This window comes from Salinispora pacifica CNR114, from assembly GCF_000514775.1.
Lineage (GTDB): Bacteria > Actinomycetota > Actinomycetes > Mycobacteriales > Micromonosporaceae > Micromonospora > Micromonospora pacifica.
Map to the genome: position 1 here is coordinate 1 of NZ_AZWO01000016.1, position 55712 is coordinate 55712.

At 68.9% G+C, this 55712-nt stretch carries 55 protein-coding genes and 5 pseudogenes (1 of these 60 running past the window's edge); 28 read left to right on the forward strand and 32 right to left on the reverse strand.

Annotation, left to right across the window (positions count from 1 at the left end; all coding sequences use genetic code 11):
- Positions 1-98 precede the first annotated feature (98 nt).
- Complete coding sequence (locus B118_RS32795; RefSeq protein ID WP_238323903.1) at positions 99-341, forward strand: helix-turn-helix domain-containing protein; 243 nt, start codon at positions 99-101, stop codon at positions 339-341.
- A 15-nt stretch (positions 342-356) separates the two neighbouring features.
- Positions 357-1064: pseudogene (locus B118_RS31685) on the forward strand (IS630 family transposase); the annotation flags it as partial.
- A 102-nt stretch (positions 1065-1166) separates the two neighbouring features.
- On the opposite strand, the gene B118_RS33445 reads toward B118_RS31685, so the two are convergent.
- The 4 genes and pseudogenes from B118_RS33445 to B118_RS0111430 form a co-directional block, all read right to left on the reverse strand.
- Positions 1167-1295: a hypothetical protein gene (locus B118_RS33445; RefSeq protein WP_272945081.1), complete on the reverse strand. Its 129-nt coding sequence runs from the start codon at positions 1293-1295 to the stop codon at positions 1167-1169.
- Positions 1292-1521: pseudogene (locus B118_RS32800) on the reverse strand (hypothetical protein). Before B118_RS32800 ends, B118_RS33445 begins: the two are co-directional and overlap by 4 nt.
- Positions 1521-1700 carry a hypothetical protein gene (locus B118_RS0111425; protein ID WP_028192782.1) on the reverse strand — a complete coding sequence of 60 codons (180 nt, stop codon included), beginning with the start codon at positions 1698-1700 and terminating at the stop codon, positions 1521-1523. The pseudogene B118_RS32800 and the gene B118_RS0111425 overlap by 1 nt, the downstream one beginning before the upstream one ends.
- 186 nt (positions 1701-1886) lie before the next feature.
- Positions 1887-2984, reverse strand: a complete 1098-nt coding sequence (locus B118_RS0111430) for a tetratricopeptide repeat protein (RefSeq protein ID WP_028192783.1) — start codon at positions 2982-2984, stop codon at positions 1887-1889.
- Between the two features lie 551 nt (positions 2985-3535).
- On the opposite strand from B118_RS0111430, the gene B118_RS0111435 reads away from it, so the two are divergent.
- Together B118_RS0111435 and B118_RS0111440 are read left to right on the forward strand one after the other, a co-directional pair.
- A complete protein-coding gene (locus tag B118_RS0111435) occupies positions 3536-4846 on the forward strand; it encodes an aspartate aminotransferase family protein (protein WP_018811142.1) in 1311 nt (436 codons plus the stop codon).
- On the forward strand, positions 4843-6333 hold the full coding sequence (locus tag B118_RS0111440; protein ID WP_028192784.1) for a CoA-acylating methylmalonate-semialdehyde dehydrogenase: 1491 nt from the start codon (positions 4843-4845) through the stop codon (positions 6331-6333). The genes B118_RS0111435 and B118_RS0111440 overlap by 4 nt, the downstream gene beginning before the upstream one ends.
- Here B118_RS0111440 and B118_RS0111445 read toward each other — a convergent pair.
- Both B118_RS0111445 and B118_RS0111450 read right to left on the reverse strand, forming a co-directional pair.
- The gene (locus B118_RS0111445; protein WP_028192785.1) at positions 6305-7720 is read right to left on the reverse strand and encodes an acyltransferase family protein; all 1416 of its coding nucleotides are present in this window, start codon (positions 7718-7720) and stop codon (positions 6305-6307) included. The genes B118_RS0111440 and B118_RS0111445 overlap by 29 nt on opposite strands.
- 153 nt (positions 7721-7873) lie before the next feature.
- A complete protein-coding gene (locus B118_RS0111450; RefSeq protein WP_028192786.1) occupies positions 7874-8452 on the reverse strand; it encodes a hypothetical protein in 579 nt (192 codons plus the stop codon).
- Between the two features lie 559 nt (positions 8453-9011).
- On the opposite strand from B118_RS0111450, the gene B118_RS0111455 reads away from it, so the two are divergent.
- The 6 genes from B118_RS0111455 (at position 9012) to B118_RS0111485 (ending at position 16148) form a co-directional block, all read left to right on the forward strand.
- Positions 9012-9974: a MurR/RpiR family transcriptional regulator gene (locus B118_RS0111455; protein ID WP_018223482.1), complete on the forward strand. Its 963-nt coding sequence runs from the start codon at positions 9012-9014 to the stop codon at positions 9972-9974.
- 105 nt (positions 9975-10079) lie between these two features.
- On the forward strand, positions 10080-11483 hold the full coding sequence (gene ngcE, locus B118_RS0111465; protein WP_018223484.1) for an N-acetylglucosamine/diacetylchitobiose ABC transporter substrate-binding protein: 1404 nt from the start codon (positions 10080-10082) through the stop codon (positions 11481-11483).
- 23 nt (positions 11484-11506) lie between these two features.
- Positions 11507-12448 (forward strand): carbohydrate ABC transporter permease, encoded by a 942-nt coding sequence (locus tag B118_RS0111470; protein ID WP_018223485.1) that lies wholly within the window; start codon positions 11507-11509, stop codon positions 12446-12448.
- A gap of 10 nt (positions 12449-12458) precedes the next feature.
- A complete protein-coding gene (locus B118_RS0111475) occupies positions 12459-13418 on the forward strand; it encodes a carbohydrate ABC transporter permease (protein ID WP_018223486.1) in 960 nt (319 codons plus the stop codon).
- 110 nt (positions 13419-13528) lie between these two features.
- Entirely contained in the window at positions 13529-15286 is a 1758-nt protein-coding gene (locus tag B118_RS0111480) for a bifunctional 3'-5' exonuclease/DNA polymerase (protein WP_028192787.1), read from the forward strand.
- Positions 15287-15554: 268 nt separating this feature from the next.
- A complete protein-coding gene (locus B118_RS0111485) occupies positions 15555-16148 on the forward strand; it encodes a nucleotidyltransferase family protein (protein WP_018811314.1) in 594 nt (197 codons plus the stop codon).
- Here B118_RS0111485 and B118_RS0111490 read toward each other — a convergent pair whose 3' ends face one another.
- Together B118_RS0111490 and B118_RS0111495 are read right to left on the reverse strand one after the other, a co-directional pair.
- The gene (locus B118_RS0111490) at positions 16149-17048 is read right to left on the reverse strand and encodes an amidohydrolase family protein (RefSeq protein WP_155246513.1); all 900 of its coding nucleotides are present in this window, start codon (positions 17046-17048) and stop codon (positions 16149-16151) included.
- 17 nt (positions 17049-17065) lie between these two features.
- On the reverse strand, positions 17066-17875 hold the full coding sequence (locus B118_RS0111495; protein ID WP_018223490.1) for a metal-dependent hydrolase: 810 nt from the start codon (positions 17873-17875) through the stop codon (positions 17066-17068).
- A 216-nt stretch (positions 17876-18091) separates the two neighbouring features.
- Here B118_RS0111495 and B118_RS0111500 point away from each other — a divergent pair, with 216 nt between their 5' ends.
- Positions 18092-18793, forward strand: a complete 702-nt coding sequence (locus B118_RS0111500; RefSeq protein WP_026270687.1) for an HAD family hydrolase — start codon at positions 18092-18094, stop codon at positions 18791-18793.
- Between the two features lie 36 nt (positions 18794-18829).
- Here B118_RS0111500 and B118_RS0111505 read toward each other — a convergent pair whose 3' ends face one another.
- From B118_RS0111505 to B118_RS0111530, 6 genes and pseudogenes are all read right to left on the reverse strand, one after another.
- Entirely contained in the window at positions 18830-19099 is a 270-nt protein-coding gene (locus tag B118_RS0111505) for a hypothetical protein (RefSeq protein WP_018223492.1), read from the reverse strand.
- 47 nt (positions 19100-19146) lie between these two features.
- A complete protein-coding gene (locus B118_RS0111510) occupies positions 19147-19578 on the reverse strand; it encodes a RusA family crossover junction endodeoxyribonuclease (protein WP_018223493.1) in 432 nt (143 codons plus the stop codon).
- A gap of 192 nt (positions 19579-19770) precedes the next feature.
- A complete protein-coding gene (locus B118_RS0111515; RefSeq protein ID WP_018223494.1) occupies positions 19771-20676 on the reverse strand; it encodes a haloalkane dehalogenase in 906 nt (301 codons plus the stop codon).
- A gap of 43 nt (positions 20677-20719) precedes the next feature.
- On the reverse strand, positions 20720-21721 hold the full coding sequence (locus tag B118_RS0111520) for a 2-hydroxyacid dehydrogenase (RefSeq protein ID WP_018223495.1): 1002 nt from the start codon (positions 21719-21721) through the stop codon (positions 20720-20722).
- Between the two features lie 329 nt (positions 21722-22050).
- Positions 22051-22777 (reverse strand): annotated as a pseudogene (locus tag B118_RS28200) (helix-turn-helix transcriptional regulator); the annotation flags it as partial.
- Positions 22778-22785: 8 nt separating this feature from the next.
- Entirely contained in the window at positions 22786-23703 is a 918-nt protein-coding gene (locus tag B118_RS0111530; RefSeq protein ID WP_018223497.1) for an oxidoreductase, read from the reverse strand.
- 248 nt (positions 23704-23951) lie between these two features.
- Between B118_RS0111530 and B118_RS0111535 the strand changes: the two genes are divergently transcribed.
- On the forward strand, positions 23952-24761 hold the full coding sequence (locus tag B118_RS0111535; RefSeq protein ID WP_028192788.1) for an HAD family hydrolase: 810 nt from the start codon (positions 23952-23954) through the stop codon (positions 24759-24761).
- The gene (locus B118_RS0111540) at positions 24748-25449 is read left to right on the forward strand and encodes a 2'-5' RNA ligase family protein (protein WP_028192789.1); all 702 of its coding nucleotides are present in this window, start codon (positions 24748-24750) and stop codon (positions 25447-25449) included. The genes B118_RS0111535 and B118_RS0111540 overlap by 14 nt, the downstream gene beginning before the upstream one ends.
- 10 nt (positions 25450-25459) lie before the next feature.
- Here B118_RS0111540 and B118_RS0111545 read toward each other — a convergent pair whose 3' ends face one another.
- Positions 25460-26437: an alpha/beta hydrolase family protein gene (locus tag B118_RS0111545; protein ID WP_018811305.1), complete on the reverse strand. Its 978-nt coding sequence runs from the start codon at positions 26435-26437 to the stop codon at positions 25460-25462.
- Between the two features lie 361 nt (positions 26438-26798).
- On the opposite strand from B118_RS0111545, the gene B118_RS0111550 reads away from it, so the two are divergent.
- From B118_RS0111550 to B118_RS0111560, 3 genes are read left to right on the forward strand one after another with little or no spacing between them, the layout of a single operon-like run.
- Positions 26799-28127 carry an MFS transporter gene (locus tag B118_RS0111550; RefSeq protein WP_028184552.1) on the forward strand — a complete coding sequence of 443 codons (1329 nt, stop codon included), beginning with the start codon at positions 26799-26801 and terminating at the stop codon, positions 28125-28127.
- A gap of 44 nt (positions 28128-28171) precedes the next feature.
- The gene (locus B118_RS0111555) at positions 28172-28804 is read left to right on the forward strand and encodes a TetR/AcrR family transcriptional regulator (RefSeq protein ID WP_028192790.1); all 633 of its coding nucleotides are present in this window, start codon (positions 28172-28174) and stop codon (positions 28802-28804) included.
- A 33-nt stretch (positions 28805-28837) separates the two neighbouring features.
- The gene (locus B118_RS0111560) at positions 28838-29227 is read left to right on the forward strand and encodes a hypothetical protein (RefSeq protein ID WP_018223503.1); all 390 of its coding nucleotides are present in this window, start codon (positions 28838-28840) and stop codon (positions 29225-29227) included.
- Between the two features lie 82 nt (positions 29228-29309).
- Here B118_RS0111560 and B118_RS0111565 read toward each other — a convergent pair whose 3' ends face one another.
- Complete coding sequence (locus tag B118_RS0111565) at positions 29310-30719, reverse strand: chitinase (RefSeq protein ID WP_018811303.1); 1410 nt, start codon at positions 30717-30719, stop codon at positions 29310-29312.
- A gap of 224 nt (positions 30720-30943) precedes the next feature.
- Between B118_RS0111565 and B118_RS0111570 the strand changes: the two genes are divergently transcribed.
- Together B118_RS0111570 and B118_RS0111575 are read left to right on the forward strand one after the other, a co-directional pair.
- On the forward strand, positions 30944-32329 hold the full coding sequence (locus tag B118_RS0111570; RefSeq protein WP_018223505.1) for an MFS transporter: 1386 nt from the start codon (positions 30944-30946) through the stop codon (positions 32327-32329).
- Positions 32330-32740: 411 nt separating this feature from the next.
- On the forward strand, positions 32741-34135 hold the full coding sequence (locus B118_RS0111575) for an MFS transporter (RefSeq protein ID WP_018223506.1): 1395 nt from the start codon (positions 32741-32743) through the stop codon (positions 34133-34135).
- Positions 34136-34233: 98 nt separating this feature from the next.
- Here the strand turns inward: B118_RS0111575 and B118_RS0111580 are convergent, their stop codons facing one another.
- Together B118_RS0111580 and B118_RS0111585 are read right to left on the reverse strand one after the other, a co-directional pair.
- Positions 34234-35256 (reverse strand): glucosyl-3-phosphoglycerate synthase, encoded by a 1023-nt coding sequence (locus tag B118_RS0111580; RefSeq protein WP_155256546.1) that lies wholly within the window; start codon positions 35254-35256, stop codon positions 34234-34236.
- 85 nt (positions 35257-35341) lie between these two features.
- Entirely contained in the window at positions 35342-37258 is a 1917-nt protein-coding gene (locus B118_RS0111585) for a chorismate-binding protein (protein WP_027647755.1), read from the reverse strand.
- A 273-nt stretch (positions 37259-37531) separates the two neighbouring features.
- On the opposite strand from B118_RS0111585, the gene B118_RS0111590 reads away from it, so the two are divergent.
- Positions 37532-38917, forward strand: coding sequence for an FGGY family carbohydrate kinase (locus B118_RS0111590; RefSeq protein WP_028192791.1), 1386 nt, complete (start codon positions 37532-37534; stop codon positions 38915-38917).
- A 75-nt stretch (positions 38918-38992) separates the two neighbouring features.
- On the opposite strand, the gene B118_RS0111595 is transcribed toward B118_RS0111590, so the two are convergent.
- Positions 38993-40366, reverse strand: a complete 1374-nt coding sequence (locus tag B118_RS0111595; protein WP_027645742.1) for a GH1 family beta-glucosidase — start codon at positions 40364-40366, stop codon at positions 38993-38995.
- Positions 40367-41026: 660 nt separating this feature from the next.
- Between B118_RS0111595 and B118_RS28205 the strand changes: the two are divergent.
- A pseudogene (locus tag B118_RS28205) lies at positions 41027-43909 on the forward strand (glycoside hydrolase family 48 protein).
- Between the two features lie 506 nt (positions 43910-44415).
- Here B118_RS28205 and B118_RS0111605 read toward each other — a convergent pair.
- Complete coding sequence (locus B118_RS0111605; RefSeq protein WP_018223513.1) at positions 44416-45135, reverse strand: DUF3159 domain-containing protein; 720 nt, start codon at positions 45133-45135, stop codon at positions 44416-44418.
- Between the two features lie 413 nt (positions 45136-45548).
- Positions 45549-45680 (reverse strand): hypothetical protein, encoded by a 132-nt coding sequence (locus B118_RS33450; RefSeq protein ID WP_272945082.1) that lies wholly within the window; start codon positions 45678-45680, stop codon positions 45549-45551.
- 336 nt (positions 45681-46016) lie between these two features.
- On the opposite strand from B118_RS33450, the gene B118_RS0111615 reads away from it, so the two are divergent.
- The gene (locus B118_RS0111615) at positions 46017-47054 is read left to right on the forward strand and encodes a S1 family peptidase (RefSeq protein ID WP_028192792.1); all 1038 of its coding nucleotides are present in this window, start codon (positions 46017-46019) and stop codon (positions 47052-47054) included.
- 129 nt (positions 47055-47183) lie between these two features.
- On the opposite strand, the gene B118_RS30260 is transcribed toward B118_RS0111615, so the two are convergent.
- Together B118_RS30260 and B118_RS0111620 are read right to left on the reverse strand one after the other, a co-directional pair.
- Positions 47184-47372 carry a DUF397 domain-containing protein gene (locus tag B118_RS30260; RefSeq protein ID WP_027645747.1) on the reverse strand — a complete coding sequence of 63 codons (189 nt, stop codon included), beginning with the start codon at positions 47370-47372 and terminating at the stop codon, positions 47184-47186.
- Positions 47356-48231 carry a helix-turn-helix domain-containing protein gene (locus B118_RS0111620; RefSeq protein WP_080645023.1) on the reverse strand — a complete coding sequence of 292 codons (876 nt, stop codon included), beginning with the start codon at positions 48229-48231 and terminating at the stop codon, positions 47356-47358. Before B118_RS0111620 ends, B118_RS30260 begins: the two co-directional genes overlap by 17 nt.
- A gap of 216 nt (positions 48232-48447) precedes the next feature.
- Between B118_RS0111620 and B118_RS0111625 the strand changes: the two genes are divergently transcribed.
- Genes B118_RS0111625 through B118_RS0111640 form a run of 4 tightly spaced genes read left to right on the forward strand, consistent with a single transcriptional unit; the run spans position 48448 to position 49230 of the window.
- Positions 48448-48672, forward strand: a complete 225-nt coding sequence (locus tag B118_RS0111625; RefSeq protein ID WP_018811292.1) for a hypothetical protein — start codon at positions 48448-48450, stop codon at positions 48670-48672.
- On the forward strand, positions 48672-48869 hold the full coding sequence (locus tag B118_RS0111630) for a hypothetical protein (RefSeq protein WP_018811291.1): 198 nt from the start codon (positions 48672-48674) through the stop codon (positions 48867-48869). The genes B118_RS0111625 and B118_RS0111630 overlap by 1 nt, the downstream gene beginning before the upstream one ends.
- Positions 48866-49006: a hypothetical protein gene (locus B118_RS32365; RefSeq protein WP_018223520.1), complete on the forward strand. Its 141-nt coding sequence runs from the start codon at positions 48866-48868 to the stop codon at positions 49004-49006. Before B118_RS0111630 ends, B118_RS32365 begins: the two co-directional genes overlap by 4 nt.
- The gene (locus B118_RS0111640) at positions 49006-49230 is read left to right on the forward strand and encodes a hypothetical protein (RefSeq protein ID WP_018223521.1); all 225 of its coding nucleotides are present in this window, start codon (positions 49006-49008) and stop codon (positions 49228-49230) included. The genes B118_RS32365 and B118_RS0111640 overlap by 1 nt, the downstream gene beginning before the upstream one ends.
- A 38-nt stretch (positions 49231-49268) precedes the next feature.
- Here B118_RS0111640 and B118_RS32370 read toward each other — a convergent pair whose 3' ends face one another.
- The 3 genes and pseudogenes from B118_RS32370 to B118_RS0111650 all read right to left on the reverse strand — a co-directional run bounded on the left by B118_RS32370 (position 49269) and on the right by B118_RS0111650 (position 50078).
- Positions 49269-49409, reverse strand: a complete 141-nt coding sequence (locus B118_RS32370; RefSeq protein ID WP_018811290.1) for a hypothetical protein — start codon at positions 49407-49409, stop codon at positions 49269-49271.
- Positions 49400-49762 (reverse strand): annotated as a pseudogene (locus B118_RS33635) (P-loop nucleotide/nucleoside kinase family protein); the annotation flags it as partial. The gene B118_RS32370 and the pseudogene B118_RS33635, both read right to left, overlap by 10 nt.
- A gap of 31 nt (positions 49763-49793) precedes the next feature.
- A complete protein-coding gene (locus B118_RS0111650; protein ID WP_018811289.1) occupies positions 49794-50078 on the reverse strand; it encodes a DUF4190 domain-containing protein in 285 nt (94 codons plus the stop codon).
- A 381-nt stretch (positions 50079-50459) separates the two neighbouring features.
- Between B118_RS0111650 and B118_RS0111655 the strand changes: the two genes are divergently transcribed.
- Positions 50460-50882, forward strand: a complete 423-nt coding sequence (locus B118_RS0111655; protein WP_018811288.1) for a VOC family protein — start codon at positions 50460-50462, stop codon at positions 50880-50882.
- Positions 50883-50905: 23 nt separating this feature from the next.
- On the opposite strand, the gene B118_RS0111660 is transcribed toward B118_RS0111655, so the two are convergent.
- Positions 50906-51688 carry a bestrophin-like domain gene (locus tag B118_RS0111660; protein WP_018223524.1) on the reverse strand — a complete coding sequence of 261 codons (783 nt, stop codon included), beginning with the start codon at positions 51686-51688 and terminating at the stop codon, positions 50906-50908.
- A gap of 150 nt (positions 51689-51838) precedes the next feature.
- Entirely contained in the window at positions 51839-52219 is a 381-nt protein-coding gene (locus tag B118_RS0111665; RefSeq protein ID WP_027647750.1) for an ArsR/SmtB family transcription factor, read from the reverse strand.
- Positions 52220-52317: 98 nt separating this feature from the next.
- Here B118_RS0111665 and B118_RS0111670 point away from each other — a divergent pair, with 98 nt between their 5' ends.
- Both B118_RS0111670 and B118_RS0111675 read left to right on the forward strand, forming a co-directional pair.
- Positions 52318-52608 (forward strand): GNAT family N-acetyltransferase, encoded by a 291-nt coding sequence (locus tag B118_RS0111670; RefSeq protein WP_018811286.1) that lies wholly within the window; start codon positions 52318-52320, stop codon positions 52606-52608.
- A 15-nt stretch (positions 52609-52623) separates the two neighbouring features.
- Entirely contained in the window at positions 52624-53190 is a 567-nt protein-coding gene (locus tag B118_RS0111675; RefSeq protein ID WP_018811285.1) for a DUF1697 domain-containing protein, read from the forward strand.
- Here B118_RS0111675 and B118_RS0111680 read toward each other — a convergent pair.
- The 4 genes from B118_RS0111680 to B118_RS0111695 all read right to left on the reverse strand — a co-directional run.
- On the reverse strand, positions 53187-53729 hold the full coding sequence (locus B118_RS0111680) for an AAA family ATPase (protein WP_018223528.1): 543 nt from the start codon (positions 53727-53729) through the stop codon (positions 53187-53189). The two genes, B118_RS0111675 and B118_RS0111680, sit on opposite strands and share 4 nt — an antisense overlap.
- 71 nt (positions 53730-53800) lie before the next feature.
- Positions 53801-54130: a helix-turn-helix transcriptional regulator gene (locus B118_RS0111685; RefSeq protein ID WP_018223529.1), complete on the reverse strand. Its 330-nt coding sequence runs from the start codon at positions 54128-54130 to the stop codon at positions 53801-53803.
- A gap of 310 nt (positions 54131-54440) precedes the next feature.
- Complete coding sequence (locus B118_RS0111690) at positions 54441-55007, reverse strand: GNAT family N-acetyltransferase (protein ID WP_018811284.1); 567 nt, start codon at positions 55005-55007, stop codon at positions 54441-54443.
- 280 nt (positions 55008-55287) lie between these two features.
- Positions 55288-55712, reverse strand: partial view of an amidohydrolase gene (locus B118_RS0111695; protein WP_028192793.1) — the end only. It continues 1156 nt past the right edge of the window; only the last 425 of its 1581 coding nucleotides appear in the window; its start codon lies beyond the right edge, outside the window; it ends in the stop codon at positions 55288-55290.

Below are 55712 nucleotides of genomic sequence, written 5' to 3' on the forward strand. Positions count from 1 at the left end.
CTAGTGCCTCGTCTTTGAACGTTGATTGGGTAACGCGTCGGTTCTGAGGACGGATCAGGCAAGCTGTCTCCCAGTGCTCGTGTGGGAGGTGGTGGCCGGTGGGTAGAAGACCGGAAGTGTTCGTCCGGCAGGTGTCGATGGCCGAGGGCCAGCGGTTGCAGCAGATCAGCCGGACGGCGAAGGATCCGGTGAAGCTGCGGCGGGCGATCGTGGTGCTGATGTCGGCGCAGGGCCAGCCGGCGCCGGACATCGCTCACCTGCTCCGGGCCAGCGAGGACTACGTCCGCGAAGTGATCCACGCGTTCAACGAGCGGGGGTTCGACGCACTGAGCCCAAAATAGAGCGGGGGTGCACCGAGACGGATCGATGAGCAGACCCGCGATTGGATCTGCGTCATCGCCCGGTGCGACCCCCGTTTCCTCGGCCAGCCATTCTCGGGCTGGTCCCTGGCCAAACTGCGCGACTACCTCATCACCACCGGCTACATCACCACGATCAGCGTCGAGACCGTGCGCCGTGTCCTGCACGAACGTGGCGTGTCATGGCAGGCCACCAAGACCTGGAAAGCCAGCACCGACCCCGACTTCACCACCAAGATGCGCCGGATCCTTCACCTCTACGACCACCCGCCGCCGGGCGGCCGTGTGCTGTGCGTAGACGAGTTCGGACCGCTGAACCTGCAACCCCGCCCCGGCCGGGCCTGGCGACCCCAGGCAAACCCCGTGCGACTACGCGCTACCTACACCCGCGACCACGGCGTACGACACATGATCGCCGCCCTCGACCTGGCCACCGGCAGGCTGCACTACCGCATCCGCGACCGCAAACGCTGGCGCGAGTTCCTGTCCTTCCTGAAGACCCTGCGCGCCCGCTGGCCCGACCAGAAGCTGCACCTGATCTGCGACAACTTCTCCCCACACAAACACCCCGAGGTCCGCACCTGGTGCACCGCCAACCACGTCGAACTGGTGTTCCTACCAACGTACGCGTCCTGGCTGAACTGGATCGAAGCCGAGTTCGCCGCCGTACGCTACTTCGGTGCGACTTCCGGAACCCGCCTCTGAAGCGATGTTTCGCAGTTCGTGCCCCCATTCCCCGGCCGGCCTCATCCCTGCGTTCCGCAGCTCAGCGTCGATATAGTCGGCGTCGCGGTGTGAAGGCGCAGGTCAGGGCGTTGCGGCCTTTCCTTTGCGCTGCTCGGAGTGGCCATGATCGATGGTGTCCTCATAACTGTCATGGTGATGCTCTGCCAGGTCCCGGCGCCAGCGGCGGATGGTGGCGTCGGCCGATGTCACCGTCTGCTCCCGGCGCGTGGCGGGGGCGCCCAGTTGCCCTGCCCGACCGTGGCGAGGTAGTCGTAGGCGGTTTCGGTGGGCGGGCACGGCCATGCGGATCGGCAGATCGGGCACCGGTCGACGCGCGGCCAGTGTTCGGTGATGATTCGCCGGGCGGACAGGATCATCCGGTTGCGTAGCTGGACAGTCGACAGGCCGGCCGGGCCCGGACGGCGTGGGTGGCCATCACCGACCGCAGGCCCGCTGCCGGGCCAGCGGGGTCAACAACGGTCGGCTGTCGAAGATGACCGTCGGCTGGTTGTGCAGCGAGGAGTATGCACCCGCCCGCGCCGCGTACCGGGTAGCGGGACCGACCGCGTCCAACCGTGCGGAACGGCGGCGGAGTCGACGGAATAGCCGGATCATGCGCGTGCTCCCGCACCCTCGATGGTGGGTGAGGCGTCCGCCCTTTCGGCTGCAACCGCCCCTATCGGATCTGTCATGCACGGCTGATTCGGAGGGGGGCCGAACCAGCCGTGCCACCACAGAAGGTAAGCGTGCTATTACGCTTCGGCTCTCACGGAATGGGGGACCACCCCGTAGCGGGGTACTTCAGACCACACCTACCAGCTCTGCGAGGCTGCGCAATTCATCCCGATTAGTAGCAGTTTCCCTGGTCAGTAGCTCCCGAACCGTCCCCCGCATCAGCAGATTCAGCGAGGACTCCTCGGGGGACTCCCGGTGCGCGCGCTGCAGCATGTGGATCGCGGCGTAGTCATCGCGTTTGCTGGCGTACGCCCGTGCGAGGTGCGTGAAGTGGGAGTGTCGACGCTCGATTGACGGGGACCGACCAACGTCGACCCGTTCCGCGATTCGCGCGGCCTCCCCTGGTCGGGACAGCTCCAGCGTTGCTGCGGCACGGTGAATGGCCGCATTGGTCAGACCGAAAAAGATGAAGTGGTGCTCTGTCTCCCCGGTGCGGGCTGCGAGCGCGTCGGCCCGGTCAAGCACGTCAAGTGTCCGCCGTTCGTCTCGCAGCCGGGCGTACTGGATCGACAGCAGTAGGTGTAGCCCGCCTAGGGCAGCGAGGCGAGCTGGGTCGTCGGCGCTGCGCTGCTGGTCGGCGATGGCCTGCCGGCACATGTCCACCGCATCCTCGGTATGCCCTCGATTGGAGAGCACCTGCCCCATGTTCCACGCAGCGGACGCCCGATAGGCGGGATCATCGGCCTCGTATGCGGCTGTCAGCGCCCGGTCAGCGGCGATGATCGCAAGGTCCTGAGCGCCGACCCTCTTCGCAAACGCGCGGACGAGTAGGTACAGGTCGGCCGCGACTCGCTGGGCTTGCCTTCGTTCGTTGCCGTCGAGGCGGGCGACCGCGGCCCGGGATGCGTGTACCAGTCCCGGCAGGACCGGGCTGGTGTAGGTGTAGCGCTGCCGCGACTGGTGCCACGTCGTCCACGCCAGCCGGACTGCCGACTGTAGTTCAGCGAGGTTTGACAGTTGGTTGGCATCGGGCGCGTAGGCGGTCATGGCCGCCCGCAGCGGCGGCACCGATTCGTGTTCGGCCGGGTCGTCGGGCATTACCCCGAGCGGATGGCCGGTGAGTTTGTAGAGGTCACGAACATTGAGAATCCGAGCAATCTCGATCCAGTCAGCCAGGCTGTTGACCGAGCGCTCTCCGGATTCCCACTTCCGCCACGCGCCCACGCTGACACCCTTGAGCTAGGCGCACACCTCCTGGGTGAGCCCGCGCCGCTTGCGATAGAGCTTTATCCGCGCACCGGGCGGCATTGGGTCGTGCTTCGGTTCCATGTTGGCCTCCCAGGTTGAGGTCTGGGCGCAGGCCGCCGGCCTCAACCCCGGCGGGCCGCCAACATCGACGGTACTCCCCGCCTCCACGCCAGGCTGTCACCTGTTCGCGTGGTCGCCTCGGGGCGCTAAGTCCCGTCCTCGTGGACGGAGTCCTCAGCCCGTACGGGGACGCGGCAACCGCCGGTCGGCTACACCGAGCACCCCTGCTTCCTGGCGAGGAAATCTGTCCCGGGCACCCCACACGCGGTGCCTGGATCACTGAACTGGCCGCCGTACTGGACATCGCCTAGGCCACGCCCTTCGGTGCTGGTTGACCAATCCATCGGGGTGTCTCTGTTGACGTGGTGTCAGGTGGACGGCGCGGCGACGCTACACGGTGCCACTTGTCCACCGTGCGCGGTGGTGAGAGCGTGCGATCATCACCCACTTCGTTGAGAGGTGTCACTATGACCACCGACGATCTGCTGGCCCGGCATCGGGCGGTCCTCCCGTCCTGGATGCCGCTCTACTACGACGAACCGCTCGAACTCGTCGCCGGCCAGGGGCGCCGGGTCACCGATGCGCAGGGCCGCACCTACCTGGACTTCTTCGGTGGCGTGCTGACCAACAGCATCGGTTACGACATTCCGGAGATCCGCGCGGCGGTGGAGCGCCAGCTGCGCACCGGACTCGTGCACACCTCGACGCTCTACCTGATCCGACAGCAGGTGGAGTTGGCCGAGAAGGTGGCCCGGCTGTCCGGGATCCCGGACGCCCGGGTCTTCTTCACCAACTCCGGCACCGAGGCCAACGAGGCCGCGTTGCTGATGGCTACCAACTATCGGCGTTCGCACCAGATCCTCGCCGTGCGAAACAGTTATCACGGCCGGTCGTACGCGACCATCGGGGTCACCGGCAACCGGGGTTGGTCGGCGAGCCCGCTGAACCCGTTGCAGGTGGCCTGGCTGCACTCGGGGGAGCGGCTGCGGGGCCTGCTGGCCCGGCTGCCCGAGGCGGATCGGATCGACGCGGCGGTGGAGGACCTGCGGGAGGTGTTGGCCACCCAGACCTCGGGTGATGTCGCCTGCCTGATCGCTGAGCCGATTCAGGGCGTCGGCGGATTCGTGCACGGCCCGGACGGGCTGCTCGCCGGCTGGCGCAAGGTGCTCGACGAGCACGGCATCCTGCTCATCTCGGACGAGGTGCAGACCGGCTGGGGGCGGACCGGCACGCACTTCTGGGGCTACCAGGCCCACGGCGTGACCCCAGACATGATCACCTTCGCCAAGGGGATCGGCAACGGGTTCGCGCTCGCCGGTGTGGTCGGGCGGGCCGAGGTGGTCGAGTCGGTGCCGGCGATCAGCTTCTCCACCTTCGGCGGCAACCCGATCGCCACCGCCGCCGGCAACGCCGTCCTCGACTACCTGCTCGACAACGATCTGCAGGCCAACGCGGACCGGGTCGGCACGATCCTCAACGAGGGACTGCGCGCCGCGGTCGGTGGGCTGCCCGGGGTCGCCGAGGTACGCGGCAAGGGGCTGATGCTCGGCGTCGAGTTCGTCCTTCCGGGCACCGCGGACCCAGATCCAGGGCGAGCGACCCAGGTGTTCGAGGCGTGTCGGGCCGGTGGCCTGCTCGTCGGCAAGGGTGGCCTGTACGGGAACGTGGTACGGATGGGCCCACCGTTGACCCTGACCGAGGAGGAGGCCCGGGAGGGGCTGGCAACGCTGGTGGACGCGATCCGGTCCGGCGGGACCGCGGCGGAGATGGCGGCATGAGTCTCATCGCGCACTTCGTGGACGGCAAGCTGCTCTCCGGCACGGCGGTGCGCCGCGGCGACGTCTTCGACCCGGCCACCGGCGTACGTACCGCGGAGGTCGAGCTGGCCTCCGCCGCGGAGGTGGCGGCAGCGGTCGAGGCTGCCGACCGGGCCGCGCGGAGCTGGCGAGACGCCTCCCTGTCGCGGCGCACGGCGGTGCTCTTCGCCTTCCGGGAGCTGGTCCACGCCCGGCGCGACCGGCTCGCCGAGGTGATCACGGCGGAGCACGGCAAGGTGCTCGCCGACGCCGCCGGTGAGGTGCAGCGCGGGCTGGAGGTGATCGAGTACGCCTGCGGCATCCCCGCGGCGATGCGCGGCGGGTTCAGCGAGAACGTCTCGACCGAGGTGGACTCCTACAACCTGCGCCAGCCCCTCGGGGTGGTGGCGGTGATCAGCCCGTTCAACTTCCCGGTGATGGTGCCGCTCTGGTTCGTGCCGGTCGCGGTGGCGACGGGCAACGCGGTGGTGCTCAAGCCCAGCGAGAAGGACCCGAGCGCGGCGCTGCTGCTGGCGGAGTGGTTCGCCGAGGCGGGCCTGCCGCCGGGGGTGCTCAACGTGGTCAACGGGGACAAGGAGGCCGTGGACGCCCTGTTGGATCACCCGGCGGTGCGGGCGGTGTCGTTCGTCGGCTCCACGCCGGTCGCCCGCCATGTGCACCAGCGGGCGTCGCTGGCGGGCAAGCGGGTGCAGGCCCTCGGCGGGGCGAAGAACCACATGGTGGTGCTCCCGGACGCGGATCTGGACCTGGCCGCCGACGCCGCCGTCAACGCGGGGTTCGGGTCAGCGGGGGAGCGCTGTATGGCGATCTCGGCAGTGGTCGCGGTGGAGCCGGTCGCGGACGTGCTGGTCGCGAAGATCGCCGAGCGGATGGCGGGGCTGCGCACCGGCGACGGCCGGCGCGGCTGCGACATGGGCCCGCTGGTCACCGCCGCGCACGCCGAGCGGGTGCGCTCGTACGTCGAGGCGGGCGTGGCGGCGGGCGCGGTGCCGGTGGTGGACGGGCGGGACGTGCGCCCGGACGGGGACCCGAACGGCTATTGGCTGGGCCCGACCCTGTTCGACCGGGTCACCCCGGAGATGTCGGTCTACACCGACGAGATTTTCGGGCCGGTGCTGTCGGTGGTCCGGGTCGGTGCGTACGAGGAGGCCGTCCACCTGGTCAACACCAACCCGTACGGCAACGGGACGGCCATCTTCACCAACGATGGGGGCGCAGCCCGGCGCTATCAGCACGAGGTGGAGGTGGGCATGGTCGGGATCAACGTACCGATCCCGGTGCCGATGGCGTACTACTCCTTCGGCGGCTGGAAGGCGTCGCTCTTCGGCGACCTGCACGCGCACGGCGAGGACGGGGTGCGCTTCTTCACCCGGGGCAAGGTGGTCACCAGCCGTTGGCTGGACCCCCGACACGGTGGGGTCAACCTGGGGTTCCCCACCCAGACCTGAGTACCCGCAGGGTGCCCGCCCCGGCCAGGTAGGCCACCAGCGCCGGGACGGGCAGCCCGAGCAGCAGCGGGGCGTCCCGTGGGGCGGTCGCGTTGATCACGAGCGCGGCGACGACGGCGACGAAGGCGGCGACGGTGAGCACGCTGCGGCCGGTGGTCCGCCAGTGGTGCTCCACCCGGTCGTCCGATGGCGGGGCGGGCGCTCGGGCGGCTGGGGGGCGGCCGGTGCGCGCCTCGATCGGACCGAAGATGGCGACCAGGACAGCCAGGAACACCCCGAGGATCAGCACCCAGGGAATTCGCCAGGCCAGCCAGGTGGCCGTGCCGGCGGCCGGGGTCGGCAGCAACCCCACCGCGTCCAGGGCGCCGATCGCCAGGATCGCCGCGCTCAGGTGCCACAGGAAGACCGTCAGTACGACGCTGTTCACCGCGATCACCGCCATCCAGGGGCGGTCGCGGCGTAGCCAGCGCTGCGCCGGCCGGCGCAGCAGTAGGAGGAGCCCGAGCTGTGCGGTGCTCACCGCCAGTAGCGCGAGGCTGGGCGGGGCGGCGTTGTTCAGCCGCTCACCCGGAATGTTGATCATGCTGACCGGGTACGGGCCGGGGCCGGTCAGCAGAATCGCCACCGCCAGCCCGCCGAGTAGCGCCGTCCACCCGGCCCGCCGGGACAGCGGTAGCCGCCGGGTCCGGAGCCCCGCCGAGCGGCCGCGCGGTGCCGTGGCGTCAGCGTCTTTCTTGTCCGCGTCGTACCAGGCGAAGCCGATCTGGTGAATGGCCAGCCAGCCGAAGAGATAGTTCGGCAGGGCGGCGTCGTGCAGATTGAGTTCGCGCGTCAGGTCGCCCACCGCGACCAGGACGGCCAGCGCCACCGGTACGAGTAGCCCGTACCGCCGGTGCAGCGCGTACATCACCGGGGTCAGGGGCACCACGAGGAGGTACGCGGCGAGGAACCACAGCGGGATGGTGGCGAAGTAGACCACGGTCCGGACCAACGACGGGTCGGCGCCGCCAAGCCGGGCGGCGAGGCCGGCGGCGGCGAGGACGAGGATCAGCACGCTGGTGGGCCGGAGCAGGCGGGCACTGCGGCCGAGCAGCCAGCCGGTGGCGTCCCCGCCGCGACGGCGGTGCGAGGCCAGGGACGCGGCGTTGGCGTACCCGCCGACCAGGAAGAAGATCGGCATGACCTGGACCGCCCAGGTCACTGGGTAGGCCCAGGGGAAATCGGGGAGCGCGGAGCGCGCGGTGGGTTGCCCGGAGGCGTCGTGCGCGATGTCCACGACGCTCCAGTGACCGAGAACGACCATGATGATGGCGAGGGCCCGGAGCAGGTCGAGGTAACGGTTCCGGCTCGCCGGTGTCGCCTCGGCGAGTCGGCGCAGGCGGCCCATGAGCGTAAGCGTAGGGGAAGGTGCTGCTCACCGTCGGTGTTCGCTCAGATGTGGCTGTTGGCCGGCACCCGGTTCGGGTGCCGGCCAACAGTTTCGTTCCCCCTTGTGTGGGTCAGGTCTGCGGGGGTTTGTTTGTGGGTGGTGCGGGTGGGGTCAGCTGGTCCAGTGCTCGGCNACGAGGTCGGCGGCCTGGGTCTCCCACTGGGCGTAGTGGAACGGGTACGCCGACACCTGNACCTTCTGGGCGGCNTCGGTCANNGGCATGTCCTGCCAGCCCTCGACCTGCTTGAGGCCGTTGAGGAAGGCGGTGGTGGAGTAGGCGGGGTCGGTGATCTGCTCCACCGTGCCCCAGCCNGANGACGGGCGCTGCTGGAACAGGCCCTGCGAGTCGTGGTCGTTACGCGCGCCCAGGTGTCCCAGGTTCTCCAGCTTCGACTCCTGCAGGCTGGTGCCGATCGCCACTACGGCGGCACGCTCGTCCATGCCGGCCTTCTTGGTGGCCTCGATGATGGCCTTGACGTTGGCGACCTGCTCGTCGCCCAGGTCGATGCGCGACTGCTCGCCCTGGGTGCCGTGCGGGATCAGCGTGTCCCTGTCCGGCTTCGCGACCTGAACGGCCGCAGCAGCGGCCGGGATGGTGTCGGTGAGGGTGGCCAGGGGGCCGGCGACGACACCGGTGGACAGGGCCAGACCAGCGATACCAAGGACGCTACGACGCAGAATCGTGTTCATCATGGGGTTGCTCCATTCGGGGGTCGACACCCACACGCACGCCCGAAGGAAAAGGGGGGCCTTCAGGCGGTAAAGGGGCGGGTGCAAGCACCGTCCGGCGCTCAACAGAACAGGGGAGAGAGGATCCTCGGCTACCGCGGCCGGGGGGACACGCACGGCGCCGGGTCCAGATGTAACGACCGGCGGGCCGCCAACATTCCGGGGCTCACGCACGGCTGGCATCCGCCATCGGCGGAACGCCGGCTCGGTCGTACGCAGGGTGTAACGCCCTGACGGCGGCCGGGATTCCGCCACCACCGTGCCCCCGACCACACCCCAAACCGGCATGAGTCACGCGTAACCATCTGCAGGGTCCGGGAAGGCTCAAACCACGCGCCCCCCGCCGAGTTGTCCGGATGTGATCACGCCCGGTCGGTGCGGTCCGGGAGCGTGCCGGCCGAACCCGGCGGGTCAGCGCCAAAGATAACGTTTTGAAAACTTCATCCATGGTCTTGACATGAAGTGGGGGTCAGTAAGAAATTTTACCAACAGTAAACTTTCTTTGCGGAAAGAGTCCCGGATGGTTGATCGCGAGGTGGGCACCACCGCGGAGCCCGTGGTGGCCAACGCCGACGGGCTCGACCGCCGCGGCGTCCGTGCTGATGCGGCCGACGGCGTGCTGGCCCGGGTTCGGGCCGGGGTGGGCGACCTGACCGGGGCCCTGCGCCGGGTCGCCGAACACGTGCTCAGCGACCCGGAGGCCGTCACCCGCGCCACCATCGTCGAGCTGGCCGAGGGCAGTGGCACCTCCCCGGCCACCATCACTCGCTTTTGCCGGGCAATGGGCTTCGAGGGCTATGCGGACCTTCGGCTCGGCATCGCCGCCGAGAGCGGTCGGGCCCGCCTGGCCGGTTGGGCCGTCGACATCGGCCGCGAGATCCAGCCCGGTGATCCGCTGCGCCGGGTGCTCGAACAGATCATCGCCGCCGACACCCGGGCGATGCACGACACCGCTGCCCTGCTCGACCTCGCCGAGGTGGAGCGGGCCGCCGCGGCGATCGCCGCGGCGGGCCGGGTGAACATCTTCGGCGCCAGCGGTAGTGCCCTGGTCGGCGAGGAGATGCAGTTCATGCTGCACCGCATCGGAGTCGCCGCCTGGGCCTGGAACGACGTGCACGAAGGGCTGGCTTCGGCGGCCCTGCTGGGAGCCGGGGACGTCGCCCTCGGCGTCTCGTACGGCGGCCGGACCCGGGAGACCATCGAGATGCTGGCGGAGGCCGGCAGCCGGGGCGCGACCACCGTCGCGGTGACCGGCTTCGCCCGCTCGCCGCTCGCCGAGCTGGCGGAGATCGTGCTGCTCACCGCCAGCGGTGCCACCACCTTCCGCCCCGACGCGCTGTCCGCCCGGCACCCCCAACTGGTCGTACTCGACCTGCTCTACATCGCCGTCGCCCAGCGCACCCACGACCGAGCCCACGCGGCCCTGCGACGTACCGCCCAGGCCGTTGAGGGGCACAAGGCGGCGAAGGAGGCCAGCTCATGACCAGCGCACCTCGGTACGTCGAAGCGGTCCCGCTGACCGCCGAGGCCGTACGACGGATTCACCAGTCCGCAGTGGTACCCCCGTTCTACCGCTAAGGAGAATCGCATGTCCGCTACCCCCGATCTCAACCGTCGGACCCTGCTGCGACGCGCCGCAGCCGCGGGTCTGCTGACCATCCCCGCTGCCGGCCTGCTCAGCGCCTGCGCCGGCAGCGAGCCGGCCCAGGAGCAGAGCTCCGACGTCGAGAAGAGCAAGGACAACCCGTTCGGCGTCCAGGACGGCAGCTCCGTCAAGGTGGTCATCTTCAACGGCGGGCTGGGCGACCAGTGGGCCAAGGAGGACGAGGCCGTCTTCAAGGCCAAGCACCCGAACGTCACGGTCAACATGTCCTCGACCCAGAAGATCAAGACCGAAGAGCAGCCGAAGATGGCGACCCAGCCCAGCGACGTCGTCATGAACTCCGGTGCCGACATTATGGACATCAGCACTCTGGTCAACGAGGGTGCGATCGAGCCGCTGGAGGATCTGCTCGCCGCTCCGGCGTGGGACAGCGAGGGCACGGTGGCGGACACCCTGCTGCCGGGGACCGTCAACGACGGCACCTACCAGGGCAAGTTCTACGTGGTGAACGTCGCCTACACGGTTTGGGGCAACTGGTACAACGCCGCCCTCTTCGAGAAGGAGGGTTGGCAGCCGCCGAAGACTTTCGACGACTTCTTCGCTCTCGCGCCGAAGATCAAGGCGAAGGGCATGGCCCCGTACGTCTACGACGCGGTGCACGGCTACTACCCGCGCTGGGCGCTGATGGCGACGATCTGGAAGTCCGCCGGCAAGCAGGCGGTGATCGACATCGACAACCTGAAGGAGAACGCCTGGAAGGCCGACGGGGTGCTGCCGGCCCTGGAGGTGTGGGAGAAGCTGGTCAAGGACAAGCTGCTGCTCCCCGGCCAGCTCGACCACACCCAGTCGCAGCAGGCGTGGCTCGACGGCAAGGCCGCCTTCATCCAGCTCGGCACCTGGCTGAAGAACGAGATGGCGGAGACCATTCCCCCGGGCTTCGAGATGAGGCTGTCGGATTACTGGAGCCTGGGGGCGGGCGACAAGGCGCCGAACGACGTCTACGCCGGTGCGGGCGAGGGCATCGTCGTGCCCTCGAAGGCACCGAACAAGGCCGCCGCCAAGGAGTTCCTGCGGGCGGTGCTCTCCAAGGAGGGCTCGGCGAAGTTCGCCGAGCTGACCAAATCCCTCGCCTCCACCAGGGGCTCCGGGGACAACGTCCAGGACTCGGCGTTGGCCAGCGCCAACGAGCTGATGAGCAACGCTCCGCAGGATCTCGTCTCGGTCAAGTTCTGGAACTTCTACGCCGACCTGGACAAGGAGAGCCAGAACCTCTCCGCGGAGCTGATGGCTGGCCGGCTGACCGCCCAGCAGTTCGTTGACGGCATGCAGGGCGCCGCCGACAAGGTCGCCGGCGACTCGTCGATCAAGAAGCAGACCCGCTCCGCCTGAGCCGAACGGAAAGAGTGAGTCCCATGCGGCATGGTGTCGCGCGTTTCGTCATCGGCTTCCTGGCCCTGCCGGTCGCGCTCTACCTCTTCTACGTGGTCTGGCCATTCGCCCAGGCGGCTGGTTACTCATTGACCGACTGGGGTGGCTACTCCGATCGGCAGCAGTTCGTCGGGCTGGAGAACTACGTCCGGCTCCTCTCCGACGAGCTGATCAGGAAGGCCTTCTGGCACAACGTCTTCTTCCTGGTCACCGTGCCGCTGTTCACGATCGCGCTGGCTCTGTTTCTCGCGTTCCTGCTCAACGTGGGCGGACGCGAGGACAGGGCCGGCATCCGGGGTGTCCTCGGCTCCGGTGTTTACAAGATTATCTTTTTCTTCCCGCAGGTGCTGTCGCTGGTCGTCGTCGCCGTCATGTGGCAGCAGATCTACCGGGCCGACGGGCAGGGCCTGATCAACGGCGTGTTGATGAAGGTCGGGCTGGTCGATCGGGACAACCCGATCGCGTTCACCAATGACCCGGAACCCTTCCTCGGCGTCCCCGCGGTGCTCTGGTGGCTGCTGCTGATCGCGGTCTGGAGCGGCGCCGGGTTCTACATGGTGCTCTTCTCCGCGGCGATGCAGTCCATTCCGAAGGACGTCTTCGAGGCCGCCATTCTCGACGGTGCCGGTCGGTTTCACACCTTCTTCCGGGTCACGCTGCCGCTGCTGCGGGACACCGTCTCGGTCGCCTGGATCTATCTGGGCTTCATCGCCCTGGACATGTATGCCCTGGTCTTCGTGATGACGCCCAGCCAGGGTGGCCCGAACCACGCCAGCGAGATCTTCGCGTCGGTGCTCAACTTCACCGCCTTCCAGAAGGGCCAGTTCGGTTACGCCTGCGCGATGGGTGTGGCGCTGGCGATCTTCGCGATTCTCCTGGCCGCGGCGCAGCTGAAAATCACCCGCCGCGAGCGGATTGAGTACTGAGGAGCCGACGATGAGTACGGTGACCCACGACCCCGGTCCCGTCGGGCCGGATCTTGTTCCGCCGGCCCGCACCACGTCGGCCCGCCGTTCTGGGTCTGGCGGCCGGCGGCCCGGCACGCAGATCTTCAACGGCTTCTCCCACCTGTTCCTGCTGGTCTGGGCGATCATGGTCGTCTACCCGCTGATCTGGGTGGTCATGTCGGCCCTGAAGAGCGACGCGGAGGTGATCCGGCAGCCGCTGTCGCTGCTTCCGGAGACCCTACGCTGGGAGAACTTCGGCCGGGCCTGGACCGAGGGGCAACTCGGCGACTTCTTCCTCAACACTGTGCTCGTGTTGGCGGGTAGCGTCACGCTGACCATGCTGTTCGGTTCGATGGCCGCGTACGTGCTGGCGCGTTACGACTTCCCCGGTAACCGACTGATCTACTACATGTTCCTGTCCGGCCTCACGCTGCCGATCTACCTCGCCGCCGTGCCGCTGTACAAGGGCGTCTTCAACACCGGGGTGTTCTTCCCGCCGCTCGGGCCGAACAAGCACCTGATGCTGATCCTGGTGTACGTGGCGTGGTCGCTGGCGTTCACGGTCTTCTTCATGCACTCCTTCTTCCGGACCCTGCCGAACGCGATCGCCGAGGCGGGTCTGATCGACGGGGCCTCACACACCCGGCTGTTCTTCAGCGTGATGCTGCCGATGGCGAAGCCGGGCCTGATCAGCATCGGTATCTTCAACATGCTCGGGCAGTGGAACCAGTGGTATCTGCCGACGCTGCTGATGCAGTCCGTAGATGGTGAGTCGAAGAACCAGGTCATCGCCCAGGGCCTGATCGACCTGTCGGTCAATCAGGGGTACAAATCCGACTGGTCCGGGCTCTTCGCCGGGGTCACCATGGCGATGTTGCCGGTGTTGATCGTGTACATCGTCTTCCAACGCCAGGTGCAGTCGGGCTTGACCGCAGGCGTCGGCAAGTAGCCTGCCGCCATTCCGGCGAACCGCCGCCCGCCCAGCGAATCCGGCCCACCAGCCCGGGGGATCGGTTGTCGGCCAGCCTCGCGACTGATTTGTTGCCGGGCTGGCCGGCGATGTCGTACCGGGCGGGCAGAATCGCGATCATGGCGGCGGTGGTGGCGGTGGTGGCGGGTGCGGACCATCGACTCCCCGCTGCTCCGGGGGCGGGCACCGGGGTCGGCGGGGGAGTGCTGCAACCGCTCGACGCTGCCGGAGCGCCGATCGGGCTGCCGGAGCAGGTCGCCGACCTGGCTGCCGCGGTGGCCGACCGCGAGCGAAGGGAGCGCCCTCGCTGGGTTTGGGCGTCCGGTGCGGCGCTCTACCCCGTGTTGCTGCGGGCCGGGGTGCGGGTTGACCGTTGCCACGACGTCGAGCTGACCGAGGCGTTGCTCCTCGGTCACGCGGGCCGGTGGGGTGAGCCGCGTTCCTTCGCCGCCGCCTGGGCGCGCCTGACCGGCGCGCCGGTGCCGCCCGATCCGCCGCCGCGGTTGGCCGAGCCCCCGGGCTACGGCCAGGGTGCGCTCTTCGAGTCGCTGCCGGCTCCGCCGGGTCCTGGCATCGTGGCCCTGACCCGGGTCTACGCCGACCAACTCGCTCGGATCGCCGCCACCGAGCAGCCGGGCCGATTCCGGCTGTTGGTGGCGGCCGAGTCAGCGGGGGCGCTGATCGCCGTCGAGTTGGGGGCGGCGGGGCTGCCGTGGCGGGTGGACGTGCACGACGCCCTCCTCGGCGAGCTACTCGGTGCCCCCTCCCCGGTGGGTGGGCCGCCACACCGGCTGGCGGAGCTGGCCGCCCGGATCGCGGCCGCCTTCGACGTTCCGCAGCTGCACGTCGATTCGCCGCTGGAACTGGTGCGGGCGTTCGCCCGGGCGGGGGTGGAGGTGCCGAACACCCGGTCCTGGGTGCTGCGTGGCGTTGACCACCCCGCGGCGCCGCTGGTCCTGGCGTACAAGGAGCTCTACCGGATCTGGACGGCGCACGGCTGGGCCTGGCAGGACGCCTGGGTGCGGGAGGGTCGGTTCCGCCCGGAGTACGTACCCGGCGGTGTGGTCTCCGGCCGGTGGGCGACCCGAGGTGGTGGGGCGCTACAGATCCCGAAGGTGATTCGGCGGGCGGTGGTGGCGGACCCGGGTTGGACGTTCGTGGTGGCCGACGCGGGGCAGCTCGAGCCGCGGATCCTGGCGGCGGTCTCCGGCGACACTCGGCTCGCCGCCGCGGCCCGGGCGGGCGACCTGTACGCCGCTCTGGCCGCCGATGCGTTCGGCGGGGACCGGGCGCGGGCCAAGGTGGCCCTGCTCGGCGCCATGTACGGGCAGACCGGCGGTTCGGCGGCACCGGCGTTGGAGGTGCTGCGGCGTAACTATCCGGCGGCCTTCGGCTATGTGGAGACAGCCGCCCGCAGCGGCGAGGCCGGCGAGTTGGTTCGCTCCTGGCTCGGCCGTACCTGCCCACCCGGCTCGGTCGAGCTTGCTGAGGTGGATTCGGTCCCGGCCGGGGGCGAGGGGGGTCGGTCGGCGCGGGCGCGGGCGCGTGGCCGGTTCACCCGGAACTTCGTCATCCAGGCTACCGCCGCCGAGTGGGCCGCGACGCTGTTGGCCATGCTCCGGGGGGAGCTGGCTGGCAGCGACGCCAGGCTGGCCGGCGGCGACGCTGAGCTGGTTTTCTTCCAGCACGACGAGGTGATCGTGCACTGCCGCGCCGAGCGGGCCGCGGCGGTGGCCGCGGCGGTGACCCGGTGCGGGGAGCGGGCGAGCGCGTTGCTTTTCGGGCGGACGCCGGTGCGTTTCCCGCTCGATCTCTCCACCGTTGAGTGCTACGCCGACGCCTACTGACATCGGTCCTCGGGGTGTGGGCGGGCTGGCGGGCCGGAGCTGCTGGTTCGGCCCGCGCCCGGGGACGCTGTCAGTCCCGGGCAGCGCCGTCAGTCCCGGCCACACACCTGACTCTCGCCTTTTGTCTCTAATGGTCGGAATATCCGATTCACGGCCGGAACCTGAACGCTGACTGCTCGTTGGGTCCGTTGTGCGTCCCGGACCGGGCGGGTGGCCTGCCCGGTCCGTTACCAAGACGGAGGTGGCACCGCTGAACCGGACCGCAGGAATGATCATCGCCGCGGGTGGCGGGCGCCGGATCGGTGGCCCCGAGGCGCTGCTGTGCCAGGGCGAGAAGCCGCTGGTGAGCACGATGATCGACACGATGACGGCGGCGGGCTGCGAGCAGATCGTGGTTGTCCTCGGCGCCGCCGCCGACCAGGTACAGGAAACCGCTGACCTTACCCCGGCCACCGTCGTGGTGAACCGGGCCTGGGGAACCGGAGTGGGCTCCTCGATCAAGGCTGGCCTCGCGGCGATCGACGACGATGCCATCGAAGCGGTGGTCGTCGTTCCGGTGGACATGCCGGGCCTGACCGCGGCGGCGGTCCAGCGGGTCGCCGCACTGCCGTACCCGGACGTGCTGGTCTGCGCCACCTACGGCGGACTGCGCGGCTACCCGATGCTGTTCGGCCGCCGGCACTGGTCCGGCATCGCCACGCTGGCCAGCGCGGACGTCGGCGCCCGTCCATACCTGCTGGCACACAAGGACCAGATTGTCGACATCTCCTGTGACACCGTCGCCGACGGCAGCCGGGTCGACAGCCCGGAGTTGATGGCCCTGTACGGGTTGACCATCCCGCCGCAGCGGGTCGGCGCGTAGTCAGCCCGGCAGATCGAACAGGTCGGCGGCGTTGGTCCAGCACACCCGCCGCAACCAGGCGTCGCCCAGGTCGAGTCGGGCCAGCGCGGTGAGCTGGGCGGCGTACGCGTAGGGCAGGTTGGGAAAGTCGCTGCCGTGCAGCACCTTGCCAGCCAGGCCCAGCTCGCGTAGCCGGGGCAGCTCCGCGGCGGGGAAGGGCACGGCCTGGTCGAAGAACGGGGTGAAGGCCATGGTGGTGTCCAGCCGTACGTTCTCGTACCGGTCGGTGAGGTCGAGGAAGGCCGTGTAGTCGGGTGCGCCGAGGTGCGCCACCACCGCGGCGAGTCGCGGGTGCCGGGCGAGTAGGGCGGCGAAGGGGCCGGGGCCGGTGTGTGCGGTACCGGCCGGAGCGTGTCCGGCGTGCACCACCACCGGCACCCCGGCGTCGGCGAGCAGCCCCCACACCGGATCGAGCAGCGGATCGGTCGGGGCAAACCCGCCGACCTGCACGTGCACCTTGAACACCCGGGCACCGGCGGTGAGCGCCTCGGTGACGTAGTGGGGTGCCGCCGGCTCGGGGAAGAACGTGGCCGAGGGGAGACAATCCGGGTTCGCGCGGGCGAAGTCGAGGGTCCAGGAGTTCAGGTCGGCGGCCATCGCGGGGCGGTGCGCGTACGCCAGGGCAGTGAACGCCCGTACGCCCATCCGGCGCAGGTGCGCCAACCGCTCCGCGTCGCTCCACCGGTAGCGGATGGGCCAGGTGGTACCGAGGAGTGGACCGGCCCCGTCGAAGTACGCCCACACCCGACGCAGCAGCCGGGGCGGGAGGAAGTGCACGTGTACGTCGGCGATGCCGGGTAGGCCGAGCCCCTGCCAGAACGCCGGGACGTCGGCGTCGTTGGCCTCGTTGGCCTCGTCGATGGTCACCGGCACCGCCGTCAGACCTCGATGTTGAAGCGATTGAGCAGGTGCGGGGCGACCAGCCCGATGGCGGAGAGTACCGCGACGATGGTGAGCGCGGTCCGGACGAACACCACCTCGGTCTTGCCGCCCGCCCGGAGTGCGATCGAGTCCGGCAGACTGATCATCCGCCACATCCGACGTTTGATCGGGATTGGCCAGAGGATCGGCACCCCGGCCCGAGTGATCATGTCGCCGAGGATGTGGACGAAGCAGCCGACGCCGACGGCCAGCCCGATCATCGGGTATCCGCGGTCTCCCGGCAGGGTGGCGAAGGTGAACCACGCCGCGGCGAGCGAGGCGAGGGTCACCACGAGCCAGCCGGCGCGTTCGGCCCAATCGTCGAAGAGGCCGCGCAGGGCGAGACCGAACATGAAGAAGAGGATGCCGATCACGGCCCACTTGCCGTACGCGGCGCAGAGCGCGGTGGTGCCCCAGCCGACCAGCACGGTGAAGGGGATGGTGTGGGTCAGGGTGCGGTGCCCGTTGGTGCGGCGCGGGTCCCGACTCAGCTTCGTCGCATAGTAGACGCCGAGCGACACCTTCTCGGTCACCTCGGCGACGAAGAGGGAGACGACGCCGAAGGTGCGGGCGACCGTGGCGCCACCCTGGTTTCGGGTGACCTTGCCGGAGAGGTCGAGGTCCGGAAAGAGCGCACCCCCCGCGCAGACCGCGGTGCCGACGGCGAGTGCGAGCGGCGACTGCTCGTAGCCGGCGAAGTGGTCCAGCGCCAAGGAGCCGGCCAGCCACACCGTCGCGCCAGACAGCGCGTGCGACGGTCCCATCATGCCCGCTCACCCTCCCCGGATCCCGGACGCCCAGCAGCTACGTCACTGTAGTGCAGTGGGGGCACCACTCGGGAGCGCACCCGCCTCCGAACGGGACGGTACGGTCCGGAGGAGCTCGGATCCGGCCGCTGGCTGCCCCGGCACTGGGGCGAGAAATGAGGTGACCGGGTTGGTGGGGGCGGCTACGGTGGCGCCGATTGTTGACGGGAGGGTGACATGACAGGTGCACGCCGACACGGGCAGGTGCTCATCTTCGATGCCGACGACACGCTCTGGGAGAACAACATCGTCTTCGAGCGGGTCATCGAGGACTTTCTGACCTGGGTGGAGCACCCGACCCTGGAGCGCACCGAGATCCGTATGATCCTCGACGACATCGAGCGGGCCAACGCGGTCGTGCACGGCTACGGCAGCAAGGTCTTTCTGCGCAGTCTCGGTGAGTGTTTCGAGCGGCTGCGGGAGCGGCCGGCCACGGCCGCCGAGCGGCGGGGAATCGAGGAGCTGGCCGTCGCCCTGGTCGAGCACCGGGTGGAGCTGATGCCGGGGGTGGCCGCGGCGTTGGACGAGTTGGCCGGCCGGCACGAGCTGTTCCTGCTCACCAAGGGCGACCAGGAGGAACAGCAGCGAAAGCTGGACGCCTCGGACCTGCTGCAGCACTTCCGGGCCGCGCACATTGTGCCGGAGAAGGACGTGACCACCTACCGGTGGCTGGCCAATGAGCACGACTTCGCGCCGTCGCGTGCCTGGATGATCGGGAACTCCCCGAAGTCGGACATTCTTCCGGCTCGGGCGGCTGGCATGAACGCCGTCTACCTCCCGAACGAGCACACCTGGGTGTTGGAGGACGACGCGTTGGACCACGACGACGCGGCGGTGCTACACCTCACCGCCTTCCCCGACCTGCTGCGTCACTTCTGATGTGGAGCGCTCCGCCGCTGCTGGTGGGCGGAGCGCTCACACGTCCGTGCCGCGGACGATTGCCACCGCCACCCGACAGAACTCGTCCATGTCGGGCTGGAACCCGGCCGCGATGTCCGGGTGTAGACCGGAGCGGGTCTCGTCCAGCAGCCGTTGGCAGACCTGCTCGACCGGCTCGCCGGCGTAGCTTTCCCGGACCCGGTCGGTGGCGGCCTGAAGCGCCGAGGTCAGCTGCTCCTCCAGCGGGCCACGCAGCTTCTTCTGTACCGGGTCCCGGGGATCCAGCGTGACGTGTGGCTCGGACATCGGCGCTCCCTTCCTCGGCGACCGGGTACCCCGCCCGTTGGCGTCGGTTACACCGCGGTCGGCACGGCGGCGACCCGCACCTCGTACGAGTAGTCCTCCGCCGGCTCCTCCCGGTACGTCATTGTTCTGATCTGCCGGTCATCGTCGTAGAGTGCGACGTCCACCAGGACGCCGAGGTGGGCCAGACCGATGCTGGCCACCCGCTTCTTGTCCTGGAGCACCGCACACACCCCGCCGAGTAGCGTGCTGGCGTCGGATGTGCGGTGCCCCGGCGGGCAGCGCAGCACGAGGTCTACTTCGATCGGCCCGGACAACGGGGTCCAGCCGGTGTGCTGAGCCGCCGCACAGGCCGCTTGAAGTAGGGCACGGACCCTCGTTGCCTGCCGATGCCCGGCGGCGAAGATGGACAACGCTTCGGTTTTGACCGGTGGCAGGCCGCTCACCTTGACGGTCAGGGCGACAGCGCGGGTGTCCTGCACAACGGCACCTCCTTGTTGCGGACGATCCTGCCCAATCAGCGACGCAGCGGTGTGGGTTCGCCGGAAAACCGGCCGATCGGGCGGGCAGGGTTGGCCGAGGCGTGTCGACGTCGCTGGCGAACGCGCAGGTAAGGCTAGTCCACCTGGTGCGCTCTGGGTAACTGTTCGCTCACTCGACGAGATGTTGCCCGGCTAGGATGCGGTCGAGGTGGACCGAATGAACTCCACGATCACCTTACCGAGCTGCTCTCCCGCGTCCTCTTGGAGGAAGTGCCCGGCTCCCCTGAGCACCGGGTGGTCGAGTCCGGCAGCACCCGGTACGCTGCGGCGCAGCACCGGTGCCATCCCCCCGGTGATCGGATCCTGGTCGCTGAACGCCACCAGGAACGGGCGCTCCCAACGGGAGAGTTCGGTCCAGGCGGCGCGGTTGGCGGTGCTGGCCGGATCGTCTGGTGCGGTCGGCACCAGGGTGGGCATGGTGCGGACGCCGGCGAGGTAGGACTCGTCCGGGAACGGCGCGTCGTACGCTGCCAGCTCCGCCTCGGTCAGCTCGCTCTGGCAGCCCGACTGCACCAGCCGGGACACCGTCAGCTCGGGGGCCGTCTCGACCATCCGCCGGAACTGCCACCAGAGCTCCGGCATCGGCTGATCACCGGTGGGCAGCCCGGTGTTGGCAGCCACCACCCGGGCGAAGCGGTCCGGGTGCTCGGCGACCAGGCGGAGTCCGATCAGGCCGCCCCAGTCCTGCCCGACCAGCGTCACCCCGGTCAGGCCCAGCTTGTCGAAGGCGAAGCTGCGGATCCACTCGACGTGCCGGGCGTAGCTGTGCTCGCTGCGCTCGGCCGGCTTGTCGGACCGGCCGAAGCCGATGAGATCCGGTGCGATGGCCCGCAGTCCGGCGTCGGCAAGCACCGGGATGACCTTCCGGTACAGGAATGACCAGCTGGGTTCCCCGTGCAACAGCAGCACCGGTTGGCCATCCGCCGGGCCGGCCGTGACGTAGGCCATCCGTAGGCCGTCCAGGTCGACGTGGTGGGGCTCGTAGGGGAAATCGGGCAGGTTGGTGAACCGGCTGTCCGGAGTACGCAGTGCAGACATGGCAGTCAATATCGCACAGTGCGCCGGTGTGCGGTTAGCGCGCTCAGCGGACCCGGGCCGACTGGGAGACGGCGTCCGCTCCTTCCCGCTCGATGGTGGTGAGGCTGTCGATCGTGGTGGCGGCGATGTTGCGCATCGCGTCCTCGGTAAAGAAGGCCTGGTGACCGGTGATCAACACGTTGGGGAAGGTGTTGAGCCGGGAGAAGTCGTCGTCATCGAGGACCCGGTCGGAGAGGTCCTCGAAGAACAGGTCGGTCTCCTCCTCGTACACGTCGAGACCGAGATAGCCGATCTGGCCGTTCTTGAGCCCGTCGATCACCGCCCGGGTGTCCACCAGCGCCCCACGGCTGGTATTGATCAGCATTACCCCCCGGCGCATCTGGGCGATCCGTTCGGGATTGATCAGGTGCTCGGTGTCCGGGGTCAGCGGGCAGTGCAGGGTGATGACGTCCGAGTCGCTCAGCAGGCGGGGCAGCGGCACGTACTCGATCCCGGCCGCGGCCACCGCGTCGTCCGGGTACGGGTCACTGGCGATGACCCGGCAGCCGAACCCGGACAGGATGCGGGCCACACAGAAGCCGATCTTCCCGGTGCCGACGACGCCGACCGTCCGACCGTGCAGGTCGAAGCCGAGTAGCCCGGTGAGCGCGAAGTTGTGCTCCCGGACCCGGTTGTAGGCCCGGTAGACCTTGCGATTGAGGGCGAGGATCAGGGCAACCGTGTGCTCGGCCACGGCGTACGGGGAGTACTCCGGCACCCGGACCACGGTGAGGCCGAGCCGGCGGGCGGTGGCCAGATCCACGTGGTTGAAGCCGGCGGAGCGGAGCGCGATCAGGCGGACGCCGTCCGCGGCCAGCCGCTCCAGCACCTCGGTGCCGAGGTCGTCGTTGACGAACGCGCAGACCGCCGCTGCGCCGCTGGCGAGCTTGGCGGTCTGCGGGGTCAGTCGGGGCTCGAGGAATTCCAGGTCGTGGCCGTCTGCTGGGTTGGCTGCCGACAGGAACTCCCGGTCGTACGGCTTTGTGCTGAACACCGACACGCGCATCAGGAACCTCCCGGTGAAACCCTACGGCCTGTGTGTTTGCCCGCGAAGGGCGGGTTGTCGACTGGGATCTACGGCGGCTGACACCGCCCGGCCCCGCCGTGGGTTGACGCTGATCGCAGCCTCCGCGTGCGTCTTCGTCGCCGGGTTGGTGACTTTCGGTGTGGGCTCGCTCGGTGCCGGTCTGGGCTGCTGCTCGGCGGTGGGGTCACCGGTACGGCCCGGGCGTGGTGGTACCCGGGATCGCCCGGAGCCCTGCCGACGGTGCGGCGGCGAGGACGGTAGCTCGTCGGCCGAGGTGCACCCAGGTGGAAACTGGACAACGCCCCGCTCTACGGCCGGTGCCACCGCGTCCCGAGTTCTGCTCGGGCGTCGAGTGGGTACGTCCGGTCCAGGCGTGGAACGCACGGTAGAACGAGCTGGGTTCGCCGTAGCCGAGGAGGAACGCGATCTCGGCTACCGAGAGGTGCCCTTCGCTGAGATAGCGGTGGGCGATCGCTCGCCTGGTGTCGTTGAGTACGGTCTGGAAGGTGGTGCCTTCGCTTTTCAACTGACGTTGCAGGGTGCGGGTACCCATCATCAGTTTGCGGGCCACGCCGTCGACGGTGCCTCGGCCGCTGGGCAACAGTTCGAGCAGGGCGGCCTGTACCCGTTGACGTACGGTGGAGCCGCGCTCCAGGTGGGCGAGTCGTCTGCGGAGCTCCGGCTCGAAGAACTCCCACATCGGCTCGTTCGCGGTGAGGAACGGTCGGGCCGAGTCCCGGGCGCTGAAGGTCACGGTGAAACGCTCGGTCTGCCGTACGCGGATTCCGAGGTAGTCGGCGAGTGCGGCGGCGGCGGACGGTGGCTGGGCGCTGGTGACGGCGATCGGCACCACCCTTGTCCGGGTGGCCAGTCGGGCCAGAGCGACCCACCAGACGAGCTCGGTCGTTGTCAGGACTTCCGGGGCCGGTGGTGTGGCGGCCAGTGCAGTTCCACCTCGAGCCCCGCACCGGTGGTGGTGATGGTGAGTCGTAGCGGTCCGATGAGCGCCTTGTACCTGGCGATGCGGGCAGCGGCTCGGGGGCTCACACCGTGAGTGCAACGCCCGTCTCTCGCTCAGAGACCTGCCACAGCGTGCGGATGGCGGCACCGGCCCCGGGGCGTAGGACCGGCAGCCGGACGGCGCGGCCGCTGTTGACGAACCGCGGGCCGTAGAACTGGCCACCCCTGGTGTCCGGGTCGGTGGCGGCGCGGATCTGGGGCATCGCGCCGTTGACGACCCCCATGCCGGTGCGCCGGGCCATCCAGGCGAAGAGGGCGCCCAGCCAACCACCACCACCCTGTTCGACCGTGTGGACCTGTAGGTCGCTGCTGGTCAGGCCTGGGTGCGCGAGGAGGCTCTGGGCCTTCGCTCCGGCCCGGTCGAACTCCTGTTGCAAGCCGATGGCGAAGTGGTAGTTGGCGAGCTTGGACTGGCCGTAGGCGCGCCACGGGCCGTAGGTGCCGTTCAGGTGTGGATTGTTCGGATCGACCGAGCGCCCGAAGTGGTGGGCTGTTGACGTCACGGTCACGACCCGGGCGGCGGGAGCGGCCAGGATTGCCGGCATCAGCAACGCCGTCAACGTCCAGTGCCCGAGGTGGTTGACTCCGAACTGCATCTCGTACCCGTCGGTGGTCCGGCGCTCTGGCAGCGCCATCAGCCCGGCGTTGTTGACCAGGATGTCGATCTGGTCGTGCCGGGCCAGGATGTGCTCGGCGGCCTGTCTCACCGATGCCTGTGAGCCGAGATCGAGCTCGACCAGTTCCAGGGAGGCGGTCGGGGTCTCCGCCCGGATCTTCGCCACCGCCTTTGTCGCTTTGTCCTGATTACGCACCGCCATCACCACATGCGCACCCCGGCTGGCGAACACCTTCGCGGTCTCCAACCCCAGGCCCCCGTTCGCGCCGGTGACCACCGCCGTGCTGCCGGTCAGGTCCGGAACAGATTCGCGAGTATATTCCACCGAACCTCCCCCCTTTGGTCGTCCGTGTCAGCAAGTCTGATCCACGAACGGCGCCACGGCACTGGCGGAATACGCCAATCTCGTATCACCTGACGACAGGGCTCGTGTCGCTTGCCGCCGTCGTACCCCGGTATCAGCCTGGGGTCTGCCCCGTACCACTCGGGTGTCGCGGTGACCTCGCCGCCGGGCCAGCCGCAGATACGGCTAATCGGTCCGTACCCGGTAGGACCGGTGCTAAAACGAATCACGTGATTGCCAAGGGCGAGCGAACTCCATCCGGCGAGCACGGTGACCACACCGGACGGGAGTCTGCGCCCGGTGCCGCCGGACCGCTGCTGGTGCTCTGGGACATCGACGGCACCCTGATCGACAACGGTGGGGTGAGCAAGGAGGCGTACGCGTTGACCTTCACCCGGTTGACCGGCCGGCCCCCGGAGCACCCGATTGTTCCCGCGGGCAGGACCGATCCCGCGGTCCTGCGGCTGGTGCTGCGACAGCACGGCATCGACGCCACACCGGACGTGATGGCACAGGCGGTTGAGGAACTGAACAGAGTGTTCGGATCGCTCATGTCGCGGTTGGCGGAACGTGGACACGTCCAGATGGGGGCACCGGCGGCCATCGCGGCGTTGGCCGGGCGGGGCGACGTGGTCCAGTCCGTGCTGACGGGAAACACGCGGCACAACGCCCAGGTCAAGGTCTCCGTATTCGGGTTGGCCGGTGCCCTCGACTACGAGGTGGGCGCGTACGGCTCGGACACCGAGGTGCGTGCCGACCTGGTGCCGGTCGCGCGAAGGAAGGCCACGGCGAAGTACGGGATCCCATTCCCGCCGGCCCCTACGGTGCTGATCGGGGACACCCCACGGGACATCAGGGCTGGTCGGTCCAGCGGCGTGTTCGCGGTGGGGGTGGCCACCGGCGCGTACGGTGTCGACGCACTGACCGCCAGCGGAGCCAACGCGGTTCTTCCCGACCTCCGAGACACCAGCGCCGTGGTCGGTGCGGTGCTCGGGGCGCGGCGCGACCGGCCGGGGAGGCCCACCGATGAGACGGGTTGACGGCGCCGCGGACCGCCCCGACGAGTACGGGTACATCCGGTCGGATTGGCACCGTTACCGACAGCTGGACCGGCTCGTCAACCACTGGGAGCGGCCCGGCTGGGAGGCGGGCCGCCGCTCCTACCACTGGATTGTTCGGTTTGACGGGCGCCCGGCGGTCCAGCGGCTCGTCGAGCGCTGTCAGGCCCGGCTGGGGCACCTGGAAACCCTGGATCTGGTTCCCGTCGAGAGTCTGCACCTGACCGTGCAACGGGTCTCCTTCACCGACGAGATCGCCAGCGCACAGGCGCTCGCGGTGGCCGCCGCGGCCACCGGGCGGTGTGCGTCCATCCGGCCTTTCGCCGCGACGGTCGGCCCCCTCACCGGATCGGCGAACTCGGTCTTTCTGAGCGTGGGCCCGCACCGGCCGTTTCACCTTCTCCGGCACGCCGTGGTCGCCGCGACCGCGCACGTGCGAGGAGCCGGGGCCGTACCTGACCACCCCACGACCTTCGATCCACACGTCAGCATCGCCTACAACCGTCGACCCACCGTCGCGAAACCGGTGATCGAGCAGGTGGCGACCGTGCGGTCGATTCCGCCGGTGGTGGTCCAGGTCGAGACCGTCAGCCTGGTCGAGCTGCGGCGTTACGACCACACCTACCTCTGGCGGCTGATCGCGGCCGTTCCGCTGGCGGCGCGGGGATAGCGCGCCCCGGCTACCGTGCGAGCGTGGACTTGGACTCGACGCGGCCGACCGGGTTGGGCCCGCCGGTCAGTTCGTCCTGTGCCTCCTGCCAGGCCGGTACCCCGGGGTAGAGGGTCGAGCGGAGGTAGGCCCCGGTGAGCCGCTGGACGGCGGCGACCCGCGCGGGGCTCTCGTCCGTGGTCTCGGCCACGTCGTATCCGGCGACGCCTCCGAGCCCATGCTCCGCACCGAAGAGAGTGAGCAGGGACTTGGGGCCGGGGGCGAGGAAGTAGGGGTCGGTGTGCCATTGCGGGCCCAGGACCGTCAGGTGGGCGGAGGTGTCGTGGTCGCCGGCGACCACGAGCGCGGGTGTCGTCATCGTGGAGAAGTCGGTGGTGGCGAAGAAGGAGTAGTTGTCGCGCGTGAAGTCGGTGAGGGCGTCGCCTCCCCGGCCGGGCGCGGCGAGCAGCACACCCGCCTTGATCCGGGGCTCGGAGAGGTCCACCTCCGTTCCGTCGTGCGGGTCGGTCAGCCGTGCGCCCAGCAGCAGGCTCGCGGTGTGTCCGCCCATCGAGTGCCCGGCCACGGCGACGCGGTCCCGGTCCAGGCGCCCGGATAGCTGCCCGATGGCGGCCTCGATCTGGTCGAGCTGGTCGAGGATCCGTTTCATGTCCTCACCCCGCGACCGCCAGTACAGGGGGGCCTCGGGAGCACCTGGGTCCAGGCTCAGCGTTCTTGAGTTGAGGTGGGTGGGCTGGATGACGACGAAGCCGTGGGCCGCCCAGTAGTTCGCGAGCGGGGCGTAGCCGTTGAGTGAGGACAGGTGGTGTGAGGGGCCGTGCCCGTGTGACAGGAGGAGGATCGGTAGCTCGCCTCCGGTGGTGGGCGCGGAGACGCGCACCTGTAGATCCACGGCTCGGCCGGGAGCTGGCAGCACCACTGGACTGACGGACAGGACGGGGGTGGGGTTGACACCGAAGGTGTAGGCAGGCTGCGTCGGCTCACTCATCTCGTCTGGTCCTCTCGTTGGATAGCCCGTCTCGGCTGCCCGCGCGGGGCCTGGTGCCCCGGACAGCAAAGCGGAGCGCCGTTCCGCAACGATACTATACGGATCGTCGTTCCGTTTCGTCAACGCCGGGGCCTCCCCCGCAGCGGTGGGGCGCGGACGAAGCCCGGCGTCGCCGTCGCGGGTGCCGCCGGTGACGGTGGGGTGAGCCGACTCCTCGAAACGACCACGCGGCGGCAGTTGTGCCGACCCGCAGTTACGGCAGATTACTCGTTGCCCCAATCTGGCAACAGCAGCATTGTCGCATTCAACTTCGGTCGGTAATCTCCTCGGCGGGGAGCTTCAGAAAGGCGATCGAATTATTGTGCGTGAATTGCTGTGTAACCGGACCTATCGATGGCTGTTCACCGCCCAGATAATCGCACTCATCGGCAGCGGACTGGCTACGGTGGCGCTCGGGCTGCTCGCCTATGACCTCGCGGGCGCGCGGGCCGGAGCGGTCCTCGGCACCGCGCTGGCGATCAAGATGGTCGCGTACGTGTGTGTGTCGCCGCTCGTGGGAGCGGTGCTGGACCGGGTGCCACGGGGCGGGGTGATGGTGGCTGCAGACCTGGTCCGGTTCGGCGTCGTCCTGCTGCTGCCGTGGGTCGAGGCGATCTGGCAGATCTACCTGCTCATCGCGGTGCTGCAGGCCGCGTCGGCCACTTTCACGCCGACCTTCCAGTCCGTGCTCCCGGATATCATTCCGGATGAGGGGGACTACACGAAGGCGCTCTCCGCGTCGCAGCTTGCCGTCGCACTGGAAAATATCGCCAGTCCGGTCATCGCCGCCGCGTTGCTGCTCGTTCTGAAGTTCAATCTTCTGTTTGTGGGGACCGCGGTGGGATTTCTCGCCTCCGCGCTGTTTGTCGGCGCGGCAACGGTGCCCAGGGCGCAACGTAGTAGCCGGGTCCGGTTCTCTGAGCGCCTTTTCGTGGGGATGCGGATGTTCGCGGGCGCGCCACGGTTGCGGGCGGTGCTGGCGTTGAACATGGTGGTCGCCGGCTCCGGAGCCGTCACTCTGGTCAGCACGGTCAACGTGGTGCGTGACCTGCTGAACGCCACCGAGGCGCAGGTTCCACTTCTGCTCGCCGTCTCCGGTCTCGGCAGTGTCGCGGCGGCGCTCGGCGCGCCGCTGCTGCTGCGCCGACGCACGGATCGAGGTGTGCTGCTCATCGGGGCTGGCACGGCTCTGCTCGCCCTCTCCGGATCGCTGCTGTTGTCGACGTCGCCATCCTGGCCGTTGGCGATGGGTGTCTGGCTGCTCATCGGTTTCGCCGGTGGCCTGATTGTCGTCACGGTCAACCGGGTGCTGCGCGCCTCGTCGGCGGTCGCCGATCGGCCAGCGTTGTTCGCCGCCCAGTTTTCCCTGTCCCACCTCTGCTGGCTGCTCACCTACCCCCTCGTCGGCTGGGTCGGCGCGGGCGCCGGCTTGACCACGGCGTGGGCGCTCCTGGCGGGCTTGGTGCTCGTGGCGGGGCTCTCTGCCCGCCGGTTCTGGCCCGCTGGCCTTCCCGAAGTGTTCCGGCACCAGCACGGCGTCGGCGCCGATCGCGCGCACCTGGCCGATGCCGAGTGGAATGGAGTGGCGTGGGTGCACACCCACCGAGTGCTGATCGACGTCAACCACACTCGATGGCCCCAGCCGGTGTGAGTAGTGGACCTGATCATGGCAGTCATTGTGATAGCTAGACATTAATCGAACGTTCGTTTAGTGTCTGGAGGGTGTCCGATGAATCGCCGCCGAGAGGCGACAAGTCCTCCACAAAGAGTCGCATCCTCGCTGCCGCCATCACCCTCTTCGCCGATCAGGGCGTGGCGGCCACCGGGGTCCGTGCCATAGCGGCGGCAGCCGACGTCCACCCATCATTGATCATTCACTACTTCGGTTCGAAGGACGGGCTGCGGGTGGCCTGCGACAAGCACGTCGCGGCCTTCGTGCGGGAGCACAAGCAGCAGGTGATGAGGGCCGGAAGGTTCGATCCGGCGGAGCTGCGTGACCTGGGTGACGGGCCGCCGCTGCTGCGATACCTGGCCCGGACGCTGGCCGACGGCTCCCCGCACACGGCCGCACTGGTTGATGAGATGGTCAATGACGCGGTCGGCTACCTCGCCGACGGAGTCGCCTCGGGCCTGGTGCGACCGACGGATCACCCCTACGAACGGGCGGCGCTCCTGGCGATCTGGTCCCTGGGCACACTCGCACTCCACGAACATGTGCAGCGGCTGCTCGGCGTTGACCTGACCGCACTCGGAGGTGCGGCAACGGTGGAGTCAACCTACGGGCGCGTCGCGTCGGAGCTACTCGGTAGCGGGATTTTTCGCACCTGATCGATTGTTACTCACACCCCTGAGGCGGCGGACATGGACCTGACCCAGACGCTCGGAAAAATCCTCTCGCTGTATCTGTTGACCTCCGGAGTCGCGTTTATCGTGGCCACCCAGTTCTATCTGCGGCTCACCCAGCGGGCCGACCGGTCGGACCTGATGGCGGTGAACATCTCCGGCATGGTGCACCTCTTTGTTGGCTTCGGCGTACTGGTCACCCACTTCGAGTGGGGTGGCCTGCCGGAGGTGCTGGTGACCCTGCTGGGAGTCTTCTTCACCCTGCGCGGTATGAGCTACTACTGGATCCCCCAGCTGGTGCTCCGACCGGCGGAACAGGGTCGGGGGTCCGCGCGGGGGCTTCGGGTGCTGGGGGCCGCCTTCATCGGCTACGGCGCGCTCCTGGGCTACCTCAGCTTCTTCGGCTGAGCCGGTGATGGGAAACACGAGGGTCGGCACCACCGGATGCGGCGGTGCCGACCCTCGGACGTTCGCTGCCGCCTCAGCGGAGTCAGGGCAGGGTGTCCAGGTGTGGGCCGACGGTCTGGGCGAAGCTGTTGCCGTTGGTCACGTCCCAGTTCACCGACCAGGTCATCGCGCCGCGCAGCCCCGGGTAGGTGCGGGGTGGCTGGAAGCTGCCGCAACTCGTCCCCCTGGTCAGGCAGTCCAACGCGGCGTTGACCACACCGGGTGCGACGATCCCCCCACCGGCCGCCCCGGGGCCGGCTGGCAGGCCAAGCCCGACCTGGTCCGGCCGCAGCCCCGCCTCCAGCTGGATGCAGGCCAGCGCGACGATGAAGTTCACCGTTCCCTGGCTGTAGGCGAACCGCTGGTCGCAGCCGAGCATCGCGCCGGAGTTGTAGAACTGGGTGTTCACCACCGTGAGGATGTCCTGGATGTCGAGCGCCAGCTTGAAGTAGCTGGTCGTCGGGTTCTGCATGTCGATGGTTTGGGGTGCCATCGCGATGATCAGTCCAGCACCGACCTGGGCCCGCAGGGACCGTAGGGCCTGCGCCATGTAGGTGGGATTGAGGCCGTTCTCCAGGTCGATGTCCACCCCGTCGAAGCCATACTGCTGGATCAGGGCGTGCACGGAGTCGGCGAAGGCGACCGCGGAGGCCGCGTCGTTGACGGTAACCCGTCCGGTCTCACCGCCGACCGAGATGATGACCTTTCTGCCCTGGCTCTTGAGCGTCTGTACGTCGGCCGAGAAGTCCGTATCGGTGTAGCCACCCAGGGCGGCGGAGAGGCCCGGATCAACGGCGAAGGTCACCTCGCCGGGGGTGGCGGTCGCCTCGGCGAAGGCGACGGCGACCACGTCGTACTCGGCGGGGACCTCCCGCAGGCGCAGCTCGACCGCCGGGTTGTCGAAGTTGTGCCAATAGCCGGTGAGGATGTGCGCGGGCAGGTCGTCGTTCGGGGGAGCGGTGGTGGGGGGTGGGGTCGTGGGCGGCGCGGTGGTCGGTGGGCTGGTGGTGGGCGGCGCGGTGGTGGGAGGTGGTGGAGACGTGGTGGGCGGTGGTGCGCCGCCGCACTCCGCGCCGTTGAGTTGGCAGTTGGTCGGCGAGCCGGGCCCGCTGCCGATGAAGCCGAAGGAGACCGCTGCGCCCGGCGCGATGGTGCCGTTCCAGGACTGGTTGCGGAAGGTGTACCGCTGGCCGGAGGAGTGCAGCAGCGCCTCCCAGTGGGTGCCGACCGTCGTGCCGGCGGGCAGGTCGAAGGCGACGCTCCAGCCGGTCACGCCGCTGCTGCCGCCGTTGGTGATCGTGTACTTACCCTCCCACCCGGTGCCCCAGTCGGAGACCTTGGCGAAGCTCGCGGTGGGGCCGGCGGCGTACGCCGGTTTCGCCACCCAGGCCGCGCCGAGCGCGGCGATCAGGACGGTGACCAGGGACAGGATCAGGGAATTGCGACGTTTCATGGGAGCCTCCACGCCCGGACAGACACCTGTCGGTAGCTACGTCGTCACACTGTCTTATTATTAAGACTGTTAATTATTTGTGTCCAGAGTGTTTGTGTCGAGTCATTCGCGACGCACGACGCAATCCCTTCGCCCTCGGGTGGCGGCGGTGCCGCAGGCGTGTCCCCTTGCCGGAGCCAGATGGAACAAAGAAGGTTTTTTCGGGCGAATGCTAGGTTATTGGTGTGTCGTTCCGCCCGAGCCTTCCTCGGCTGCCGGGCCGTGGTGTCGGGTCGGTGGGGAGTGGGCGGCCGCGACGGCGGCTGACGTTGGTCGCGGCCGCTGCGTGTATCTTCCTGGTGCAGTTGGATTTCTATGCGTTGAATCTGGCGTTGCCGGCGATGGCGGCGGAGTTGGGTTCCTCTACCACCGATCTGCAGTGGGTGGTCAGTGGTTACATCCTGGCGCAGGCGGCGGTTCTCATTCCTGGTGGCAAGCTGGGCGACATCCTTGGTCGTCGGCGCATGCTGGTCGTGGGTTTGGTGATTTTTGGGCTGGGCTCGCTTGGTGCGGGTCTGGGCTCCGATCCGCCGATCGTGATCGCTTTTCGGGTTGTGCAGGGGATGGGATCCGGATTTATGTACCCGCTTGCCTTCGCGGTGATCACCGAGGCGTTCCCGGGGCGGCGGGCGAAGCGGGCGATCGGTAACGCGTACGGCATCGGGGCGGTGGCGTTGGCGTTGGGGCCGCTGCTCGGCGGTGGGGTGACGGAGCTGATCAGTTGGCGAAGCGTGCTCCTGGTGAACGTGCCGCTCTGCCTCGTGGCGATCGTGGCCGCCGTCGCCTGGCTGCCGGAGTCGCGGGACCCCACGGTGTCGCGCCGGATTGACCTGGTGGGTCTGGTCGTGGTGGTGCTGGGGATTGTGGCCATCACCGTGGCCGCGGACCGGATGAACGCCTGGCGACCGGTGGTGGCCGCTGTCCTCGCTGTCGGTGGGCTGGTGCTGCTGGCCGCGTTCGTGCTTCGGGAACGGGTGGCCGACAGTCCACTGGTCCGGCTGGATCTGTTCCGAAACACCAAGTTTGTGGCGGTGACCCTCCTGGGGATGGTCGCCAACATCGCCTTGGTGGTCACGATCTTCGCCACGACCATTCATCTGCAGCAGGTTCGGGGCTACTCGCCGTTCGTCGCGGGCCTGGCGGTACTCACCGCCTCGATCAGTGGTGGAATCGCCGGTCCGTTCGTGGGTCGGTTCAGCCAACGGTTCGCGGTGCATCGGTTGATCGGCATCGCCATCCTGGTCGGCGCCCTCGGTCTGCTCGTGGTGGCCGTCGGGGGTGAGATCGGGCCGTACCTGCTTGGGCTGGCGGTCGCCGGGTTCGGCTACCAGAGTGGGTATACCCTGACCAGTCTGGGTACGCAGGCCATGGTCCCGGCCGAGCGGGCCGGCGAGGCATCCGGAGTGACGTTCACAATCCTCTTCGCCGGCTCGGGTATCGCCGTCGCGGTGGTCGGCACGCTGATCGAGCAGGGCAACCTCGCCACCGGCATCACGCGGGTTCTCCTCGGGACCGCGGTCGGCAGTGCCGTGGCCGCGACTGTCCTGGCGAGGAGTTTCCGGGTTGGCTGACCCGCCGTCATCCCGGCGAAGAAAGAGCGAAGTGATAGTTGGCGGGCTCGACCAGTTCGCGGGTGTATTTCATCGATTTCCCTATTTCCTGCTTGCCGTTTGTCCCGCGACCTTCGATCCTCACGCCAGAATCGCGGACAAATGTCGACTCATCATGGCCAGACCGGTCATGGAGTAGGTGCACCGGTACTGTCACCTCCTCGGGCGACCGTCCGGGTGGATGTCATCAGCCTGGCCGAGCTGCGGTGTATGGCCACACCTACATCTGGTGGCAGATCACGTTCAAGCCTATTCGGCGGCCTGCTGGCGGAGAGTGGTCCAGAAGGGTTGTCGATGTTTCGTTTTCCGGGTCGTGCTGGCCGCGGGCGACGTGCGGAGTCTCTCGAAACAAGGAAGACATTTTCGTATGAAATGGTACGGTTCGGTGTGTCGTTCCGTCCGCGTCTGCCCCGGCCCCACGGCCAAGGTGACGCATCGGCGGGAGAGGCGGACCGGCCCCGGCGCGAGCTGACCCTGATCGCGGCCGCTGCGTGCATCTTCCTCGTGCAGCTGGACTTCTATGCGTTGAATCTGGCGTTGCCGGCGATGGCGGCGGAGTTGGGTACCACCACCACCGATCTGCACTGGGTGGTCAGCGGCTACATCCTGGCCCAGGCGGCGTTTCTCATCCCCGGCGGCAAGCTCGGCGACATCCTCGGTCGCCGCCGCATGCTGCTGGTCGGCCTGCTCATCTTCGGGGCGGCTTCGCTCGGTGCCGGTCTGGGCTCCGATCCGCCGATCGTGATCGCCTTTCGGGCCGTGCAGGGGATGGGTTCGGGCATCGTGTTCCCCCTCGCCTTCGCGGTGATCACCGAGGCCTACCCGGGGAAGCGGGCGAAGCGGGCGATCGGCAACGCCTACGGCATCGGGGCGGTGGCGCTGGCGCTGGGGCCGGTGCTCGGCGGCGGGGTCACCGAGTGGCTCAGCTGGCGCAGCGTGCTCCTGGTGAACGTGCCGCTCTGCGTTGTCGCCATCGTCGCCATCGTCGCCTGGCTGCCGGAGTCGCGGGACCCCACGGTGTCGCGGGCGATTGACCTGGCTGGTCTGGTCGTGGTGGTGCTCGGGATCCTCGCGATCACCGTGGCCGCAGACCGGATGAACGCCTGGCGACCGGTGGTGGCCACCGCCCTCGCTGTCGGTGGGCTGGTGCTGCTGGCCGCGTTCGTGCTCCGGGAACGGGCCGCCGAAAGTCCACTGGTCCGGCTGGATCTCTTCCACGACGCCAGGTTCGTGGCGGTGACCCTGATGGGGCTGGTCGCCAACATCGCCTTCGTGGTCACGATCTTCGCCACCACAATCCACCTACAACAGGTCCGGGGCTACTCGCCGTTCGTCGCGGGCCTGGCGGTCCTCGCCGCCTCGATCAGCGGTGGCATCGCCGGTCCGTTCGCGGGTCGGCTCAGCCAACGGGTCGCGGTGCGTCGACTGATCGCCGCGGCCACCCTGGTCGGCGCGGTCGGCCTGGTCGTGGTGGCCATTGGCGGTGAGATCGTGCCGTACCTGATCGGTCTGGCCGTCGCCGGGTTCGGCTACCGGACCGGGCTCACCCTGACCAACCTGGGCACGCAGGCCATGGTCCCGGCTGAGCGAGCCGGCGAGGCATCCGGGACCACGCTCTCGATCCTCTCCGCCGGCTCGGGCATCGCGATCGCGACGGCCGGCACGCTGATCGAGCAGGGCAACCTCGCCACCGGCATCATGCGGGTTCTCCTGGGCATCGCGGCCGGTAGCGCCGTGGCCGCGCTGCTGCTGGTCCGGATCCCCTGACCCCCGACCGAGCTACGCCGCTGCCCGGGCGGCCAAGGGTGACTCCACGGCCGCGGTGTTGACACCGCCGCTACCGGTTGCGGCACCCAGTGTCGCCGCTACCGGCGCGGCACCAGGTGGCGCAGCTCCCGCAGGGGCGCCCGTTCCTGCACCGAAACATCGTTGACGACGATCTCCCGGTCCAGGTTGGGCAACTCCTCCGAGTCGCCACGGCGGAACTGGGCCAGCAGGGTGGCTGGGTTGGTTCCCGGCACGGCCCAGCCCTGCTGCTGCAACCGTGCCCAGACGGTGTGCATGATCTGTGCGGACATCCGCCCCAACGCCTCGGTGTCCTGGTGGCGGTGCTTCCGGAGGCCAAGGTCAACCTGGGACAGCGCGTCCAGGCCGACCAGTTCCAGCAGGTCAACCAGCATGGCCGTCTCCACCCCGTAGCCGGTGACGAACGGCAGCTGTTCCAGCACCCGACGTCGACCTGCGTACTCGCCGGCCAGAGGCTGCACGAAGCCGGCCAGCTCCGGCCAGAACAGGTTCAGCAGCGGCCGGACCATCAGCTCCGTCACCCGCCCACCCTCGTTGTCCTCCTCGGGGCCGGGCTGGTCTTCCAGCGGTCGGTGGTAGAAGCCCTTCACGAAATCGATCGACGAGTCGGTCAGCAACGGGCCGAGCAGACCACGTACGAAGTGCGGCCGGAATTCGCGCAGGTCAGCGTCGACGAAGGCGACGAGGTTACCGTCGGTGGCGGCCAAACCGGCCCAGAGCGCGTCGCCCTTGCCGGCCAGCCGGGGCAGGCCCTGGGTGATCTCGTCCTGGCTGACCACCTCCGCGCCGGCGGCCCGGGCCACCTCCGCGGTTCGGTCGGTGGACCGGGAGTCGACCACGACCAGCTCATCCACGAGGGGGACCTGCTCCATCAGGTGTTCGCGGATCGTCGAGACGATCGGCCCGGTCGTCGCCTCCTCGTTGTAGGCGGGTAGCACCACGCTGACCCGGTTCTCCCCCTTCGCCTCCATCAGCCGCTCGATGTGCCAATCCTGCGCCGATGACGTCCGAGACGTGGTCCATGCATCGACAGCCGGTGAGACGGCCGGTTCTGGATTCCGCACTGGCACCCCCCGAGTCATGGCAGAACGCGCGGGTGGACTTCCCCTTCGTACGTCGGTTAACCCGCGTGGCGCCGGGGTGAGGCGGCCCGCCGGGTTACCGGTGTCACGGTGCCACGGGTCGTGGGCACCGGCGGCTCGCCGCGGGCAGCAGGTCGTCCAAGAGGTCGGCGAGCACATCCACGCCGTCCGGGCTGAGCACCGACTCGGGGTGGAACTGCACCCCGGCCACGCTGACGCCGCGCAGCGCGTTGACCGCACCGCTCGTGTCGTCCCGGGCCACCTCCACCGGGCCGTACGGGGTGGGCAGGCGATCCGTGTCCGCTCGGGCGGTGAACGTCGAGTAGAAGCCGACCCGCCGCTGGACGCCGAAGATCTCCACCTCTCGCTGCAGCCCCTGGTACGGGGCGTCCCGGCGGTGCAGGGGCAGCCCGAGCAGCCCGCAGAGCAGCTGGTGGCCGAGGCAGACCGCGAGGGTTGGCTGGCCGGTGGCGAGGAGCTCGGTGAGCAGCCGGCGCAGCGCCACCATCTTCGGCTGGGTCAGCGCTGCTGGGTCGCCGGGCCCCGGGCCGACCACCACCAGGTCGTATCCGTCCCGCGGGCCGGGCGCGTCCCAGGGCCGCACGGTGACGCTGAGGCCGAGCGCCCGTAGCTGATGGGCGAGCATGCCGGTGAAGGTGTCTTCCCCGTCCACGATCAACGCCCGGCGGCCGGTGAGCCCGGGACGGCCGGGGGTGTCCGCCGGCCGCTGGTCCAGCCAGAACCGGGCCAGCGGCGCGTTGCGGGCGGCCAACGCCGCGCGTACCTCCGGGTCGTCGGCGAGCCGGGGCACCGCCCCCGCGGCTGCTGCGGGTGCCTGCGGGCCGAGGCCCAGCGCGGCGAGCACCCCGGCGGCCTTGGCGTGGGTCTCCGCGACCTCCCCGGCGGCGACTGAGTGCCGGACGAGGGTCGCCCCGACCGACACCCGCAGCTCACCGGTGGGGGAGAGCTCGGCGGTACGGATCAGGATTGGGGCGTCGAGGGTCTGCCGGCCGCTCTCGTCCCGACCGAGCAGCGCCAGCACCCCCGCGTAGTAGCCGCGCCCGGTGCGCTCGTGTCGCGCGATGACCCGGCACGCGTTCTCCATCGGGCTGCCGGTCACCGTGGGGGCGAACATCGTCTCCCGCAGCACGTCGCGGACGTCCTTCGACCCCCGCCCCGCCAGCAGGTACTCGGTGTGGGCGAGGTGGGACATCTCCTTCAGGTACGGGCCGACCACCTGGCCGCCCCGCTCGGCCACCGAGGCCATCATCTTCAGCTCCTCGTCGAGGACCATGTACAGCTCCTCGGTCTCCTTCGGGTCGGCGAGGAAGCGCAGTAGGTCAGCCCGGTCGGCAGCAGCGCCGGTGTGGCGGAAGGTGCCGCTGATCGGGTTCATCAGGACCAGCCCGTCGTCCACGCTGACGTGCCGCTCCGGGCTCGCCCCCACCAACGTCCGAGCGCCGGTGTGCACGATGAACGTCCAGTAGGCACCGCGTTCGCGTAGCAACAGCGAGCGCAGCGCCGCCAGCGCCGCCCGCAGCGGCGCACCCTGCACGGTGGCGTGCAGGGTGCGGTGGATGACGAAGTTGGCGCCTGCTCCCTGGCCGATCTCGTCGGCCAGGACCCGGTCAACGGTGGCCGCGTACTCCTCGTCGGAGCTGTCGAAGCCCGCGTTCTGGGTGACCACCGCGTCGTCCGGCAGCGCCGCCAGCGCCGTCGGGAGGTCGATCTCCTCGTGCCGGTCGATCACCAGGCACTCCAGCGGGGCGCCGTCGTCAACGCAGTCGAAGCCCCGTTCGATCACCTGCCGGTAGGGCACCAGCGCGAGGGTGGCTGGCCCCGCTGCCCCGGTCGGCAGCGGGATGTCGGCGAGTCGTTCCACCACCCGTACCGACCCGGTGTAGAGGTCGAGGTGGTCGGCGCCCTCCCGGCGGACGAGCGCGAACGGCCCGGGGTCGGTGCCGGCCGCGACGGCGGCGAGTAGCGGGGGAAGGTGGGTCATCGGGTCTCCTCGGTCCGGTGCCACCCGACGGGCGTCCGGTGCCGGTCCGAGACCGACGGCCGCCTCGACGGGCGGCCGCGTGAAGCTACGCGCGGAGAGTGGCCGCCGGGTTGGCGGGCCACCAGCGGTGCGGGTGCGCGAGCATGCGCACCAGCTTACGCGGTCGTCGCCGAGTACGGAAGCGAGAGCCTCACCTCGCCGGCAGCGTGACGACGAGGACCACAGGGCGGAAGCGAGAGCTTCACCCCGCCGGGCCGGATAGCGTGACCGACGATGACCACACTCGCGTTGGAACTGGGCACCTCCTCGGTACGTGGTCTGGTGCTCGACGAGGCAGTCCGGCTGCTGCCCCGGGCGTTGGCCCGGCGGCCGGTGAGCCCTGTCATCGGTGCGGACGGCGCTGGCACGCTGGATGCGCAGAGCTACCTCGCCTGCCTGGGGCAGTGCCTGGACGAGTTGGCCGCCGGCGGGCACCTGGACGGCGTCGAACTGGTGGCGACCTCCGCGCAGTGGCACTCGGTGGTCGCGCTCGCCGCCGACGGTGCCCCGATCGGCCCGGTGCTCACCTGGCTGGACACCCGAGCGGTGCCGCTGCCCGGGCAATCCGGCCCGCGCGACCCGGAGGCTTTCCACCAGCGCACCGGCACCTGGTGGCACCGCTGTTACTGGTCGGTCCGGCTGCCCTGGCTACGGGTGAGAGTCGGTGGTTCCGCCACCCGCTTCGCCGGGCTGGCCGAGTACGTCCTCGGCGTGCTGCTGGACCCGGTCCCGATGTCGGTGTCGCAGGCCTCCGGCACCGGCCTGCTCGACCTCGGCACGATGGGTTGGGACCCGGAGGCGTGTGCGCTGGCCGACACCGGCCCGGGGGAGTTGCCGGAGTTGGCGCCGGTGGACTGGCATGGTCGGCTGCGCGCGGAGTACGCGCGCCGCTGGCCGTCGTTGGCCAGGGCGCGGTGGACGGCCCCGATCGGTGACGGGGCCGCGTCGAACATCGGCTCGGGCTGCGTTGACCCGGGACGGGCGGCGGTGACGGTGGGCACCTCGGCGGCGGTCCGGGTGGTGCGGGCAGTCGCGCCGGGGGAGCCACTGCCCCGGCTGGCACCGAGCCGCTGGCGGTACCGGGTTGACCAGCGGCACATCGTCACCGGGAATGCGTACTCCGCTGGCGGCAACCTCTTCGCCTGGGCCAACCGGGAGTTGCGGCTCCCCGACCGGGCCGAGCTGAGCGCGGCACTGGCCCGGGTGCCCGTCGTCGGTGGCGGGCCCCTGGTGAACATCGGTTTCGGGGGCGACCGGCCACCGGGACTGGCTCCGGCGGGTTCCGGGGTGTTGGCCGGGCTTGGCTTCAACACCACTGCCGTGGAGATCTTGGCCGGCCTGATGCGGGGTCTGAGTGAGCTGGTCGCGGTGGACCTGGCGGCCCTGGAGTCGGAGCTGGGCTCGCGGCCGGTCGAGGTGGTCCTGGGCGGTGGGGCGATGGTGGCGTCCGAGTGGTGGCGTCGGGCCTTCGCCGTGGCCCTCGCTCCCCGGTCGGTCTGGTACCAGCGGAACCCGGAGATCGGCGCGACGGGCGCGGCGCTGGTGGCACTCGGGCGGATCGGCGACGCGGCCGGGGTGGCCGACCTGGACCGGAGCGGCGAGCTGACCGCTCCCTCCTGACCTGCGCGCCGCCGAACTCCGCGCCCCCGACGCTGTCGCACCGCTCCCGAGCACGGCGCGGGCTACGCCTCGCGCTCAGAACCCGCCCGCCGCGATCACCTCGCGGTACCAGTGTGCGCTGCGCTTGGGTACTCGGCGTTGGGTTGGGTAGTCCACGTAGACCAGCCCCCAGCGCTGGTCGTAGCCTTCGGCCCACTCAAAGTTGTCCAGCAGGGACCAGACGTGGAAGCTCTCCAGCGGTACGCCGGCGGCGAGGGCACGGTGTGCGGCGGCCAGGTGGTCGCGGAGGAACTGGATCCGGCGGCCGTCGTCAACCGTCCCGTCTGCGCCGAGGGTGTCCGGGGTGGGCAGGCCGTTCTCGGTGACGGTCAGCGGGATCGGGCCGTAGTCCCGGGTGATCCGGCTGAGGATGTCGTACATGCCTTCGGGGTAGATCTGCTGCCAGGAGGCCTCGGAGGTGGGCCAGCGTCGCACGGTGGTGCCCGCAGCGGTGACGTAGTACGGGGTGTAGTACTGCACGGCCAGTAGGTCCACGGGAGCGGAGATGATGCCGAGGTCGCCGTCGTGGATGCCGCCGATCATCCGGTGGCCCGGGCCGAGATCGTCGAGCACGTCCTGGGGGTAGCGGCCGGTGAGCGTTGAGTCGAGGTAGAGCCGGTTCTCGTAGCCGTCGTGGCGCCAGGCGGCCTCGGTCGCGTCGGGGGAGGAGCCGGCCGGGTAGCACGGGTGCAGGTTGAACGCCGGCCCGATGCGCCCGGTCCCACTTCCGGCCCGGTACGCCCGGACGGCGAGTCCATGCGCGAGCTGCAGGTGGTGCGCGACCAGATATGCGGCCTGCTGGTCCTGGTGACCGGGGGCGTGATGGCCGGAGAGGTAGCCGTTCTGCACCACGGTCTTCGGTTCGTTGATGGTGAGCCAGGTCGGTACTCGATCCCCGAGGGCCCGGAAGACGTGTTCGGCGTAGTCGGCGAAGCGGTAGGCGACTTCCCGGGATTCCCAGCCGCCCCGGTCCTGGAGGGCTTGGGGGAGGTCCCAGTGGAACAACGTCGCCACCGGTTGGATGTCGCGGTCATGTAGTCCGTCGAGCAGCCGACGGTAGAAGTCCAGCCCGCGCTGGTTGGGCGTACCGGTGCCGTCGGCCTGGATGCGGGGCCAGGCGATGGAGAACCGGTAGCTGCGCAGGCCCAGCTCGGCCATGAGGTCGAGGTCCGCGTCGTACCGGTGGTAGTGGTCGGCGGCGATGTCACCGGTGTCGCCGTTACGGGTCCGTCCGGGGGTGTGGCTGAAGGTGTCCCAGATCGACTCGCCCCGGCCGTCCTCCTTGGCCCCGCCCTCGATCTGGTAGGCGGAGGTGGCGGCTCCCCAGCCGAAGTTCGGTGGGAAGCGCAGGGTGCCTGCTGGCTGGTGTGCCGAGCTGTCGGGCTGCGCGGGGTGGGGGAGGGTCGACATCGGGGGAGTCTCCTCTGTTAGTTCTGAACCGGACCGGGAGCGCTCCCAAGGACAGAGTACGCCTTCGGTTCTCCCGGCGGGAGCCCGGAGGTGAGGGGATTCTAGACAGGGTGGGGGGTGGTGTGCCCCGGTCGCGCTGTCGCCGGGGTGCGAGATGGGGGCGGGGGAGGGCAGCCCCCGCCCCCATCGGTGCTGGACCCGCCGGGTCGGACGGTGGCGTCTGGCCCGCGCGTGTCACCTGGGAGCCGGGTCACGCGAGTGGCTTGTGGGTCACCTCCTTCCACTGTGGAAGTGGGAGGCGAGGTGGAAGCGCTCCCAATTTTCTGGTGTGACTGTAACGTCTCGTAACTGCTTCGTGAAAGCGGCTTAACAAAATTGACACATCCGACTGAATTGATTCGCTACTCCTTGTGGGAGCGTTTCCAGGCATGGCAAGCTGATGGATGAGCCGCCGTCGCGGGAGCGCGGGGCCGAGGGCAGCCGGGACGTCCGGTGCGGCACCCGAGGTGGACGGGCGCTCGTCCACGCCACATCACCGGCCCCGGCCTTGGCCGGGAGTCCTTCACTTCGGGTGCCTCGCCCACCGCAGGAAGAACGGCCAGGCGCCCCGCCGGAGTCTCGGCTCCGGCCTGGCCCGAGGAGACACCGCGCATGAGACCCATGAACCGACGCCGCGGCTGGGCGACAGCCACCGCGGTGGTGCTGGCGGTAGCCGGCGGGGCGGCCCTACCCGCGTCGGCCGCGCCCGCCTGCGACGTCGGCTACACGACCAACGACTGGGGCAGCGGCTTCACCGCGAACATCACCCTCACCAATCTCGGCGACCCGATCACGGACTGGACCCTGCGGTTCTCCTTCGCCGGCAACCAGACCATCACCCACGGCTGGTCGGCGCGGTGGAGCCAGAGCGGCAGCGACGTCACCGCCACCAACGAGTCGTGGAACGGCAGTCTCGGCGCCGGCGGCACCGCGCAGATCGGCTTCAACGCCGCGTACAGCGGTACCAACGCCGACCCGACCTCGTTCTCCGTCAACGGTGTTCCCTGCGCTGCTGCACAGCAGCCGCCGACGGTCTCGCTGAACGTGCCGGCTGGGCCCTTCGAGGCGCCGGCCGACGTGCCGCTGACGGCCACCGCCAGCGACCCGGACGGGAGCATCAGCAAGGTCGAGTTCTACCGCAACGGTCTGCTGGTCAACACCGACACCACCGCGCCGTACGCGTACACCCTGCCGGGGCTGCCAGCCGGCTCCTACACCGTGCAGGCCAGGGCGTACGACGACACCGGGCTCAGCGCGATCGCGGAGCACTCCTTCACTGTCGCGCCCGCCGCCGGCCCGCAACTGGTCGCCACCCCAGCGACGGTGGGCGTACCGGAAGGCGGCAGCGCCAACGTGACCCTGACGTTGAGTGCGGCGCCGGCCGCGAACGTCCCGGTGCGCCTCGGCCGTACCGGTGACTCCGACCTCACCGTCGCCCCCACCTCGCTGACGCTGACCGCCGGAAACTGGAACACCGGTGTCGACGTGACCGTGTCGGCGGCCGAGGACGCCGACACCGCCGGGGGGAGTGCGACGATCACCGCCTCCGCCGCCGGCCTCGCCGCCTTGACGATTACCGCGACGGAGATTGACAACGACGTTCCCGGCGGCGACAACGAGTACATCGCACGGTTCCTCACCCAGTACGGCAAGATCAAGAATTCTGGGTACTTCAGCCCCGAGGGGGTGCCGTACCACTCCATCGAGACCCTGATCGTCGAGGCGCCGGACCACGGCCACGAGACCACGAGTGAGGCGTTCAGCTTCTGGCTCTGGTTGGAGGCGCAGTACGGCCGGGTGACCGAGGACTGGGTGCCGTTCAACAACGCCTGGACGGTGCTGGAGAACCACATCATCCCCTCCTCCGCCGACCAGCCGACCGCGGGCGCTCCCGGCACCGCGCAGTACGCCGCCGAGTACGACCTGCCCAGCCAGTACCCGGCGCAGTTGCAACCGGGTGTCCCGGTCGGCCAGGACCCGTTGCGGGCCGAACTCCAGTCCACCTACGGCACCGGTGACATCTAGGGCATGCACTGGTTGCTTGACGTGGACAACACCTACGGCTTCGGTCGGTGCGGCGACGGCACCACCCGGCCGGCGTACCTCAACACCTTCCAGCGTGGACAGCAGGAGTCGGTCTGGGAGACCGTCCCGCAGCCGTCCTGCGAGACGTTCACCCACGGCGGGCAGTACGGCTTCCTGGACATCGCCGTCCAGGAGCAGAACGCACCGGCGAAGCAGTGGAAGTACACGAACGCGCCGGACGCCGACGCCCGGGCGGTGCAGGCCGCCTACTGGGCGCTGACCTGGGCCACGCAGCAGGGTCGGGCCACGGAGGTGGCGGACACCGTGGCCAAGGCCGCCAAGCTGGGCGACTACCTGCGGTACGCGATGTTCGACAAGTATTTCAAGCAGATCGGCAACTGTGTCGGGGCGTCCACCTGCCCCGCCGGCAGTGGCCGGGAGTCCGCGCACTACCTCCTGTCCTGGTACTACGCCTGGGGCGGTGCGTACGAGCAGGGTCAGAACTGGTCGTGGCGGATCGGCTCCAGCCACAACCACTTCGGCTACCAGAACCCCTTCGCCGCCTGGGCCCTGACCACCGTGCCGGAGCTGGAGCCGAGGTCGCCGAGCGCGACCACCGACTGGGCCCAGAGTTTGGAGCGGCAACTGGAGCTGTATACCTGGCTTCAGTCCGCCGAGGGCGCGATCGCCGGTGGTGCGACCAACAGTTGGGGCGGCCGGTACGGTCAGCCGCCCGCGGGCACGCCGACCTTCTACGGCATGTTCTACGACGAGAAGCCGGTGTATCACGACCCGCCGTCGAACCAGTGGTTCGGCATGCAGGTCTGGTCGATGCACCGGATCGCCGAGTTGTACCTCGAGACCGGTGACGCCCGGGCCGAGGCGTTGCTGGACCGGTGGGTGCCGTGGGCGATCGCCAACACCACGCTGGGCGCCGACTGGTCGATCCCGGCCGAGCTCATCTGGACGGGCCAGCCGAACACGTGGGACCCGACCAACCCGGAGCCAAACACCGACCTGCACGTCGAGGTGACCGAGACCGGCCAGGACGTCGGTGCCGCCGCCGCCTACGCCCGGACCCTGACCGCGTATGCGGCGAGGTCGGGGGACGCGGCCGCGAAGAACACGGCCAAGGGGTTGTTGGACGCGCTACACGCGGCGAGTGACGCCCTGGGGGTGTCGACGGTGGAGACGCGGGGCGACTACGAGCGCTTCGACGATGTCTACGACACCAGCACCGGGCAGGGCCTCTATCTGCCGCCGGGCTGGACGGGGACGATGCCCAACGGCGACGTGATCGAGGCGGGTAGGAGCTTCGTCGAGATCCGGTCGTTCTACCTCAACGATCCGGACTGGCCGAAGGTCCAGGCATATCTGGACGGCGGCGCGGAGCCGACGTTCCGCTACCACCGGTTCTGGGCCCAGGCCGATGTCGCGATGGCGTACGCCGACTTTGGGCGGCTCTTTCCGAACGACTAACCACAGATAAGTGATGTAACGGACATTACCCCCGGGTCGCTGGGTCGATACGAGAGGAGGCGGGGCGATCTGGGGCCCCGATTCAGCCTGGTTCCGGGACGCCCGATTAGCCGGAGTGTGCGCGATATGCAAACTGGCCAAAAAACGTGTGCCCCGGGAGCGCGGAGCTGATCCCGACGGGGTAATGTAAGTCACGGAGAGGCCGCTCCCCCCGTGGCGGCCTCTCCCTTACTGTCTGGTGCCGTGACCACGAATGTTCACAGTGTGGGATGACCCGCTGTGGGTCGGTCGGCGCGGCGGCGTCGGGGCGGTCAGGCTGTAGCGGTGGCAAAACCTGTACGCGTGCGGCGGGTGAGTGACCAGGAAGGTCAGCAGCTACTCAGACCCGCGGGGGAACTGGTTCCTCGATCCGACTACGACGGGCCATCGTCGTGCTCGCCGAACGCTGGGGGTAACCCGTCACCCGCGCAGCTGAGCCAGACTCCATCCGTGCCGTGAGGACGGCACTAGCCCGGGCTGCCCGTCGACTCGCGCCGCGACACCTGTTCGGCCTGCGTCGATGCTTCGCCCGGGAGTACCGGATGCCGTAGCCCCGGATGGCCGGCCGGCAGTGAACGGCGCACCACCACCCAACTCACCCCGAGCACGGCGGCGACCAGCGGCCAGCTCAGCGCTACTCGGGCCACGCTCAGCGCGACCACCTGGCCGCCGAGCCACAACGGCAGGAAGACCGAAACCCGTAGCAGGAAGCTGGCGGTCCAGACCCAACTGCCGCGCCCGTAGGCCCGCAGGAGCGCCGGGTCTCGGCGCCAGCGGGTCCGCTGGCGCAGCACGCCGCCGACGACCACTCCCAGTAGTGGCCAGCGGATCACGATGCTGACCATCCAGGCGAGTGCGCTCGCCGCGTTCGCCAGGAGCTGTACCAGGAAGAAGTCTTCGGCCCGTCCGGTCCGAAGCGCGATCAGCGCGCCGACGCAGACGGCGAGCAGGCCCACCAGCACTGACCGGGGTCGATGTCCACGGCGCCAGCGCCAGCCCGCCACGGCCGCGCCGGTCACCAGCGCGGTGCCGACCCCGATCTGCAGCGACTCGCCGCCGAGGAGCCAGCCGGCCGCGAACGCCACCGGCGGCACGGTGGCGTCGATCGCGCCACGTCGCCCACCGAGTAGGTCGGTGAGGGACTCCGGCTCCGGTGTCGGCGTCTGGTGCTCCGAAGTGCTGCCCACTCTCTCTCCTCCCGTCGTCGCGACCAGCACGGACAACCCATGCGGACGTGGCGAATCAGCGGACCGGCCTCCAAACCTAGACGAGTTGGTCCGAAGTCCTTCGGTGGTCGTAGGCGTCAGTGACCCGGGTGACGGGGGCGCCGGTGGTGTTGTTGCGCCAGAGGGTGCCGTTGACCGACTCTCAACCGGCGGACCTTCGTGAGTGTCGCCTCGCTGTGGCGGGCCTTCTCCTGTTTGCGTGACGTAGGACACAGCTCGATGCCCTGATCGGCCAGTTGCTGCTCGAACGGCGTGGCGGCGAAGCCCTTGTCCGAGGTCAGCAGGATCCCGTCAGGTTCGGCGACCACGCCTGCCTTGGCCTGCAGCGTCGCGGCGAGGACTTCCCGTTGGCCGAGCTTCGGGTTGGCCGGTGCTCACAGGATCGGCATCCCGGTCGGGGTGCACACCAGGTGCAGCCGCAGTCGCCAGGAGAACCGGGAGGGGGAGGCGCGGCAGCTGTAGCTGGCCCAGCCGGCCAGGTCCGCCCTTTCTTCATGCCCAGGCATCGACCTCTGACATTGGAGAGATGATCACGTGATGGCTTGGTTTTTGTCAAATATTGCCCGTTCGGCGGCGAATTAACTTCTTCGTAACGGTCGCGGCCCCAGCAGGTGCCGGCCTCGCCGCCCGAGGACGCAGTGATCTTTCGCCACATGTTAGGTCATAACGGAACAAAATGCTGCGCCGAGGCATCCAAATTGGAAACCAACAGTCTTGCCAAGCAATGTGAATATCTGAATACTTCATTCAGCCTGACCCCCTAGCCACTTGGTCAGGTTGTTCACCGGCTCCGCCGACCTCGGTGGGGCCGTTCCTCCCTAACCCCCAAACGGAGGTACTACATGCGACCCACGAGGTTCATGTTGCGTCGTGCCGCGGCAGTGGCCGTGGCCGGAACCCTGGTGGTCGGAGCGCTCGTCGGTAGCCCGGCGCACGCGGCTCCCAATGCTTCACCGGAGGTCGCCGTCGACCTCGCCGAGCAGCTCGGCGATCGCGCCGCCGGTGTATTCGCCGACGCCAATGGCGCAGTCACCGTCGCGGTGACCGACGACGCTGCCGCCCGGCAGGTCGCCAAGGCCGGCGCTACCCCGAAGATCGTCAAGCGGGATGCCGCCGAACTGCGGCGTGCCACCGCCAAGCTGGAAAGCTTGACCACGATTCCCGGCACCGCATGGTGGACGGACCCGGAGACCAACCAGGTCGTCGTCTCCGTCGATAGCACGGTGACCGGCACCAAGTTGGCGCGGGTCGAGGCCGTTGCGGCCCGCATCGGCGGCGCGGTGCGCGTCGAGCAGGAGGTGGGTGTGTACAGCACCCAGATCTCCGGAGGCGAGGCGATCTGGGGCGGCGGCGGTGTGTGCTCGCTCGGCTTCAACGTCCGCAGCGGCAGCAGCTACTACGCTCTCACCGCCGGGCACTGCACCGACGTCGTTTCGAACTGGTACGAAGACAGCGCGCAGACCACCTATCTTGGCCCCACGGTCGGGTCCAGCTTCCCCGGCAACGACTACGGCATCGTGCGCCTCAGCGGCTACGAGCCGGGCAACGTGTACCTCTACAATGGTGGGTACCAGGACATCACCACCGCCGGTAACGCCTTCGTCGGCCAGTCCGTGCGGCGTTCCGGTCGGACCACCGGTCTGCACAGCGGCTCGGTCACCGGGCTCAACGCCACCGTCAACTACCGCGAGGGCACGGTTCGTGGCCTGATCCGCACCAACGTCTGCGCGGAGCGGGGCGACAGCGGTGGCGCGTTGTTCAGTGGCTCCACCGCGGTCGGCCTCACCTCCGGCGGCAGCGGTAACTGCTTCTTCGGTGGCACGACCTTCTTCCAGCCGGTCGTGGAAGCCCTGAACGCCTACGGCGTCGACGTCTACTGATCCAACCGGCTGGGGCGGGGCGCCGGCCGCCATCCGGTGGCCCGCCACAGCCGACGATCAGCAGCTCAGATAGTGCGGTAGCGGGCCCGGTCTCCCCACGGGAGGCCGGGTCCGCTCTCTGGCTGCGGGTCAGCGCTGTTTCGTAAAGGTGACGAACCTGCGCCATGCCGCCGGACCGAAGGTGAGGGCGGGTCCGGTCGGGTCTTTGGAGTCCCGAACACCCACGACACCCGGAAGGTTGTCGGCAACCTCCACGCAGTTCCCTTGACCCGAGCTCCGGCCGGACTTGCGCCACCTCGCATCATTGAGCTTGGTCATAGTACTTCTCCTTGATCGTGTGTAGGGCTTTCCGGGACTCGTCGGCGTCCAGCGCTTGTGCGGTCAGCCCATTCCAGGCGTCAGCGTAGGTTCGCACCTCCGCTATGCGATCGATGTAGAGGGCACCGGACAGCCCTTCATTGTAGACCGTCGTCGGCTCGGAGGGCCGAAGCCCGATTGTGGGGAAGTCCAGGATGACAAAGCTTCCCGAAGTCGCCACCTGGCTGAGCTCGTTGCCGAGGGGCAGCACTCGCACGGAGATGTTCGGGGCCGTGCCGGCGTCGAGCAGTCGATCGATCTGCTCACGCATCCCGGGCACGTTCTTGTGCAGGAGCGCCTCTTCCAGGACGACGTCCAGGGTCGGGGCGGCGGGCCGCTTCCGGTGCAGCAGGCGCTGCCGCTCGGCGCGTAATTCCACGAGCTTCGCCACCTCCTCAGAGGGAAGGTCCGGCCTGGTACGGATGGCCTGCTCGGCGTATGTCGGCGTCTGGAGTAGCCCGGGCACGACGGCATGCTCGTAGGTCCGGATCCGGCTGGCCGCGGACTCCAGCCCGACATACAGCTCGAACCAGCGGGGGATCGCCTCGCCGTAGGAGTGGTACCAGCCCTTACTCTTCGACTCCTTGGCGAGGCTCTTCATGACCTCCGTCATCTCGGCCGACGCGCCATACAGCCGGCACATCTGATCAACGTCCAACACGCGGACGGGCGCCTGTCCCGACTCGATGCGATACATCTTGGCGCGGGACCATTCAAGATCACTGGCAGCGGCTTCCAGCCCGATGGCAGCCTGTTCCCGTGCCTGTCGAAGCAGCCTGCCAAGTTGCCGCCTCGGCACTGTCGATCCGACGTCGGTCATTGGTGGGTGTCTCCCTGTCTCATTCTGATGCGCTGGCCGGCATTTCGTGAGATAGCGATCGCATCATTCCCTAAAAGCGTCGTCCTGCATAGAGGTTCGTAGTCCAAGACGTTGTATTCGAGATCAATCGCGCTGATCGTGGGCCGTAGGGCAGTGGGGAAAGCCACCGCCCGCGGTGGAGCAAGGACAGCAGTACACCTTTCACACAGGAGCATCATGAGGACTGCCACGGAACACCTATCCCACGACCGGCTGCCGCAGCGCACCCGCCGAACCGCGCCGCCCGACCCGACCAGTGGCGAACAGCTCGCGGTCGTGACCGGAATCGATGCGGAGCAACGGCTGCTTCTCGGCCGTGTTGTCGGCTGCGCTGGTGTCGGCTGTGTGCGCCCGAGCGACGACGTGCTCGCGGCCGTGGTGGCGGGGCTCCGGAGGCTGTGATGGCCGACGACAACAACCCCGCCGAGGTGCGGGCCAACCACGATCCGCACGGAGCACCGCCGGTGCCCGACGGCGATCGAGTACGGCGGGTTACCCCGACCGGGCACACCCCGCCACCGACTACCAGACAGAAGACGTTGGCCGTCCTCATCGTGGTGATCGTCGTCGCCGCCATCGTGATCGGGGCGCTGCGGTGACCGCCCAGCCGGCGGATCGTCCGCTATCGGTTGGCCGGGCGGTCGGGGTAGCCCAGGTTGGCTATCCGCCGAGGCTCGACGAGCACGCGCTACGTGTGGTCCTGCTCGCCGCGCTGGCGCGGATCCGGGCCGCCTGATGGCGAACAAGCGGCACCTGCCGATGCGGCCCTTGTGGGGCTGCGACACCTGTCAGGCTGAGTGGCCCTGCCGCTCAGCTCGCCTCGCCCTGTTGGCCGAATACCACGCGGACCGCGTCGCGCTACGCGTCTATCTCGCGGCGCTGATGGCGGAGGCTGATGTACACCTGTCGCAGGTTCACCGGAACGCGGATCTGTATCGCCGGTTCCTGGACTGGGCGTAGCCGCGCCGCGGCCCGGTCAAGCCCGGCGAGCTCGGCGTTCACGTCCGCGAGCCATCGGCGTGTCGGCTGGCCGGCTGGTGGAACCAGCGGTGCAGCACGTTATCCAGATCAGACTGCATGATCGGGTCCTGCGGCCATCGCTGGCCGACTTCCTCGGCGGTACTGGCGACCGGGTCCACGCGGTGTCCGCGTCCACCACGCAGTGCACGAGCCGAAGCTCCGCTACCTCCCCCAACGGTTGCAGGCCCGGCCGCCAGAGCCGATCCTGGAACGCGGCCTCCGCCACGGTCGTCACCCCGGCACGAAGCAGTAGCTCCAGCACGCCGAAGAAGGTCGGTAGGGTCCGCGCCAACTCGTCGACCGCTCCAGCCGTAACAGGCCGGAGGCGGACGTCGACGCGTGCACCATTCCTTCCTTGATCTCGTCCCGGCAGATCGGCGGAGCGCCGATCTGCCGGGCAAGTGTGCGCGAAGATGGTCTTCCCCGAGCCGGGAGGTCCGCTCACGACGACCAGGGTGGGGCGGCCAGTCACCGTACGGTGATAGCGCGACCGGTGATTCGCCTCAGGGTTGTACCCCTGGTTCGGAGCTGAGAAAGACCGCAGCCACGCCGCACCAGACGACGAACATCAGTCCGTAGAGGATGGTGAAGATCCAACCAACCACCACACCAGCGGTGGCCAGCTCCGCTCCGCGTTCGCCCGTCTGGGCGATCTGGTTTTTGGCCTTTTTGCCGAAGTAGATGCCCAACGGCGGGAACACCATCACGCCAAACACCAGCGCGAGAATCGCATAGGTGTTGAATGGCGCAGAATACGGATGGGGCGGATATGGCGGCTGGCCCGGCATCGGGTTCGGTGCCGGCGAGGAGTGCTGAGCCGGCGGTAGGTCTGTCATGTGTTGCCCTCCTGAGGGTGGTGGAGCGTGGGTACGGGCGGGATGGGGCTCCAACCGGCCAGTCAGGGTACCTTCCCGTGTCACGGCACCGAACTGCTTCCAGGGCTGGGCCGGCTACCGACCCTGCCGCACCCGTGGGCAGACACCGCGCCACCCGGCGGACCCGTCGATGAGGGTCATGTCGCGAAGCCGTCCACAACAGATATAACTGGCATGCTCTTGAGGCGGGTCAATCGGTAACCATGCCTGAATAGCGCGCGGAGTACCGCACGGGGAATGGAGCAGGCGTAGAGTGTCGTCGTTCTGGCGTGACGATAGTCCGAGGAGATTCTCATGGTCGATGGTTCCGTCGCACCGACAGTCGCTCCATACCTCGCCTACGAGGATCCGGCGAAGGCCATCGAGTGGCTGATCAACACGTTCGGTTTTACCAAGCTGGCGGTCTTCGACGACGGGCAGGGCCACGTCTACCACGCCGAGCTCCAGGTCGGCGAGCAGGCGCTGATCATGATTAACGGCGCCAATTCGGCCCTGCGGATCGGCGAGCCGTTGTCGCTCGGCGCCGCGTCGGCCGGCACCTTCGTCCGTCGGGAGACGGACACGGAGGTGAGGGAGCTGCACCGCAGGGCGGTGGCCGCCGGTGCGGAGATCCTGCTCGAACCGGAGGTGAAGCCGCATGACTCCTACGAGTTCACCTGCCGTGACCCGCAGGGGCATGTGTGGACCTTCGCGACCTATCGCACCAACCTCGGCTGAGGTCGTCGCGTGGCCTGTGCCGGTTAGTTGAATGTTTCTCCGGCTTTGAGGTAGGGATCGACAGAAACGATCATCGAACCGCGGAACGGCTCGTCGATGCCCTCGACCACGAAGAGCAGGAGGCTGATCATGGTGGCGACGGCGCAGACGAGAACCAGGAGGGCACGTCGGGTCCGGGTGGGGATCAGACAGGACAGCAGAATGACGACCAGTGCGCCGAACAGGAGGGCGAACCACAGCGTCGTCGGAAGCGCGGCAGTGGTGTAGGTGTAGCGGAGCTGGCGCGCTTCGCTCCACTTCTCCAGCTCCCCCAAGGCGAGACTGTTGAGCTGCCCGTCCTTCCCTGACTCTGGATTGAACGTCAGCAACACGTCGTGGACGTTGTTCTCTGCCTTGAGTTCGCCATCCGCGCTGCGCCCTTGTTGGTAGGCGGGCCAGGCCTCGTCGACCATGAAGTCGACATGGGCGTGTAGTAGGCCCTGAAGTTGGGTTCGGGCGGGCTCGGGATGCTTGGACACCGTGCGGTAGAGGGCGCTCAGGTCCGCCGCCTCGGTGGCGACCGCGAGGCCAGCCTGGGTGTAGGTCCCGTACGCGGAGAAGGCGGTCAGGGCGAGCAGGAGCGCGTAGAAGGTGCCGGTGATCATGATGGTGTGCGTGATGAGGTTCAGCCACTTCGGCTCGGCGCTGAACGTCCGCCTGGCTCGCCCGTGTAGCAGGAGCGCACCCAGCACCGCGATTCCGACGAAGAGTGTCAGGAAGATGAGGAACAGCGCCCAGCCCGGTACCAGGTGGCTCCAGTCGCGCACGACAGTTGCTCCTCATCTGCCGGGTGTTTCATGTACAGATGAGAGGAGTGTGCCAACTTTGTCGGCTCTGGTGGTGGGGGTTTCGCGACTGGGTGACAGCGTGGTCGGGTGAAAGTGGTGGAGCCGAGCTGTGCGCGGTGGTGCTTCGGCCTACGCGGCTGTCGTCCCGCCTCCGCTCGCCAGTAGCGCCGCGAGCTGGCTGAGGACGGCCTTGCGAGCCCGGTAGTACACCCAGGTGCCCCGCCGTTCGGCGTCCACGAGTCCCGCTTCGCGCAGGGTCCGGAGGTGGTGCGAGATCGTCGGCCCGCTCAGGTCGAACGCGGGGGTCAGATCGCACACGCACGCCTCGCCGTTCTCGGCCGAAGCGATCATTGACATAAGCTGGAGCCGTACCGGGTCGCCGAGTGCCTTGAACGCCGGAGCGAGTGCGGTGGCGACTTCCGCGGGAAGGCGCTGCTGCGCCAGGGGTGGGCAGCAGGGAGTGTCCTCGCCGAGGACGGTGTGGGGGAGCGGTGTCACTTGCTTCGGCATCCATCTAGGTTGACATTTCTCGAATCAGCCCGCAAGTGGGTCAGCCCGCAGGGGAATCAGCCCGCAAGCGCTGGTTCGACCGGACCAAGTCGAGGAGTGTGCTGATGGACGATACCGCTGTCCGGCCCATGCGCCGCGATGATGCGGAGGTCATCCTACGGATCTACCAGGCGGGCCGCCGGCTGCTGCTCACCACGCTGATCGCCGCCACCGAGGCGGCCGGGATCTGGACTATCCAGTCCGGCATCTTCCCGGAGAACATCGCCAGCCTGGCCCTGCATACCCGATTGGGTTTTCGGGTCGTTGGCACCCGGGAGCGGGTCGGCCGTCAGCACGGCCGGTGGCGCGACGTGGTGCTGCTGGAACGCCGCAGCCCGGCCACCATCTGACGAGTCGAGGGAGCTATGGCCAGGCACATCGTCCTGTTGCGGGGCATCAATGTCGGTAGGCACAACCGGATCGCGATGACCGAGTTCAATGCCCTGCTCACCGGCCTCGGCTACACGGGGGTGCGGACCTTGCTCAACAGCGGGAACGCCGTGGTCACGACGTCGGACCCGGATCCGGCCGCAGCGGCGCGCCGGATCCAGGAGGGGATCAGCGACGCGTTCGGTCTGTCGATCGCCGTCATGGTGCGCAGTCGCGCCCTGGTCGAGTCGGTCATCGAGCGTAACCCCATGCCCGGGGAGGCGGAGCGCGCGCCGAACTTCTTCCACGTGGGATTCTGTGACCCGGCGCCGCCGCGGGAACGCCTGGACTCGATCGACGCCACGAAGCTCGGCGCGGATCGAATCATGGTCCGCGACGGCACGTGCTACCTGTGGTTCGCCGACGGGCCCCAGAACTCCCCCCTCGGCAAGGCGATCCGCGTCCACAAGCTCGGCGCGAACATGACAATGCGCAGTTGGAACACGGTGCGGAAACTGGTCTCCCTCGCCGGCCCGGTCGGCGGGGCTCCCGATCCCGGTTAGCCGAGCTGCGCGACGGCGCCGAGGACCAGGTCGGCTCTGCCATCCAGCGGGCCGCTGAGCTCCAGCACCGGCAGCTCCGGCCAGGCGTCGAGCGGGTCGGCATAGACGAGTTCCAGCAGCGCGTCGTTCATTCGTGCCCGGAGGCCGGGCCATTCCGTTCCGGGGAGCCGGCGCTCCGTCTCGGGTGTGATCACCGTGATGACCAGCAGGTCGAGGTGGGTGAAGGCGGCTCGGAGGGGCGTGTGGCCCGCCTCCTCCGACGGGTCCGCCCCGGTCGCCACCAGGTACGCCAGGTAGTCCAACGGGGTGCGGTCGAAGATCGTGGCGGACGGCGACGGCGGCGAGCAGAGAATTCGGGCCGAGCGTGCCATCAGCGCCCGGTGGTCCGCTGGCGACGGTGGATACTGGAACTCGTACCCCTCCTCCTCGAGCAGGTAGTACGGCTCGTCCACCGCCACATGGCCCGGCAACCGGGCGCACAGCGCCTCGACCAGTGTCGTCTTTCCGGTCCCGTGCGTCCCGGAGACCCCGATCCTCATTCGTACGTGCTCCTCGGGTCTGGGCCGGGCGGTGGGCGAGGGGTGGAACGGGCAGGTGTCGGGGCGAGGGGTCAGGGCTTCGGTACGTCGGTGAACAGGTCGATCAGTTCGCCGATGCGGTGGTCGGCCTCGGCCGGGTGCCGGAATCGGCCGGCTGGGTTGACGGTGTACGCGTTGCGCCGGCCAACCCGCTCTCGGTGCAGGTAGCCGGCGGCTTCCAGGTCGGCGACGATGGCCTGTGCGGCGCGTTCGGTGATGCCGACAGCGGTGGCGACATCGCGCAGTCGCGTCGTCGGCTCTCGGGCGATGGCCAGCAGCACATGTGCGTGATTGGTCAGGAAGGTCCACCCCTTCGCCCCGTCGGTCGCCCTGGGCTGGGCCGCCTGTGCCATGATCACCATCCCGTCGTTGTCCGGTGTGTTGCCCGCCAATATAGGCACCCCAAGTCGCGAGTGCAGCATCGTGGCCACAGCGCGACGGAGCTTACATGGGAACTATACTTCGTGAATACTGAAGCGCAGTTCGGGCTGTTCGTGGTGTTGATCGCGGTCGAGGCAACCGACCCGATCTTCGCTGCTGTCAGCCACGACCGGGCGCTGCTGGACCAGATGGAGCGCATCGCCGAGTTGACCTCGGGTGGGGTCCGGTTCTTTCTTCCCAAGGTCATCGCCGGTGGCCCGCAGCGCGCACCAAGGGGGCTGCGGGCGCACTTCATGGCGGTGGGACTGGGCCAGGTAGCTGTCCGTCCGCCATGCGCAGGGAGCGGGCCAGGATGCGCGCGTTGCGGCCGGGGTCCAGGGACTGCGTCCAGGCGGCCGGGGCCAGGCTGGGGCAGGCCAGGACAAAGCCGTGGCGGAGGAAGAGCCGGCCGCTTCCGGTGGTGGCGGTGAACAGCGTCGGCAGCGAGCGGCTCCGCGCCCTGGCGAACGCCGCGTGCAGCAGGCGGGCGCCGATGCCCGATCTCTGTCGGTGGGCAGCGACGCAGAAGTTGTACAGCACACCGGCGGCGGGGTGTTCGTTCAGTCCGACGCAGGCTTCGATGGTTCCGTCGGGAGCTTGGGCGACAAGAAACTCTGATGCCCTCGACAGGTAGAGGGACAGGGGGCGTTCGCGGAGCGCTCCGGTGTGGGCGAACGGCGAGGAGAGCGCGGCGAGTGTGGTGCCGTCCCCCTCGTGCGCTGGTCGTACCAAGAATTCGGAGGTGCGGTGCGATCGGGTGGCGGGCGCTCTGGGCGGCAGCACGGTGGGGAGGCAGGGGAACTGCGTGGCCGTGGTCAAGGCGTTCCTTCCTTGGGTTGCACCGTTCACGGCCGCGAGGATCTCCCGGACGCGAGTCCGGATGACGCGGTGGCTTGCCGAGACCCCGACGGCAAAGGTAAGGCTAACCTTACCTTTGGATTGAGCCAAGTCGACCCGCGTGGCCGGTACGGCCCACCTGGTGGCCGGAGAGGGCCAGCGCGTCGGTGACGCGGCTACCCGGGAGGGGCCTCGAGGATGGGGCCAGTGCTCACGACCGTCCTGGCGGGAGGAAGCCGCTGCGGAAGGTTCATCCGACCGATCACAGCTTCTTCCCCATCGCCGCCTCGTGTCCGTCGACGAATGTCGCCACGACCTCGATGCCGCCAATCCGGGAGGGATCGATGTGCCGTGGGTCATCTCCCAGGACGACGAGGTCGGCGCGCTTTCCCGGAGTGAGGCTGCCCGCGCTGTCGTCCCATCGGCACGCATAGGCGCCGGCGACTGTGTAGGCGCGCAGCGCCTCTTCGACGGTGATGGCCTCATCGGGCCCGACCAGCCGGCCGGAGACGGAGCCGCGCTCGACCATGAACTGGATGGCCCGCAGCGGCGACCCGTCCGTGACGGGCCGGTCAGAGCTGCCCACGAGCGTCACTCCGTGGTCCAGGAATCCTCGGCCCCGGTACATCCAGGGTGCCCGCCTCTCGCCCATCACCTCGGCGTAATCGTCCCCGAAGGAGTACAGGA

Excerpts from the sequence above, each read along its gene's own strand:
- B118_RS0111425 (WP_028192782.1), bottom strand. The coding sequence starts at position 1,700 with ATGATCCGGCTATTCCGTCGACTCCGCCGCCGTTCCGCACGGTTGGAC.
- B118_RS0111435 (WP_018811142.1), top strand. The coding sequence starts at position 3,536 with ATGACCACCGACGATCTGCTGGCCCGGCATCGGGCGGTCCTCCCGTCC.
- B118_RS0111440 (WP_028192784.1), top strand. The coding sequence starts at position 4,843 with ATGAGTCTCATCGCGCACTTCGTGGACGGCAAGCTGCTCTCCGGCACG.
- B118_RS0111445 (WP_028192785.1), bottom strand. The coding sequence starts at position 7,720 with ATGGGCCGCCTGCGCCGACTCGCCGAGGCGACACCGGCGAGCCGGAAC.
- B118_RS0111455 (WP_018223482.1), top strand. The coding sequence starts at position 9,012 with ATGGTTGATCGCGAGGTGGGCACCACCGCGGAGCCCGTGGTGGCCAAC.
- ngcE (WP_018223484.1), top strand. The coding sequence starts at position 10,080 with ATGTCCGCTACCCCCGATCTCAACCGTCGGACCCTGCTGCGACGCGCC.
- B118_RS0111470 (WP_018223485.1), top strand. The coding sequence starts at position 11,507 with ATGCGGCATGGTGTCGCGCGTTTCGTCATCGGCTTCCTGGCCCTGCCG.
- B118_RS0111475 (WP_018223486.1), top strand. The coding sequence starts at position 12,459 with ATGAGTACGGTGACCCACGACCCCGGTCCCGTCGGGCCGGATCTTGTT.
- B118_RS0111480 (WP_028192787.1), top strand. The coding sequence starts at position 13,529 with ATGTCGTACCGGGCGGGCAGAATCGCGATCATGGCGGCGGTGGTGGCG.
- B118_RS0111485 (WP_018811314.1), top strand. The coding sequence starts at position 15,555 with ATGATCATCGCCGCGGGTGGCGGGCGCCGGATCGGTGGCCCCGAGGCG.
- B118_RS0111495 (WP_018223490.1), bottom strand. The coding sequence starts at position 17,875 with ATGATGGGACCGTCGCACGCGCTGTCTGGCGCGACGGTGTGGCTGGCC.
- B118_RS0111500 (WP_026270687.1), top strand. The coding sequence starts at position 18,092 with ATGACAGGTGCACGCCGACACGGGCAGGTGCTCATCTTCGATGCCGAC.
- B118_RS0111505 (WP_018223492.1), bottom strand. The coding sequence starts at position 19,099 with ATGTCCGAGCCACACGTCACGCTGGATCCCCGGGACCCGGTACAGAAG.
- B118_RS0111515 (WP_018223494.1), bottom strand. The coding sequence starts at position 20,676 with ATGTCTGCACTGCGTACTCCGGACAGCCGGTTCACCAACCTGCCCGAT.
- B118_RS0111520 (WP_018223495.1), bottom strand. The coding sequence starts at position 21,721 with ATGCGCGTGTCGGTGTTCAGCACAAAGCCGTACGACCGGGAGTTCCTG.
- B118_RS0111540 (WP_028192789.1), top strand. The coding sequence starts at position 24,748 with ATGAGACGGGTTGACGGCGCCGCGGACCGCCCCGACGAGTACGGGTAC.
- B118_RS0111545 (WP_018811305.1), bottom strand. The coding sequence starts at position 26,437 with ATGAGTGAGCCGACGCAGCCTGCCTACACCTTCGGTGTCAACCCCACC.
- B118_RS0111560 (WP_018223503.1), top strand. The coding sequence starts at position 28,838 with ATGGACCTGACCCAGACGCTCGGAAAAATCCTCTCGCTGTATCTGTTG.
- B118_RS0111565 (WP_018811303.1), bottom strand. The coding sequence starts at position 30,719 with ATGAAACGTCGCAATTCCCTGATCCTGTCCCTGGTCACCGTCCTGATC.
- B118_RS0111575 (WP_018223506.1), top strand. The coding sequence starts at position 32,741 with ATGGTACGGTTCGGTGTGTCGTTCCGTCCGCGTCTGCCCCGGCCCCAC.
- B118_RS0111580 (WP_155256546.1), bottom strand. The coding sequence starts at position 35,256 with ATGACTCGGGGGGTGCCAGTGCGGAATCCAGAACCGGCCGTCTCACCG.
- B118_RS0111585 (WP_027647755.1), bottom strand. The coding sequence starts at position 37,258 with ATGACCCACCTTCCCCCGCTACTCGCCGCCGTCGCGGCCGGCACCGAC.
- B118_RS0111590 (WP_028192791.1), top strand. The coding sequence starts at position 37,532 with ATGACCACACTCGCGTTGGAACTGGGCACCTCCTCGGTACGTGGTCTG.
- B118_RS0111595 (WP_027645742.1), bottom strand. The coding sequence starts at position 40,366 with ATGTCGACCCTCCCCCACCCCGCGCAGCCCGACAGCTCGGCACACCAG.
- B118_RS33450 (WP_272945082.1), bottom strand. The coding sequence starts at position 45,680 with ATGCCTGGGCATGAAGAAAGGGCGGACCTGGCCGGCTGGGCCAGCTAC.
- B118_RS0111615 (WP_028192792.1), top strand. The coding sequence starts at position 46,017 with ATGCGACCCACGAGGTTCATGTTGCGTCGTGCCGCGGCAGTGGCCGTG.
- B118_RS30260 (WP_027645747.1), bottom strand. The coding sequence starts at position 47,372 with ATGACCAAGCTCAATGATGCGAGGTGGCGCAAGTCCGGCCGGAGCTCG.
- B118_RS0111620 (WP_080645023.1), bottom strand. The coding sequence starts at position 48,231 with ATGACCGACGTCGGATCGACAGTGCCGAGGCGGCAACTTGGCAGGCTG.
- B118_RS0111625 (WP_018811292.1), top strand. The coding sequence starts at position 48,448 with ATGAGGACTGCCACGGAACACCTATCCCACGACCGGCTGCCGCAGCGC.
- B118_RS0111630 (WP_018811291.1), top strand. The coding sequence starts at position 48,672 with ATGGCCGACGACAACAACCCCGCCGAGGTGCGGGCCAACCACGATCCG.
- B118_RS0111640 (WP_018223521.1), top strand. The coding sequence starts at position 49,006 with ATGGCGAACAAGCGGCACCTGCCGATGCGGCCCTTGTGGGGCTGCGAC.
- B118_RS0111650 (WP_018811289.1), bottom strand. The coding sequence starts at position 50,078 with ATGCCGGGCCAGCCGCCATATCCGCCCCATCCGTATTCTGCGCCATTC.
- B118_RS0111655 (WP_018811288.1), top strand. The coding sequence starts at position 50,460 with ATGGTCGATGGTTCCGTCGCACCGACAGTCGCTCCATACCTCGCCTAC.
- B118_RS0111665 (WP_027647750.1), bottom strand. The coding sequence starts at position 52,219 with ATGCCGAAGCAAGTGACACCGCTCCCCCACACCGTCCTCGGCGAGGAC.
- B118_RS0111675 (WP_018811285.1), top strand. The coding sequence starts at position 52,624 with ATGGCCAGGCACATCGTCCTGTTGCGGGGCATCAATGTCGGTAGGCAC.
- B118_RS0111680 (WP_018223528.1), bottom strand. The coding sequence starts at position 53,729 with ATGAGGATCGGGGTCTCCGGGACGCACGGGACCGGAAAGACGACACTG.
- B118_RS0111685 (WP_018223529.1), bottom strand. The coding sequence starts at position 54,130 with ATGGTGATCATGGCACAGGCGGCCCAGCCCAGGGCGACCGACGGGGCG.